This window comes from Paenibacillus sp. EKM301P, from assembly GCF_011800295.1.
GTDB classification, from domain to species: domain Bacteria; phylum Bacillota; class Bacilli; order Paenibacillales; family Paenibacillaceae; genus Paenibacillus; species Paenibacillus polymyxa.
The window spans coordinates 173015-225979 of record NZ_JAALFM010000007.1 but is presented as its reverse complement, the minus strand read 5'-3'; the positions used below and the strand labels follow the sequence as shown (position 1 = coordinate 225979).

Here is a 52965-nt window from a genome sequence, read left to right as displayed (position 1 = left end):
CTGTGGTGTAGAGGCCTAACATGCCTGCCTGTCACGCAGGAGATCGCGGGTTCGAATCCCGTCAGTTCCGCCATTTTTCAGCTTAGTATTTTCGCCGTACTAAAGTGGGAAGGGGTATCCCTCCGCACTTTATTTTTTTGCCAATGGATATGGCTCGGTAGCTCAGTCGGTAGAGCAGAGGACTGAAAATCCTCGTGTCGGCGGTTCGATTCCGTCCCGAGCCACCTTTATATGGAGGATTAGCGAAGTGGCCAAACGCATCAGACTGTAAATCTGCTCCCTTACGGGTTCGGTGGTTCGAATCCATCATCCTCCACCAGTTTTACGAGCCATTAGCTCAGTTGGTAGAGCACCTGACTTTTAATCAGGGTGTCGAAGGTTCGAGTCCTTCATGGCTCATCAGAAGTCATCAACTATAAGTTGATGGCTTTTTTTGTATTGTTATAAGTTATGTTTTTATATAGCTTTTTATTTTAAGGTATCGACGGGTTATAATGAGTTCATTATGTTCGCTTAGTGTTTAATCTATATTCTAAAAAAAGTGAAGTGGTGATCGCGTGACTTTGGATACAGAATGGATTCAGCAACAGCTTCAGAATATAATTCAAGCGCCTTTTACCATAGTGCCTTGGTGCCCAGAAATGATGGCAGAAGGAGAAACAGCCGATTCAGTTATACCGGATAGATCGTTTGTTAGTGAGAATAAATTATATTTTCCGTTTCGTGCATCGGCAGGTGAACTGGCTGCTTTTGCGGTAGAGGACAGATATTTGACGGATCGAGAACGGAAGTTGATAGAAGCGTTACTGGGGAACATGGAACAAGTCTGGCAGAATGGTTCACGCTTGTCGATCAACCCAGCCTATAGCGAGGAAGAGCGGATGAATCGTTTTGGACAATGGCTCATACAGCAGGCTGCCGACCTAAACAGTGAGGAAGAAGTTCCCACTGAATTGGAGCTTCGTGATTCGTTATCAGCGTGTATGGTGCCTTTTTTACTGAATGGCGAGGGAACACAGGATGGGGCTATTACTTATACGCAGCTTCACCGATTGTTAGCGAGCTATTTTGGAGGGAATGTGCTGCTTACTCCATTAGACGAACAATCTTGGCTGATTCTCGCAAAAAAGGAGCTTTTATTAGGGGCCGACGATGAACGGGATAAAGATCCTGAGACTAGAGAGGCAGATTTTGCGGAACCACTTGAGGAGGTACTTACGGCTTTTAGCTTGGGGTTATATGAGCTTATCGCGAATGAATGGGTCGGTGTATTCCATTTGGCAATTTCCAAGCCTTCGGTCCCTTTGCAAAGTTTCCCCCACGAGCTGAATTTATTATGGGAGACGATCCATCTTGGCAAGCTTTTTCATGTAACAGAGCACATCCACCTTTCATGGGAGCTTCATTTGGAGAGACTGTTAAATCGCATTCCCAAGGAGCAGCGTGTACTATTTTTGGAGCAGGTAATGAAGTCATCTGTCATACTGGAAGACTCAGAAACGATGGCTACATTGGATATCTTTTTTCAACTGGATTGTAATGTGAGTGAGACAGCCAAGCGTCTGTATGTTCACCGTAATACGTTGATTTACCGTTTGGACAAGATTAAACAGGAGACCGGATTGGACGTGCGGACGTTTAATGATGCAGTTTTGGTCAAACTATATCTGTTATTGTACAAAGTGACAAAAAGGAAATAGCATTTTTGTGCAGTTTGCGAATAGCCAGGGTTTAGGTACTAGGGTAAGATACAAGTAGAAAATGTATTCGATTTCAAAACTTGACCTTGGGGAGGCAAAAGCTATGGCTGGCGTACGTTTAGAGCATATTTTTAAGAAATATCCGGGTGCAGAAAAAGCTACGGTTGTTGATGTCAATTTGGACATTCAAGATAAAGAATTTCTCGTATTGGTTGGTCCTTCCGGTTGTGGGAAGTCTACTACACTTCGTATGATTGCTGGTCTGGAGGAAATTTCAGACGGTAAATTGTACATTGGTGATCGTGTTGTGAACGATGTGGCTCCAAAAGACCGCGATATCGCGATGGTATTCCAATCCTATGCCTTGTATCCGCATATGAATGTATACCAAAACATGGCTTTTGGTCTGAAGCTCCGCAAGGTTAAAAAGGAAGAAATTGATAAACGCGTACGTGAAGCAGCTAAAATCCTTGATATTGAGCATCTGCTGGATCGCAAGCCGAAAGCGTTATCAGGCGGTCAGCGTCAGCGTGTTGCCTTGGGACGTGCGATTGTGCGTGACCCACAAGTCTTCTTGATGGATGAGCCACTGTCCAACTTGGATGCCAAGTTGCGTGGTCAAATGCGTGCAGAAATCACGAAGTTGGCTAAGCGTCTGGAAACGACCGTTATCTATGTAACACATGACCAGGTTGAAGCCATGACGATGGGTGATCGGATTGTAGTTATGAAGGATGGTATCATTCAACAAGCTGCATCCCCGGATGAACTGTACAACCGTCCAGTGAATCTGTTCGTTGCTGGTTTTATCGGCTCTCCTACAATGAACTTTATCTCAGGTAAGCTGGTTGAAAAAGAAGGTGCATTGCATTTCACAGCACCAGGTCTGGATCTGTTTGTACCTGAAGGTAAGGGACAGATTTTGAAAGCGAAAGGCTACATTGGCAAAGAAGTGATCTTGGGCATTCGACCTGAGGATATTCATGAAGAGCCTGTATTTTTGGAGGCTTCTCCGAACACGATCTTTACATCCACTGTGGATGTAACGGAAAATCTCGGTCATGAAATGCTGTTGTACCTGAGCGGTGCTGGAAACGATACGATTATTGCCCGTGTAGACGGACGTTCCAATACTCGTGATGGTGTCAAAGCGAAGTTGGCTGTTGATATGAACAAAGTTCATATTTTTGATAAGGAATCGGAATTGAGCATTCTGGTTGGCGAATAAGATCAGCCTCTGGAAGAGAGTCGCAGTTTTCCCAAGCGGAGAACTGCGACTCTTTTGTATATCATATCCGCTACTAGCTTCGGCATTGCATTCAATGGAAAATTCCGATACGATGGGTGTACAATGGTGCAGGTCTAGATTTAGACAAGGCTCGTTGGCAGGAGTTCCAGATTGGGGCCTCCAACTGTCAGGATAGGGATAGCCTGGAATCCTATTGTTAAATCAAGTGAAGTGTGGACTCATTCAGGATAGACTGCGTGGGGTTGTATGGTTAATAGAATAATGCTACATAAATCAAATGGCGTATAGAATCCGGTTTTTGCAGATGAGGAGAGAATACAATGGCTAAACAGGTAAAGGTATCCGAGCTTGTACAGCAATTCCAAATGGAGGTTATTTCCGGTGAAAAGGGTCTGCGCAGACTGATCACCGTGGACGATTTGAATCGCCCAGGCCTGGAGATGGCCGGGTATTTTGAATATCATACACAGGAGCGGGTACAGCTTTTGGGAAGGTCTGAGCTGGCCTTTCTGGGTATGCTGCCTCCTGAGGAGCGACGGGATCGAATGGAGCGTTTGTGTACAGAGCTGACTCCATGTATTATCATCACACGTGGCCTGGAGGTACCGGCCGAGCTAGTGGAAGCAAGTACAGAGCGAGATATTCCTGTACTGCGGACTAATATGGCGACGACGATTTTATCGAGCCGTATCACAGGTTTTCTGGAAAGAAAGCTGGCACCTACGGCAACTATTCATGGCGTATTATGTGACGTGTATGGCGTGGGAATGCTTATTACAGGCAGTAGTGGAATTGGTAAGAGTGAAACAGCACTGGAACTTGTCAAACGTGGGCATCGCTTGGTAGCAGATGATGCGGTAGAAATCCGGCAAACGTCCGATTTTCAGTTGCATGGAACAGCACCTGAACTCATTCGTCACCTGCTTGAAATTCGAGGCGTAGGCATTATTAATGTGATGACACTGTTTGGTGCTGGTGCAGTTCGTAATAATAAGCGAATTACACTGGTTGTCCGCCTGGAGGCATGGCAACAGGACAAGCAGTATGACCGTCTCGGTCTCGATGAAGAAACTACACGCATTATTGATACAGATGTTCCACTCGTTACGATTCCAGTTCGTCCAGGCCGAAATCTGGCTGTTATTATCGAGGTAGCGGCGATGAACTATCGTTTGAAACAAATGGGCGTTAATGCAGCCCTGCAATTTACAAACAAGCTGACTGCTACGATTTCTGAAGATATGGAAGAGATGGATTAAGGTTCGTTCGGTTGCAAGGAAGGACAAGGAGTGAGAGAAACATATGTCAACGGCAACATTACTGCTGAATCCGATTGCTTTTTCGATCGGGGCAATCAAGGTCCATTGGTATGGGCTTATTTTGGGGCTGGCGGCGCTTGTGGGTTTATATCTCGCCATCCGTGAGGGAAAAAGATTCGGTATTCCGCAGGAATTCTTTATGGATATGCTGCTTCTGGGTGTTCCATCGGCCATTATTGGAGCGCGTATTTATTATGTAGCCTTCAAATGGGAAGACTACCGGGATAATCTATGGGATATCTTTAAAATTTGGAATGGCGGTATCGCGATATATGGTGCCTTGATTGGTGCTATTATATGTGCGGTTATTTATTTCCGTTATAAAGGATATAACTTCTGGCGTGTTGCTGATATTTGTGCGCCGGGTCTATTAATCGGTCAAGCGATTGGACGCTGGGGTAATTTTGTCAATCAAGAGGCTTACGGTGGACCAACGGAGGAGACTTTTTTGCGCAGTCAGCTGCATCTACCGGATTTCATTGTGAATCAGATGAACGTTAACGGGGTGTTTCACCACCCTACGTTCCTGTACGAATCGCTGTGGAGTATTGTAGGCGTGATTTTGCTGCTTGTGATTCGCCGGATGAAATTTGTACGTGCGGGTGAAATGTTTGCATTTTACTTCATTTGGTACTCTATTGGTCGCTTTTTCATCGAGCGGGTGCGGACGGACAGCTTGGCCTTTCAGGGACCGGACTGGCTGGCTTCCTTTGTGAATGCTCTGTGGTCCCCTATGGTATGGCTAGGGTTTGAACCGGGGTACTTGGACCCGAATTACGGTAATGTACGGATCTCACAGTTGCTTGCTATTTTCATCATTGTGGCTGCCGTGATTTTTATCTTGGTTCGTCGTCGGAAGGGCTCGGCCGTTGCGAGATATAGCGACCCGATTGTCTCCAGCAAGACGGGGATTGATCAGGTACCTGATATGACGCCAGAACAAGTATCCCGTCCTGGGCAGGATGCGGTTTCTCCAACAGCCACAGCGGATAAGCTATCTAAGGAAGACACGGATGAGGACAAGAAGGAGCATCTATGATAAATACGATTTTGTTTGATTTAGACGGTACCATTATGGATACGAATGAGTTGATAATCAGCACATTTTTACACATTTTGAACCATCCAGATGCGGATCCGCTAACGCGGGAGCACATTATTCCTCATATGGGGGGAACGCTGGACGATCAACTCCGTACTTTTACGGGATTAACGGATGTATCTGGGCTAGTTAAAGACTACCGTGCTTATAATCAAATTCATCATGATCAAATGGTGAAGCCATTTCCATATGTTATTGAGGTTATTCAGGAGCTACGTGCACGAGGAATTAAGTTGGGGGTTGTGACAACTAAAATACGACCATCCACGATACGTGTACTTAACCTGTTTAATCTGACTTCCTCTATGGATTATATTGTTACGGTAGACGATGTGGAGCATCCGAAGCCTCACGCGGAGCCAGTGCTCAAGGCTTTGGCTGGTTTGAATGCTAAAGCGGAACATACGTTGATGGTTGGAGACAGTTCCTTTGATATTTTGTCAGCTCAGGCGGCAGGTGTGAAATCTGCAGGAGTGGCCTGGTCGCTCAAGGGTGAGGAAACTCTGCGCGGATATGGACCAGACTACATGCTATATGATATGAGGGATTTGCTGAAGCTGGAACTTCAAGGTGTCAATGTATCGTGAGAAAGGTGAACCGCTATCCTGTAGAAGGTCCCAATGCGTTGTGGCAAATTTATCGGACGGTGAGCCCTTGGAAAGGCGTTAAGAACTTCATTTTTATACAGATTGCCCGGTATTGTCCTGTGCTTTCTCTGAAAAATGTTATCTACCGCAGAATGCTGGGGATGAAGGTTGGGCAACATGCAGCCTTCGGTCTGATGGTGATGGTGGATGTTTTTTTTCCAGAGCATATTATAATCGGGAACAATTCGGTCATTGGATATAACACGACCATACTGGCTCATGAATACCTTATACAGGAGTATCGCATCGGTAAAGTGGTGATCGGGGATCGTGTGCTGATCGGCGCAAACACAACCATTTTGCCGGGTGTTACCATCGGTGACGGGGCTGTGGTAGCGGCCGGAGCGGTTGTGCATAAAGATGTGCCGGCAGGTGCTTTTGTAGGCGGTAATCCGTTGCGTGATTTAAGACGCTCTGGTGTGGATGAGTAGTCAATAGTATGATAAGAAGGGCCCCTTATGTATTAAGGGGTCCTTCTTGTGCAGTTTTTCTGTATAATAAGTGGGGTAATGCATGTTGGTTATGTTTAAAAATTGATAATAGATATTTTTGCAAAGCGATATGGGAGCGTGTTGATTTGGTCAAAAAAGAACGTATACCAGAGCTTGATATTTACCGGGGAATATTAATTGCGGCCGTCATTACCATCCATGCAACTTCAATGGCTTTGATTGATGCGCGTCATTCTCTATTGTTTTATCCTTTTTTATTTTTAAATATGTTTAGCAGCTTTGCAGTGCCTGTATTTATTTTTGTGAGCGGTTTTGTTCTATTTTACAATTATGTCGATCGGCCACTTCGTGGAAAGAGTATGCTTTTGTTTTTTCGAAAAAGACTGATGTTTATTGTGTTACCCTACGTTTTATTTTCTCTTATGTACTATTTGACCTTGGTGACACGTGGGTTGATGCCGCTTAGTGATCTTCCGCTCGTGCTGCTAACGGGAAATGCGTATACGCATTTGTATTATGTCATTATCATCATCCAATTTTATTTGGTCTTTCCGCTGTTGTTGTGGGGAGTGCAGCGTTTACGTCATTGGTTATCGAGTCCGCGGAGAGCAGCTTTTGTCATTTTGACAGTAGGGTTAGTCATTCAATGGGGGTTTGTACTACTGAACAAATACGTTTGGCAAGAGGAGAGAGGAAGCCTTGCGATTACGTATATCAGTTACTTTGCCTTGGGTGCCGCTGTAGCGATTGGATATGAAGGGTTTAAAAAGTGGCTTTTTCCAGTCCCAGGCACGGTAATAGGTCGCGGTCGATTGATCAGCTGGTGGGCCCTGTGGGCGATTTGGTTATTACTGGGTGTCGTTTATGTACAAGTATGGTTTGTAGCCTACCGCAAAGCCATTTATGCAGACTCGCTGGTCTATGAACTGCTACATAATGCATATGCTCTCGTATCTGCATTGGTGCTGTTTCAGTTATCGGTTTTTTTATATCGTCATACTAGTGATAGACTGCGAATGTTCATCAGTTGGCTGGGAGCATGTTCTTTCGGTATTTATTTACTTCATCCGGCGTTATTACGAGTGTATCGCAAACTGGATTTGCATGGTACACCCATAGAATATGTCTTCTCTGTTGCTGGCGGATGGGTGTTGGCGCTGTTTGGAACATGGCTGATTGTGACGTTGTTTTTTCGATATGTACCATTTTCATGGGTCGGTTTGGGGACAGTTCCGAAGTTTCCATCCCAGAGTAAAGATGAACAGGCAAACTACTAAATACTTTGACTTAGACTGTTGGCTTAAGGCTGACAGTCTTTTTTTAGGATTCATGTATTTTGCATTGGATAAAATATAGAGAGGGACAGCGACTTGTCCGGGCTGTAAAAATGGGCTGCTACGTTTGGTTGACGTTCATAAGTAGGGCATGATAATATATCGAATATACTTTAGTTTGTTAGCACTTTACCATGATAAAGATATTGTGAAATCATGAGGTGATAGAGATGTCTAAGCCAAAAGGATTTGAGATTCCTGTAGGGGTTCGAGATTATCTTCCACGTGCAGTGTCGAAGCTGCGGGCCATTGAACTGAATGTACTCGCATGTATGGAGCGTTGGGGTTACCGTCAGATTATGACGCCTACGATGGAATACTACGATACAGTGGGAGTGGCTAGTTCTACTTCTGATCGGAAGCTGTTTAAATTGCTCAACAACCGGGGGACTACGTTGGTACTTCGTTCTGATATGACTGCTCCGATTGCACGGGTGGTGTCTTCGTTGCTAAAGGAAGAGGAAGTACCGCTTCGCCTGTCCTATCACGCCAATGTATTTCGAGCGATTGAGGAAGAGGCAGGAAGAGAGGCGGAGTTTTTTCAAACAGGCGTGGAGCTGGTAGGGGATGATTCACCTGAGGCTGATGCAGAGGTTGTAGCATTGGCCATTGCATCATTGCAGGCAGCGGGTGTTAACTCTTTTAAAATTGCCATGGGACATGTGGGATTCCTGAACGGGTTATTTGAAGAGATCATTCCAGGTCGCCAGGCTGAACAGCAAGCACTAAAAGAACTGTTGCTCAGTCGTGATGTAGTGGGCTACCGAGCGGCGATTGAAGCTTTAGGTTTGGCCCCTGCGCATCGGGATAAGCTGGAGGCCATTCTTCGGCTGCGTGGTGGGAAGGAAATTTGCGAGCAGGCTACTCGCCTTAGTGTGGAGCAGCAGACGATTCAATCCATTGCACATTTGTGCGAGGTGTGGGAAGTGCTGGAGGCATACGGCGTATCTGAGCATGTGTTAATTGACCTTACCATGATCGGTGATTTTTCATATTATACAGGAATGACTTTTGAGGGCTATGCAGCGGAAATCGGGTTTCCGGTATGCAACGGAGGTCGTTATGACAATCTGCTTCAGCAGTTTGGGCGATCGGTACCGGCTACGGGATTCGCATTGAAGACGAACCGAATCGTCGATGGTGTGGATGGAATTTCAATTGAGACGAAGCGTCCGATATTTATCCGTTATGACGAGCAGGAACGACAAGAGGCGCTATCCGCCGCAGCACAGCTACGTGCAGAGGGTTTTACTGTGGTGACAGGACTCACGGGGGGACCGGAGGATCGACGTCGTGAGCAGCAGGATCTGTACGCAGAGGTATACAGCTATACAGCTGAAGGAAGACGGCCCGTACAAAGGGGGGAATTGTCATGACGGAAACATTGAAGGTAGCCATGCCGAAGGGACGGATTTACAAGCAGGCTTCCAAGTTGTTCCGCCAGGCAGGGGTTCCAATTCCACTGGATGTGGATGAAACCCGCAAGTTGGTCATCCCATTGCCTGAGCTGGGAATGGAATTTATTATGGCGAAGCCCGTCGATGTTCCTACGTATGTGGAGTATGGTGCAGCTGACATCGGCATTGTCGGTAAGGATGTTTTGCTGGAAGAAAACAAGGATGTATATGAGCTACTGGATCTGGGGATTGCCCGTTGCCGGATGTCGGTAATTGCTTTACCTGATTGGCAACCAGGTATTCGTCAGCGGGTCGCTACCAAATATCCAAATGTGGCTTCCCAGTATTTTCGGGAACAAGGTCAGCAGGTGGAGGTCATTAAGCTGAACGGCTCCATCGAGCTGGCGCCGTTAATTGGTCTGGCAGATCGCATTGTAGATATGGTGGAGACGGGACAGACCTTGCGGGAGAACGGATTGGTTGAGCAGATTAGCATACTGGATATTACCAGTCGTTTGATTGCCAACCGGGTCAGTTACCGGATGAAAAATGGTCCGATTCAGGCATTGTGTGATCGATTGCATCAGGTGATCCCAACTGAAGTAGTACCGAAGGATTAAAGGAACGGAGCAACAGTTCAGGAACATTCTGCAAGCAAGCAGCAGGTAGGGGGAATGAGCAAATGAAGATCGTAGCAGCCCGTGATTTCAGCCTCCAACGAGAGGTGGATTACGGAACACCGGAGCAAAACGAGGCTGTGCGTACGATTATTCAATCGGTACGCCAAGAGGGGGATGGGGCTGTTCTGCGGTATACGGAAACGTTTGATGGTGTATCGCTGACAGCGGAGCAGCTTCGTGTGACAGATGAAGAATTAAAGTCGGCCTATGACAAGGTAGAGCCTTCATTTATACAGGCAATTCGAGAAGCGGCGGATCATATTCGCGCTTTTCACCTCAAGCAAAAGCGTAACTCATGGATGGATTTACAGCCGGACGGTAGCTTACTCGGTCAAATCATCCGGCCGTTGAAACGTGTAGGCGTGTATGTTCCAGGCGGTAAAGCCGCCTATCCATCCTCGGTGTTGATGAATGTCATTCCCGCTCAGGTGGCTGGAGTACCGGAGATCGTCATGGTGACACCCCCGGCGACAGGCGGCAAGGCAGGGATCGACCCCTATACACTGGTAGCTGCGGCAGAGGCTGGTGTAACGGAAATATTCAGGGTTGGCGGAGCGCAGGCCATTGCCTCTCTTGCATACGGGACACATAGTATTGAACCGGTCGATAAAATTTGCGGTCCCGGCAACATTTATGTAGCGCTGGCTAAGCGAGAAGTATACGGTGCAGTGGATATCGACAGTATTGCAGGACCGAGTGAAATTGTCGTATTGGCTGATGACACGGCCAATCCCTCTTATGTAGCGGCTGACCTACTTTCACAGGCAGAACATGACGAAATGGCCTCAGCCATACTGGTTACGCCCTCGCAACGCTTGGCCGAAGAAGTATCAGCCGAGGTAGGGCGCCAATTGGCGGAGTTGCCGCGCAGAGATATTGCTGCTGCATCGGTAGAGGCATACGGAGCCATCATTGTCGTTGACAATTTGGAAGAGGGCATCCGTATTGTCAATCGGCTTGCGCCCGAGCATTTGGAGATCATGACAGAGCAGCCGATGGAACATATGGGGATGATCGAAAATGCAGGAGCTATTTTTCTGGGAGCGTACAGCTCGGAGCCGGTAGGCGATTATTTTGCCGGACCTAACCATATTATTCCGACGAATGGAACGGCGCGCTTTTCCTCGCCAGTGGATATTGATGATTTTATCAAGAAGTCGAGTATGATCTATTACAGCAAGGAAGCACTGCTGCGCAATGGAGAGACCATTATGCAGCTTGCCCGGCATGAAGGGCTGGAAGGCCACGCACGGGCGATACAAGTTCGATTGGACAATGAGAAGAAGGCGGTGGATGGCGATGGGGAACGAAAATAACGAAGCAGGGCGTACAGGCAGTGTCAGCCGGAAAACGAATGAAACAGACATTCAGCTGTCATTTGCAGTAGACGGGACAGGGCAGGCAGAGATTGAAACGGATGTTCCTTTTTTAAATCACATGCTAGATTTGTTCACCAAGCACGGACAATTTGATCTTAATGTACAGGCCAGAGGGGATGTGGATATCGACGACCACCATACCGTCGAGGACATTGGGATCTGTCTGGGGCAAACCTTGCTGGAAGCATTGGGTGATAAAAAAGGCATAAAGCGCTATGCCAGCGTCTTTGTACCGATGGATGAGGCGCTCGCGCAGGTTGTTATTGATCTGAGTAATCGACCTCATTTTGAGTATCGTGCAGAGTACCCGTCTCAGCATGTAGGCAGCTTCTCGACAGAGCTGGTGCATGAATTTCTATGGAAATTTGCGTTGGAGGCTCGCATGACGTTGCACGTCATTGTTCACTACGGGCAAAATACCCACCATATGATTGAGGCGGTGTTCAAAGCGCTGGGGCGTGCTTTGGATGAGGCGACCTCCATTGATCCGCGGGTGACAGGAGTGCCTTCAACGAAGGGAGTGCTGTAGTCCATGTCCATTGCCATTGTGGATTACGGCAGAGGGAATCTGCATAGTGTGAGCAAGGCGGTTGAGCGCCTTGGCTTTGAGGCTGTAGTGACAGGAGATGCTCAAGTGATTCGTGCCTCCAGCGGTGTGATTTTGCCGGGTGTAGGGGCCTTCGGGGATGCGATGGAGCATCTGCGTTCCAGCGGATTGGATCGGGTTATTCAGGAGGTTGCAAGTGCTGGACAACCGCTGCTCGGTGTTTGTTTGGGAATGCAGCTATTGTTCACTCGTGGTGAAGAATACGGCAGTCATGAAGGACTTAATATTTTACCAGGCGAGGTCGTTCGGTTTGCTCCTGATCTGGGCGTTAAAGTGCCGCATATGGGCTGGAATCGTCTGCGTATGACTCAGCCGGAGCACCCGCTGTTGCAGGGCTTGGAGGAAGGGCATGTGTATTTTGTGCATTCCTATCATGCGAAGCCAGAGGTCGAAAGTGATCTGCTGGCGGTGACCGACTACGGTGGGCCCGTAACGGCTATCGTGGGCAGAGGCCATGTGTATGGCATGCAGTTCCATCCAGAGAAAAGCGGAGAAATGGGGATGCGCCTGCTTCGTCAGTTTTTGGAACTAGCGGAAGCGAAAAAGCGAGCGTAGCGATTCGTGAGTCTGCATTTGGTGGTACGCCAACTTTGGTCGCTGATTGATGTAAAGGCATATAGATGTTGAATAGCTCACAAGGGGGTCTTAACTTTGTTCACGATATACCCGGCGATTGATATTCGCGATGGCAAATGTGTACGACTGGTACAAGGTGATTATAACCAGGAGACGATATACAACGAAAATCCGGTGGAAGTAGCACGAGAATGGGAGCGCTTGGGTGGCTCCTACATTCATTTGGTTGATTTGGACGGTGCCAAAGCAGGTCAACCAGTGAACGATGCGCTCATTGGGCAGATCGCTTCTGCGGTGCAAGTACCTGTACAAGTGGGCGGCGGCTTACGTACGCGCGAGCATGTGGAACGGCTGTTGTCGCTGGGCGTGAGCCGGGTGATTTTGGGCACGGCAGCTATTGAGGATCGTGCTTTTACGGAAGCGGTATTGGGTACCTACGGTGATCGTATCGCCATCGGTCTGGATGCGCGGAATGGCTATGTGGCTACACGTGGGTGGCTCGAAACCTCGGAGGTCCGAGCAGATGAATTGGCTGCTGAGCTAGCCTCCAAGGGAGCTGAAACATTTATTTTCACAGACATTTCCCGCGACGGAATGATGCAAGGCCCGAATGTGGAGGCGATCGCAGCGCTTGCCAAAAGCAGTGGGCGAACCGTGATTGCATCCGGCGGTGTCAGCAAGATGGATGATCTAATCACACTGAGCACCTATGCGAAGGAAGGCGTAGGCGGAGCTATTGTGGGTAAAGCATTGTATACAGGGAGCATTGATTTACAGATTGCCGTACAAGCTGTAGCAAAGGCATAGGGGGAGTAGGCATGCTGGCTAAACGTATTATTCCCTGCCTGGATGTAAAGGATGGCAGGGTGGTTAAGGGCGTTAATTTTGTGAACTTACGCGATGCAGGTGATCCGGTGGAGCTGGCTGCGCTGTATGACCGGGAAGGGGCGGACGAAATCGTGTTTCTGGATATATCCGCTTCGGTTGAAGGTCGCGCCACGATGGAAGAAGTAGTTCGCCAGACAGCCGGGGAAATTGCCATTCCTTTCACCGTAGGTGGCGGGATATCTCATGTCGATGATATGAAACGTATTTTGCGGGCTGGTGCTGATAAAATAGGCGTAAATACGGCAGCTGTCCGCAACCCGCAGCTGATTGCGGAAGGTGCGCGCAGCTTTGGTTCACAATGTATCGTTGTTGCCATCGATGCCAAGTACAATGAAGCGTGGGGCGAATGGGAAGTATACACGCACGGAGGCCGCACGCCATCAGGCATTCGCGCCTTGGCTTGGGCTAAGGAAGCAGAGCAGCTCGGGGCAGGTGAAATTCTGCTGACTAGTATGAATGCAGACGGAACCAAGGATGGCTTTGACCTGCCACTGACTTCCGCTGTTTCGGGTACCGTAGGGATTCCAGTGATTGCTTCCGGCGGAGCCGGCAAACAGGAACATTTCTATGACGTGTTTACGTCAGGCAAGGCAGATGCTGGATTAGCAGCAACGATTTTTCACTATAAAGAAATCGGGATTCCTGAGTTGAAACGAGATTTGAAGCGCAGAGGAGTGGAGATACGATGAGCAACGAATTGAACCAACAGCTATCTCTGGAGCAGATACTGGATAATGTCCGCTGGAATGAGGCCGGGCTTGTCTCGGCGATTGTGCAGGATGATGCTACGCTTCAGGTATTGACGCTGGCCTACATGAACCGTGAGTCGCTGAAACTGTCTTTGGAGTCAGGGGAGATCTGGTTCTGGTCACGTTCCAGACAGGAGCTGTGGCATAAGGGGGCAACTTCAGGGAATACGCAGAAGATCTCTTCCATTCAGCTGGATTGTGACGGCGATGCTCTATTGGTGCGTGTCATTCCGAGCGGTCCGGCCTGTCATACAGGCGCAATGAGTTGCTTTTCCCGTGATATTTCCGTGCCAGGAACAGCTGTAGCAGCTGGGGCAGGAAATGCAGGAGCTCAAATATTGGGAACCCCTACCAATGCTATTTCCAATGCTTCAGAAGGCCGCTTTGAGGTGCTCGCCCAATTGGAGGCAATTATTAAGGAGCGCGAGGAGACACGTCCTGAAGGGGCCTATACGACCTATCTTTTTGATAAAGGCGTAGACAAAATCCTGAAGAAGGTTGGCGAAGAAGCCTCCGAGACGATTATTGCAGCCAAAAACAAAGATAATGAGGAGTTGCGCCTGGAGGTCAGCGACCTGATTTATCACCTGCTGGTGCTGTTGCAGGAGCGCAAGCTACCACTCGATGACGTGCTGGCTGAGCTGAATCGCCGTCATGAACGCCCTCGTCGTGATTAGGACGGGTATTGTAGGGTTTGAAAAGGGGAGGGCTACATGAAAATTGACTATCATACGCATCATTCCCGCTGCGGGCATGCGATAGGAAGTCTGGAGGAGTACGTACAGCAGGGAATTCGACTGGGGCTGGATCAGCTCGGTTTGTCCGATCATATGCCGCTGCTGCATGTAGAACCGGCCAACTATTATCCAGAAATGGCGATGCCTATGGATGAGCTGCCCCGATACGTGGAAGAATGCTTGGATCTGAAGGAGCGCTATAAAGGGCAAATTGATATTCGTGTTGGCTTGGAAGGCGACTATATCGAGGGCTGGGAACGCGAAATTGAAGATATCATCCATGCATACCCATGGGATTATGTGATTGGCTCCGTCCACTTTCTCGGTGAGTGGGATGTCACCGACTTCCGTCAGGTACACCATTGGGAAGGCAAAAATGTGCTGGAGGTATACCGCACATATTATGATGCGGTTTCCAAGGCGGCCGCTACGGGTTTATATGACATCATGGGTCATTTGGATGTCATTAAACGTTTCGGCCATCATCCGAAGCCGGAGGAAAAGGAGGAGCTACGTGAACTGGAGCGCTCCGCACTCTCAGCCGTAGCCCGCAGTGGTCGGGCAATGGAACTGAATGCATCGGGGCTTTCCAAACCCTGTGCCGAAATGTTTCCGAGCCGACGCATGCTAGAGGAAGCTTTCACGCTAGGTATCCCGTTGACCATCGGCTCGGATGCCCATGATCCGGCAAAGCTGGCTGAGCACTTGGAGAAGGCGCGAGCACTTTTATATGAAGTCGGCTATCGCGAGCTCGCTGTATTTCAGCATCGTGAACGTTCACGGGTTCCGTTAGCGCTATAATACTTATTTATTGGGTCTTAATGTTATATCTAGTTGCTAGCCGAACGCGCCTTTCATACAGGGGAAATGCGCTCGGCTATTTTGCGTATTTTTGCATATGTATCTATTGGGGTACGAGTACGGAACCGTTTTTTGGAATGAGGTAGGATCGACTGTCAAGTCGTTTTGAAGTTGTGGTATACTGAAGGGTATGAACATGCCAGTTACTTTTAAAGGAGGTGCCTTGGTTATTTATGAAAGGGAAACATCTGCGAGTTTCGGAACCTAGCCCTAAGATTATTGCTTTGCGTTTCGACGCATCTTTCTTTTTTGAGAAAGCTGTGCGCTCGCTTGATCGCAATCATTATGACAAGGCATTGAAATATTTTCGCAAAGCCGTTGAATATGAACCGGATAATCCGGTGAATCATTGCAATATGGCGGGTATATTATCAGAGATGGGGGATTATGCAGGTTCGAATGATATCCTGTCCTCTGTTCTGAGTGACGTAGACTCGTCGATGACAGAATGTTATTTCTATATGGCGAATAATTACGCTAATATGGAGCAGTTTGAAGAAGCGGAAAAAGCATTGGTCACGTACCTGGAGGAGGACGAAGAAGGCCAGTTTCTTGATGAAGCCGAGGAAATGATGGAGCTGCTCTATTATGAGCTGGACCGTCCAACGAAGCTGAACCGCATTAAGGCCCGGCAGGGAGTGGTCGAGCATGATCAGGCCCGTGTTCTGCTGGAGGAAGGAAAATTTGCTCAGGCAGCCCAACTGCTCAAGCAAATTTCGGAGGAGCAACCGGACATGTTCGCTGCGCGGAATAATCTGGCGCTAGCGTATTACTACATGGGATTGTTCCAAAATGCTAAGGCTACCATTATTCAAGTGTTGGAGGATGAGCCGGGTAATTTACACGCATTGTGCAACTTGGCGATTTTTTATCAGCACGAAGGCGGCGGCCCAGAATTGGATCGTCTGGTTCAAACCTTGGCGGTCACTATACCGTTTCAGGAGGAGCAGGTGTTCAAGCTGGCGACCACTATGGGGATTCTCGGGCGCCATGAGGAGGCCTACAGGCATTTCCGCAGGTTGCTTCATAGCAATGGAGAGAACAATGCGGACGCTTCTTTGTACCATTACACAGCGGTGGCTGCCAGCAATACGGGAAGATATGCGGAAGCTCGGCGGTTATGGAGTCATTTGCAAAAGCAGGATGCTTCCTCGGAGGTTCCAAGGTTTTTCCTATCCAGATTGGAAGAGCTTCAGCAGGAAGGCACACCGCTGCAAGTGCTCAGCTATCACTATCATCTCCCGTTTGAGGAGCAATTCCGCATGTGGGAGAAGTTTGGCGCTGAGCAGGTGCCTGACAGTATGAAGAAGGACCCGCTAATCCGATCATCTTTCTTCTGGGCCTTGCGCCACGGAGACCGAGCGACTCAGCTACAGGTTATTCAGGCGTTAAGCTTGATCGGTGACGATGAAGTGCGTCAGGCACTGGAGTCCTTCGTAGAAGATCCTGATCAGGAGGGTGAACTCAAACGCCGTGCTTTGCAAGTATTGCAAGAGCTGGCAGAGCAGGATGTGCAGCATACACACACGGAAACAGAACATCCTGAGCGGTTAGAGGCTGAGCAAGATCCGCATACAACTGAAGGTGACATCTCTGCTTCGCCAGTTGATCCACAATGGCAGGCCGTGCTGGACAAGGTACTAACCGTCATGAGCAAATCATCCGATCCGGCCATGCAGCATGATTTGAGATCACTTTGGCAGGAGTATTTGGATCGGCTTGCTCCAGAGGTCCCGATGGTTCAGCATACTGAGGGATGGGCAGCTGCACTGGAATATTTGACAGCCAAATTGCATCATCATTCCGTCACCTATCAGGAAGTAGCTGACCGCTATGGTATTTCCGTATCGACCGTAAGCCGCTACGCACGTCAAATTGACAGCGTGTGTGGTATCAAACAGAAGCTAAAGCAGCCGCTCTCCACGTTTAAAAAGCAGGTCTAACATCTGCTCCAAACATCACTTAAAGGAGGCAACAAACGTATGTATAAATCCATAATTATTGGTACAGGTCCTGCAGGCTACACAGCCGCTATTTATTTGGCACGCGCCAACATGAATCCGCTGATCATTGAAGGAATGCAGCCCGGTGGGCAGCTTACCACAACGACTGAAATTGAAAATTTCCCGGGTTTTGAGCAAGGTATTCTCGGACCTGAGCTGATGGATAACATGCGCAAGCAGGCCGAACGTTTTGGCGCTGAGTTTACTTCCGGTTGGGTAGAGGAAGTCGATTTCAGCAAGCGCCCTTTTAAAGTGAAGGTAGAGGGTAAAGGCATCATTGAGGCGGAGTCGGTTATTATTGCTACAGGCGCGTCCGCCAAATATCTCGGCATTCCGGGTGAGCAGGACAATGTAGGTCGCGGAGTTAGCACATGCGCAACTTGCGACGGCTTCTTTTTCCGTGGGAAAAAGATTATCGTAGTCGGCGGTGGCGATTCAGCCATGGAGGAAGCGAGCTTCTTGACCCGTTTCGCTTCCAGCGTAACCTTGGTCCATCGTCGTGACGAATTGCGGGCATCTAAAATTATGCAAGACCGCGCACGTGAAAATGAAAAAGTACATTGGGCATTAAATCGTACTCCTCTGGAAGTTGTAACAGGGGAAACTGGCTTAAAGGGCTTGAAAGTACACAATAATGAGACCAACCAGGATGAGCTGATTGAGGCAGATGGCGTGTTTGTGGCGATTGGCCATACACCGAACACAGGCTTCCTGAACGGACAAATTCATACCGATGAACACGGCTATATTGAAGTGAAGCCAGGCACGACGGAAACGAACATCCCGGGTGTTTTTGCCTGTGGGGACGTGCAGGATAACCGTTATCGACAAGCCATTACGGCTGCGGGAACGGGATGTATGGCGGCTATGGATTGCGAGAAGTATCTTGAAGGCAGCGCTGTCCACGACTGGAGCGAAACACTGGATCAATAAAGAGTGTCTATAATACACAAAGTGGCTCATGTGAGGGGCTAAGCCCCCTCTGTTAAGCCCCGTTGTTTGTTCAGGAAGAGAAAGCCTGGTGCATTTGCACAGGCTTTCTCCTTTTTATGATTATTGAATTTATAAATTTTCAGCGGAGCTGAACAATTCTATAATCACAAGAAAAATTCCGTTAAGCGTGGTCTGGCTTCCTTGAAAGTACGTCAATAGACGTTTTTCTTACGGAGGCATGAGTTAAAAAGTTCAGCTAATCGTACATTTTTCAACAGGTAAGTGTCCTTGACCGTAACGGGGGCTTCAATTATAGTTGGAACGTAGGATTACTCCTACGAGGCAGGAATTTTAAGCATATATTTTATACCAGTTTTTTAAGTAAACATAAAGGTGGCTTGGAACATGTCTGAAAGTATCTATGTAGGTGTCGATTTGGGCGGTACCGCGATTAAAGTCGGCATTTGTAATGAAGACGGACAGCTTTTGCACACATATGAGGGACCAACCGAAACCGATAAAGGTGTAGACGTTGTCATCGGTAATATCGAAAAATATGTGCGGCATATTGTTGAGCAATCTCCTTATGAGTGGGATCAACTAAAAGGTGTCGGTGCAGGTGTTGCAGGTTTTACGAATGTTCGTGATGGTATTATTGTCCTCGCTCCTAATATTGGCTTTCGTGACGTACCGATCCGTGCGCTCCTAGAGAACCGGATTGGCAAGCCTGTAAAAATAGACAACGATGCGAATGTTGCTGCGCTGGGTGAGGCTTGGGCTGGCGCAGGCAAAGGCATAGAAAACTGTGTATGCTATACCCTGGGAACAGGTGTAGGTGGCGGTATTATTATAAATGGTAGAATATACCAAGGTTCTTCGGGTATGGCTGGGGAAATTGGACATATCAGCGTCGTGCCTGATCTGGAGGCTATTCAGTGTGGATGCGGCAAAATGGGTTGCTTGGAAACTGTATCTTCCGCAACAGGCATCATTCGTATGGCCAAGGATGCTGTGGAACGTGGCGACCGGACCTCTCTGGCGCTGGAAGATCACATTGCTGCCAAGGAAGTATTCGATGCTGCTAAAGCTGGGGATGAAGTCGCGTTGCGTATCGTGAACCGGGCTGCCTTTTATTTGGGGAAATCGATGGCAGCGGTTGCCGCTGTGCTTAATCCAGAGTTGTTTATTATAGGCGGCGGTGTTTCTAAAGCAGGCGACTTTTTGTTTGAAGAGATGCGTCGCGTATACGCCAAGCTGGCACCTGAGCCGCTTCAAAAAGGGGTATATATCGTACCAGCGGTTTTAGGCAATGACGCGGGTATCGTAGGGGCTGCTGGGTTGCTGCTGCGCTCTTAATCCGGGGTTGACGATAGGGGTACTGACATAGAGCAAAGAAGCAAAAGGAGAGGGAAGTCCATATGACAGATAATTTAAAAAATGCTGCACCGTGGGCAACGCTCATTATTATTACAGGGATGTCAGGCGCAGGGAAGACCATTGCGGTGCAAAGCCTTGAAGACTTGGGCTTCTTCTGCGTTGATAATCTGCCCCCTGTGCTGATTCCCAAATTTGCCGAGTTGATTGAGCAGTCTAACGGTAAAATTGGCAAGGTGGCTCTCGTCATTGATCTACGCGGACGAGAATTTTTCACCGCCTTGTCAGAATCGCTAAATTATATTAAAGATCATTTTACGATTCATTGTGAAATTTTATTCTTGAATGCGAATGACGGTGTTCTTGTACAACGGTACAAGGAAAGCCGTCGACGGCATCCGCTTGCTCCAGATGGTATGCCTTTGGACGGGATTCGATTGGAGCGTAAGATGTTGGAAGAACTCAAAAGCTCCGCTACACAGGTTATTGATACCAGTACGATGAAGCCCGCAACCTTAAAGGCGAGGATTATTTCGAGATTTTCCCATCTGGAGAGCAGTATGCTGTCCGTGAACATTACATCTTTTGGCTTCAAGTATGGTATTCCCATTGATGCCGATCTTGTATTCGATGTGCGTTTCCTGCCTAATCCCCACTATGTGGACCAACTACGTCCACACACGGGACAGGATAGCGATGTATATGATTATGTTATGAAGTGGCCGGAGACCCAGGCGTTTCTAACCAAGTTGTTGGATATGTTGCACTTTTTGATTCCGCAGTATCGCAAAGAAGGTAAAAGCCAGGTCATTATCGGTATTGGCTGTACTGGAGGTAAGCATCGTTCAGTTGCAATATCGGAGTATTTAGGAAAAATGCTGGGTGCCAGCGAGACAGAATCCGTTTCTGTTTCGCATCGGGATGCTGATCGGGACCGGCATTAATGAGGTGAAATCATGAAAGAGACCGGATCACAACGGGAGCGCCCACGTATTGTTGTTATGGGCGGCGGAACCGGCTTGTCCGTCATGCTGCGGGGCTTGAAGCAAAAGCCGCTGGATATTACGGCTATTGTTACAGTCGCTGACGATGGCGGAAGCTCCGGGATATTGCGCAGTGAGCTGCAGATGCCCCCTCCAGGGGATATCCGCAATGTGCTGACTGCCTTGGCTGACGTGGAACCAGTAATGTCAGATATGCTAAAATACCGTTTCGGTGCTGGATCAGGATTGTCAGGCCATAGTCTGGGGAATTTGATCTTAGCAGCGATGACTGATATATCGGGGGATTTTGTAACGGCGGTGCGTGAGCTTAGCCGTGTATTTGCTGTCCGGGGGCGTGTACTGCCAGCGGCTGAAGAAGGCGTTGTGCTCAGCGCCGAGATGGAGGATGGCACGGTGATCACCGGGGAGTCCAAAATCCCGGAAGCGGGCGGACGCATCAAACGTGTTTTTCTTGAACCGACTCACGTGGAGCCGTTGCCTGAGGCTGTGGAAGCCATTAATGAAGCCGATGCGATTCTGATTGGTCCCGGCAGTCTATATACCAGCATTTTACCGAATCTGCTTGTGCCAAAGCTTGCTGAGGCTGTGGTGAAATCAAATGCGATCAAAATATTTGTCTGCAACGTGATGACCCAGCCAGGGGAAACCGACGGCTATACAGTGGGAGATCATCTGCAAGCGATCTATGAGCATGTTGGGCATCACCTCTTTGACTATGTCATTGTGAATAACGGGGAAATTCCACCCCAAGTACAGGAGATGTATGCCGAGCAGGGAGCTAAGCCTGTTCAGGTAGACATGGGCGAGCTGGCTGATCGAGGATATAAAGTAGTGGCAGATACGTTAGTTCTGTTCCGTACGTATTTACGGCATGATGCCGACAAACTGAGCCAGCATATTTACCAATTGGTACAAAACTGGATGTTAAGAAGGAGGTGAGTCCCTTGTCCTTTGCGGCACAAACGAAAAAAGAGCTTACGATGATTGAAAGCCAGCCCTGCTGTGAAAAAGCGGAACTGTCTGCGCTCATACGTATGCTCGGATCCGTACAACTGTCGAATAAAAGGGTGATATTGGACGTGTCCACAGAAAATGCCGCGATTGCAAGGCGGATTTACTCCTTGATCAAAAAGCATTTTCAACTTCACATCGAACTGCTTGTACGGAAAAAAATGCGCTTGAAAAAAAATAATGTGTATATTGTCCGTATCCCCAATGGTGTACAAGAGCTGCTAAAGGAGCTTTATATTGTCTCAGAAGGTTTCTTGTTCACTGACGGGATTAATCGTGATATCATTCGGAAAAACTGTTGTAAGCGGGCTTATTTGCGGGGTGCCTTTATGGCAGGTGGCTCTGTGAATAATCCAGAGGGGTCGTCTTACCACCTTGAGATTTCTTCGATGTATGAGGAGCATTGTCAGGCGTTAGTTGATCTCGCTAATGAGTTTCATCTCAACGCCCGCTGTATTGAGCGAAAAAAAGGCTTTATCCTTTACATCAAGGAAGGCGAGAAGATCATTGAGCTGCTCAGTATCATTGGGGCGCACCAAGCCCTGTTCAAGTTTGAGGATGTACGCATTATGCGCGATATGCGCAATTCCGTAAACCGTATTGTTAATTGCGAAACAGCGAATTTGAACAAGACGATCGGAGCCGCTGTCCGGCAAATTGAGAATATCAAGCTGCTGGAGAGGGAAGTTGGTTTGGAGACCTTGCCGGATAAGCTGCGTGAAGTGGCAGAAATTCGACTCGCTCATCCCGATTTGAATTTGAAAGAAGTCGGGGAAATGCTCAAAGGGGTCGTGAGTAAATCGGGTGTAAATCATCGACTTCGCAAAATTGATGAGATGGCTGACAAAATCAGGGGGGAAAACGGCCTGATTCCGTAAAAAAGGGTCTGTGGGGCTCTTAGCCCCGGTTTTTTTAGTTTTTTTTCTAGTGTCTGTCCCGGGTTAATGTTATAATGTGATAAATAAAATGGAGTAAATAGCGTCCAGATTTATTTGATGAGGGGGTAAGCTGACATGTCAAAACATCCAGTAGTCGTACGCTTGAAAACAGGACTGCACGCCAGACCTGCTGCGTTGTTCGTACAGGAAGCGAATAAATATTCATCAGAAATTTTTGTGGAAAAAGAAGACAAAAAGGTTAATGCCAAGAGCATCATGGGTATTATGAGCCTCGCCATCAGTACAGGTACTGAAATCAATATTAGTGCCGAAGGTGCGGACGCCGAACAGGCTGTAAACGCTTTAGTAAGTCTGGTTAGTAAGGTTGAACTGGAAAATCAATAAACGAACATCTGCTTTGTGATATGATGTACTCTTAGTGAAAGCCCCCTCGGGGGCTTTTTTTGTATCCAGAGAAAAGCATTCAACCCGTCCCACCATTAAGCTATTGATGTATATTTATTTGAATATAGCGACCGCATTAAGTCCAAGCTACAAATAATTAAAACCCCTGTGGTATGCCTTGTTTCGGAAATTTATACCGCTTGACTGCAACCTTTTACCGTTTTTTCCGTCTGGAAGGTACAAACATTTTCAAGAAAGAGGTTGAGTACGATGAGAGTTTGGACAAAAACAGTAAGCACAGCAATTCTTGCAGGAGCATTATTAGCTGGAGGAGTAGCAGGAGGGCTGTGGACGGGAGCTGATCGCGCTTATGCTGCAACGGCGACGACGGCGAATGGTGTAATTAATGTGAGTGGAAGTGGTGAAATAATGGCTAAGCCAGACATCGCTTATCTCTCCATTGGGGTGCAATCGGAAGGAAATACTGCTGCTGCTGCTCAAAAAGCTAATGCTGCGAAAATAAACAAGGTCACACAGCTGTTAAAAGGAAAATGGAGTATCAGTGCAGACGATATTCAGACAAGCCAGTTCTCTGTACAACCTAACTATACCTATAACGAGAAAGAAGGACAGAAGCTCAAAGGCTACATTGCTAACCATACACTTTCTGTGAAATATCGCAACTTGGACAAAATTGGTCAGCTGCTGGATGAGGCTACAAACTCCGGTGCAAACAACGTAGATAATATACAGTTTTCCGTAGAGAATCCTTCTTCTTATGAGGAAGCTGCTATTGCAAAAGCGTTGGATAACGCTCAATCCAAAGCCAGTGCCGTAGCAAAATCAGCTAAACGCGGCTTAGGGGCTCTGGTGAATGTGACAGTAGATGGCGGGGAAGCTCAGGTTTTCACACAACGTGAGAATGCCATGTCCAAAGCGCTCATGGATATGAGTGGCGGAACAGAGATACAGTCGGGCCAAGTAACGGTGAAAGTCCAAGTGTCTGCCCAATATGAGATGAACTAGTATAGGCCATTAAACGGAGCCGCAAGCGCCTGCAACATTGCAGGGTGACTTGTTGGCTTCTTTTGTCTATTGAAACCGTTTTGTAATGAGTCTGTCATAGCTAATGGCTGTTAGGTGTACAGATTGAAATCAGTGAGTGTACAGATTGTAAACCACATACAATAGGGTATAGATATAATAAGAAAAGTGATCAAAACACATAGATAATACAGATTCACAATAGGAGGAATACTTACGATGAACAAGCATACGAAAAAATGGGGCTCAGCACTGCTGGCAGCGGGAATCTTAGCAGGGGTTGCGGTCGTTCCCGTTTCCTATATTGAGGCAGCTTCGACCAAACAGCAGCAAGCGACAACACAGCAACCAGGGGTCACCATCCAATGGAATGGTAAAACGTTGGCCGCTAAAGGTGTACAAGTGAACGGGAACACAATGATTCCAGTGGCAGCACTGCGTGATAGTTTGGGAATTCCGGTGAGCTATGACACCAAGGAAGGGACATATACAGTGGGGAGCGGGTACAACAAGCTCTATATCGTGGTCTCCTCCTCGGATGCCTATGCCAATGTGAACGGGATCAACACGCGCAGCATGGATGCCAAAATGATCGCCGGGAAGCTATATATTCCTATGAGTCTGCTGAAAGACTATCTGGGTATCGATGCGCAGTGGAATGCAACTCAGAAAACAGTAACATTGAGTAAAAGCCAGCTAAATCCGATCACAATTGCATCTCAGACGCTTCCAGCTTCGAGTAATGCAAAGGTATCCTATAAGATTAAGTATCCGCAAATCAGCGGCAGCCAGCTGAATCCTGAGGCTCAACAGGCCATTAATAATATGCTTAAAAAGCATGCAGAGACAGTATTGGCAGCAGGCAAAAAGATGGTGGCAGAGGGAGAGGTTACAGCAGAAAGACCGTATGATTTCGAAAATGATTTTGCAATTGCCTATAATAAGGACGGTATTCTAAGTGTGATTATGCAGGACTACTCGTATACAGGTGGCGCACACGGTATGACGGCACGTAAAGGATATACGTTCTCGCTTGCTGATGGTAAGCTGTTGCAATTGTCTGACGTATTGAAGGCAAATCCTAACTACAAAAAGTTCCTGAATGCTGATTTGAAGAAAAAAATTGATGCGCTCCAGGCTGGCGAAGGTTTTGAGAAATTTAAAGAGTTGGCCTCAGATCAGAATTTTTATGTGACCAACAGTGGAGTAACCATCGTGTTTGATTTGTATGATTATGCGCCATACGCTTATGGAATTCCGGAGTTTACTTACTCGTTCGCTCAACTGCTGCCTCAGGGCGGTAAGCCTTTTGCGGGACAAAATCAATAATCTGGATTAGTTATATATTGAAAATTAATAGTAAATAAAAAAGACTGCCTACCGGATACGAAAATCCGAGGCAGCCTTTTTATTTACCAGCTATTCAGAAGAAAACCACTTTTCTTATACACCTTCTGGAGAGGAGCTAGTTAACACTTTATCAATAATACCGTATTCCTTGGCATCATCAGCGGACATGAAATAGTCACGGTCTGTGTCTTTTTCGATGCGTTCCAGTGGTTGACCTGTGCGATCTGCGAGAATGCGGTTCAACTTGTCACGCATTTTCAGAATGCGACGGGCGCGAATTTCGATATCCGTTGCCTGTCCTTGTGCACCGCCTAGTGGCTGGTGAATCATAATTTCACTGTTTGGCAAGGCAAAACGTTTACCTTTGGCACCTGCATTCAGCAAGAAAGCACCCATGGAAGCAGCCATACCTACACAAATGGTAGATACGTCAGGTTTAATGTATTGCATCGTATCGAAAATGGCCATACCAGCTGTGATGGAACCGCCAGGGCTGTTAATATACAAGTGAATGTCTTTTTCAGGATCTTCAGCAGCCAAAAACAGCATTTGGGCAATAATTGAGTTGGCTACAACGTCATTGACGTCCGAGCCCAACAAAATAATGCGATCCTTCAACAGTCTGGAATAAATGTCATAGGCGCGTTCGCCGCGGTTACTTTGTTCTACTACCATAGGAACATAGCTCACGTCAAAAAACCTCCCTTAAATCGTTAGTGGATTTGGTGGATATGCCGAATACACATCCCTATTTATAAACTGTTACCGTATTAACCACATGATAAACAATTTCAAACAAAAAGTCAAAGAAAGTCAAACTATTGATTAAAAAAAAGAACGCTTAGCGCTCTTTTTGGTTAAAAACATTATATGGAACATTTAGCCAATCATATAAAACGACGCGCCCGCGAGGAATCGAACCTCGATCTCAGGCTCCGGAGGCCTACGTCATATCCGTTGGACCACGGGCGCAAAGATGAATCATTACAAGCAACCAACTAATTAATTGGAAACAAAGATGATTATATGATATACGGCATTGAATTGCAAGCTTTTATTACGTGCGCATATTCACATAAAAAGTTGAGAAATATAGGTTCAGATAGACTTGCATGTGAAGCAAATATTGGGTAAGATATACGTGGGACTTAAAAAGTTATCCCGGGACATTTTAAGACCAGTTAGAGATATAGCATAGAGACAGAACTTAGAAGTGTGCGGGAGTGGAAAGCATGCGAAAGATATTAGAAATACAGAAGCAGCTTCTGCCCGACCTCATGGATGTTTTGAAAAAAAGGTACACGATCCTGCATCAGATTATGTTGTCCGAAGTTATCGGACGCAGAACACTGGCAGCTTCACTGGATATGACCGAGCGCGTACTGCGCGCTGAGACTGATCTCCTTAAAGCGCAAGGGCTAATTGAGATTGAGAGTGTGGGCATGAAGGTGAGCAAAGCAGGACTGGATCTGCTGGAACAGCTGGAGCCGATTGCGAACAACTTGTTCGGCCTGTCCCAATTGGAGGATCAGATTCGTCAAGCCTACGGTTTGAGGAAGGTGGTTGTCGTTCCAGGGGATTCGGATGCTTCACCGTTAGCGAAGCAGGAACTGGGCCGTGCTGGCGCAAAGGCGCTGCTGAGTGTTATGGATGACGAGGACGTGGTCGCTGTAACAGGTGGCACGACGATTGCAGATGTGGCGGAACAACTGGCATTACCTGCTAACGGCCCGCTTAAGGGCGGATGGTTTGTACCGGCACGCGGGGGTTTGGGAGAGAGCATGGAAATGCAGGCAAATACAATTGCCTCCACGATGGCTCGCAAGGTCGGCGCTCAATACCGTCTGCTCCATGTACCGGATTTGCTCAGCAATCATGCTTACAACTCCTTGCTTGAGGATACGAATATTCAGGATATATTAAGCCTGATTCGAGAGAGTCGTATTATCATTCACGGGATAGGCAACGCCATAGCAATGGCCCACAGACGCAAGCTTGACCCTGAAACCTTTGCCCAGATCAGCAATGAGGGTGCGGTCGCCGAATCGTTTGGTTATTATTTTAACGAAGACGGCGTCGTTGTTCACAGAATGCTGACGCTCGGACTCCGTTTGGAGGACATCAGGCGTACGGAGACGGTGTTAGGTGTGGCTGGAGGCAAGAGCAAGGCTGCTGCTATTCATGCAGTATTGCGTTTCGGACAGGAAGACATTCTTGTCACCGACGAAGGCGCTGCTGCCGAGATTGTAAGCCGTTATTTAAGAGATTGATAAGGTTTTTTAATTGTGTTGTCTTGACGGGCTTTCGGGTCTGTCTTGAATATATAAAACTAAACTAAACGAACTTTGGGAGGAACTCACTCATGACAGTTAAAGTTGGTATTAACGGTTTCGGACGTATTGGACGCCTTGCTTTCCGCCGTATTCAAGACGTAGAAGGTATTGAAGTAGTAGCAATTAACGACTTGACAGATTCCAAAATGCTGGCACATCTGTTGAAATATGATACAACACAAGGTACTTTCCAAGGACAAGTAGAAGTACATGACGGTTTCTTCAAAGTAAACGGTAAAGAAGTTAAAGTTTTGGCTAACCGTAACCCTGAAGAATTGCCTTGGGGAGACCTGGGCGTAGACATCGTTCTGGAATGCACAGGTTTCTTCACAACTAAAGAAGCTGCTGAGAAACATTTGAAAGGCGGCGCTAAAAAAGTTGTTATCTCCGCTCCAGCTACTGGCGACATGAAAACTGTCGTTTACAACGTAAACCATGAAATTCTGGACGGAACTGAAACTGTAATTTCCGGTGCTTCTTGCACAACTAACTGCTTGGCTCCTATGGCTAAAACACTGCAAGACAAATTTGGTATCGTTGAAGGCTTGATGACTACAATTCACGCTTACACTGGCGACCAAAACACTTTGGATGCTCCACATGCTAAAGGTGACTTCCGTCGTGCTCGCGCAGCAGCTGAAAACATCATCCCTAACACTACTGGTGCTGCTAAAGCAATCGGTCTGGTTATCCCTGAGCTGAAAGGTAAATTGGATGGTGCAGCTCAACGTGTTCCAGTACCAACAGGTTCCCTGACTGAGCTGGTAACAGTTCTGGAGAAAAACGTAACTGCTGAAGAAATCAACGCAGCGATGAAAGAAGCTTCCGATCCTGAAACTTACGGATACACTGAAGATCAAATCGTTTCTTCTGACATCAAAGGTCTGACTTTTGGTTCCCTGTTTGATGCAACTCAAACTAAAGTTCTGACTGTTGGCGACAAACAATTGGTTAAAACTGTAGCTTGGTATGACAACGAAATGTCCTACACTGCACAATTGATCCGTACGTTGGAATACTTCGCTAAATTGGCTAAATAAGAATTCCTTATCGAGCAACATCATAGAGCGGAAACAGGTGTTATTGTTTCCGCTCTTTATATATCAAAATGTGCCTTAAATTCCTGTTTCGTAAAATTATAAGGGTGCGGAGGAATATGGAGATGAACAAAAAGAGCGTACGTGATATAGAACTGAATGGAAAACGGGTGTTTGTTCGTGTAGATTTTAACGTTCCGGTTGAGGATGGTAAAATTACCGATGACAAGCGTATTCGCGAAACCTTGCCAACCATTAACTACCTGATTGAAAAAGGTGCAAAAGTTATTTTGGCGAGTCACTTTGGACGTCCAAAGGGTCAAGTTGTTGAATCCATGCGTCTGACTGCTGCTGGTGTGCGTTTGTCAGAACTGCTTAATAAGCCTGTTGTTAAGGTGGACGAAGCAGTTGGCGAGGCTGTTAAAGCGAAAGTGGCTGAACTGAAAAACGGCGATGTGCTATTGCTTGAAAATGTACGCTTCTACCCAGGAGAAGAGAAAAATGATCCTGAACTGGCGAAGCAATTTGCTGAGCTGGCTGACATTTTCGTGAATGATGCTTTTGGTGCAGCACACCGTGCTCATGCTTCTACAGAAGGTATCGCGCATCTTCTTCCGGCTGTTTCCGGCTTGCTGATGGAAAGAGAGTTGTCTGTTATTGGTAAAGCCCTGTCGAATCCAGATCGTCCTTTTACAGCCATTATTGGCGGTTCCAAAGTAAAAGACAAAATCGACGTAATCGACAACCTGTTGAACATTGCAGATAACGTAATTATTGGCGGCGGTTTGACTTATACATTCTTCAAAGCTCAAGGTCATGAAGTGGGTCAATCTTTGCTGGATGAATCCAAACTGGACGTTGCTCTTGGATTTATTGAAAAAGCGAAGAAGCTTGGCAAAAACTTCTACCTTCCTGTGGATATCGTTATTTCTGACGATTTCAGCGCTACAGCGAACACGAACATTGTGGACATCGACGGCATTCCTGCAGATTGGGAAGGCGTGGATATCGGACCGAAAACTCGCAAAATCTATGCAGATGTTATCAAAAACTCCAAATTGGTTGTTTGGAATGGACCAATGGGTGTATTTGAAATCGAGCCTTTCGCTGGCGGTACTCGTGAAGTAGCGGAAGCTTGTGCTACAACAGAAGCATACACCATCATTGGTGGCGGTGATTCTGCGGCTGCGGCTGAAAAATTCCACTTGGCTGACAAAATGGATCACATCTCCACTGGCGGCGGCGCATCCCTGGAATTCATGGAAGGCAAAGCACTTCCGGGTGTTGTTGCACTTAACGATAAATAATCAAACGCATTACGCGTAATAAAGGCTTTAGGGCACCTAATAGTTAGGAGTTGAAACCATTGAGAACACCGATTATCGCGGGTAACTGGAAGATGTTCAAAACCGTACCAGAAGCTAAAACCTTCATCGAAGAGATCAAAGGTAAAGCAGAGGTTGCAGGAGTGGAGAGCGTTATCTGTGCTCCATTTACAAATCTTCCTGCTCTGGTTGAAGCAGTAAAAGGTACATCTATTAAAATCGGCGCACAAAACCTGCACTTTGCAGAAGATGGCGCATTTACAGGTGAAATCAGCGGCGGAATGCTGAAAGATCTGGGCGTAGACTACGTTGTGATCGGACACTCCGAGCGTCGTGAGTATTTCAACGAAACAGACGAAACGGTGAACAAAAAGGTTCATGCAGCATTCCGTCATGGATTGACACCAATCGTATGCGTAGGCGAAAAGCTGGAAGACCGTGAAGCAGGTCAAACCAAAGAAGTTGTAAAAGTGCAAACTGTAGCAGCTTTTGCTGGTCTGGCTAAAGATCAAGCGGCACAAGTTGTAGTTGCTTATGAGCCAATCTGGGCCATCGGAACAGGCAAATCCTCCACTTCGCAGGATGCGAATGAAGTGATTTCCTACATCCGTAGTTTGATTAAAGAGCTGTATGATGAAAATACAGCAAATGCTGTACGTATTCAGTACGGTGGTAGTGTAAAACCTGAAAATGTTACTGAGTACCTGGGTCAAAGCGATATCGACGGCGCGCTCGTGGGCGGTGCCAGTCTTCAACCGGCGTCGTACATCGCGCTTGTTGAGGGGGCGAAGTAAGATGACAGCACCAAAACCGGTAGCTTTAATTATTATGGACGGATTCGGACTGCGTGACACTGTGGAAGGCAATGCGGTTGCACAGGCCAATAAACCGAATTACGACCGGTATTTAAAACAGTATCCACATACTACTTTGACGGCTTCTGGTGAAGCGGTGGGTCTGCCGGAAGGACAAATGGGTAACTCCGAAGTAGGTCACTTGAACATCGGCGCAGGCCGAATCGTATATCAAGATTTGACTCGTATTTCGAAGTCCATCCGTGAAGGCGAGTTCTTCGACAATGAAACATTGGTTAAAGCCGTGCAGCATGCGAAGAAGAACAACACTAAACTTCACTTGTACGGACTTCTGTCCGACGGTGGTGTGCATAGCCATATCAGCCATCTGTTCGCTATGCTGGATCTGGCTAAAAAAGAAGGATTAACCGAAGTGTACATTCATGCTTTCATGGATGGACGTGACGTTATGCCTGATAGCGGCGTAGGCTTTATGCAACAACTGGTCGCTAAAATTCAGGAAGTGGGCATTGGCCAAATTGCAACCGTACAAGGACGCTATTATGCAATGGACCGCGACAAACGTTGGGAACGTGTTGAGAAATCTTACCGTGCAATCGTATACGGTGAAGGCCCTCAATATACCGACCCACTCGAAGCATTGAAGGAATCGTATGAAAAATCAGTGTTCGATGAATTTGTGGAGCCAACTGTTATTGTGAAGGCTGATGGAAGCCCTGTAGGGCTGGTTGAAAGCAATGACTCTGTCGTATTCCTGAATTTCCGTCCTGACCGTGCGATTCAATTGTCTCAAGTATTTACCAATGAAGATTTCCGTGGTTTTGACCGTGGGCCACAATGGCCTAAAAATCTGCACTTTGTTTGCCTGACCTTGTTCAGTGAAACGGTTGGAGGCTTTGTTGCCTATGAACCGAAAAACCTGGACAACACGTTTGGCGAAGTGCTGGTACAAAACAACAAAAAGCAATTGCGTATTGCTGAGACAGAAAAGTATCCGCACGTTACTTTCTTTTTCAGTGGCGGACGCGATGTGGAGCTTCCTGGCGAAACTCGTATTTTGATCAACTCGCCTAAAGTGGCTACATATGATCTGCAGCCTGAAATGAGTGCGTATGAAGTAGCGGATGCTGCTGTTAAGGAAATCGAAGCCGACAAGCATGATGCGATTATCCTGAACTTTGCCAATCCGGATATGGTTGGACACTCCGGTATGCTGGAACCAACAATTAAGGCAGTAGAGACGACGGATGAATGTGTTGGACGTGTTGTAGATGCAGTTAAAGCCAAAGGCGGCGTGGTAATTATCATCGCTGACCATGGTAACGCGGATATGGAAATTGATGAGCAGGGACGTCCGTTCACAGCTCACACAACGAATCCGGTTCCGTTCATTTTGACTGACGAAAATATCGTTCTACGTGAGCATGGAATTCTGGCTGACGTAGCTCCAACGCTTCTGGATTTGATGCAACTTCCGCAACCTGCGGAAATGACAGGAAAATCTATGATTGCATCCCGCAAGTAAGCTTGATTTAATAAGTATAGGTTTGACCAATAAATTATGAATTACAAAGGAGATTAAGTACAAATGACTATTATTTCTGACGTGTACGCTCGCGAAGTCCTCGACTCCCGTGGTAACCCTACGGTTGAAGTTGAAGTATATCTGGAATCCGGTGCGATTGGTCGCGCTATCGTTCCTTCTGGTGCATCCACAGGCGCTCACGAAGCTGTAGAGCTTCGCGATAACGACAAATCCCGTTACCTGGGTAAAGGTGTTCTGCAAGCAGTTAAAAACGTGAACGAAATTATTGCTCCTGAAGTAATCGGCTTGGATGCTGTGAACCAAGTAGAAATCGATACACTGATGATCAAATTGGATGGTACTCCAAACAAAGGTAAACTGGGTGCAAATGCAATTCTGGCTGTATCCATGGCTGTCGCTCGCGCTGCTGCTGAAGCTCTGGGCTTGCCACTGTACACTTACCTGGGTGGATTCAACGCTAAACAATTGCCAGTACCAATGATGAACATCGTTAATGGTGGTGCTCATGCCGACAATAACGTTGACGTACAAGAATTCATGGTTCTGCCTGTAGGCGCTCCTACATTTAAAGAAGCTCTGCGTGTTGGCGCAGAAATCTTCCATAACCTGAAATCTGTACTGAATTCCAAAGGCTTGAACACAGCTGTTGGTGATGAAGGTGGTTTTGCTCCTAACTTCAAATCCAACGAAGAAGCTCTGTCCACTATTATCGAAGCAATCGAAAAAGCTGGTTACAAACCAGGTGTTGACGTATTCCTCGGTATGGACGTTGCCTCCACTGAGTTCTTCAAAGATGGCAAATACACTTTGGAAGGCGAAGGCAAATCCTTCACTTCTGCTGAGTTCGTTGACCTGCTTGCTTCTTGGGTTGATAAATACCCAATCATCACAATCGAAGATGGCTGCTCCGAAGATGACTGGGAAGGTTGGAAATTGCTCACTGAAAAACTGGGCAACAAAATCCAATTGGTTGGTGACGACCTGTTCGTAACTAACACCGAGCGTCTGGCTAAAGGTATCGATGAAAACATCGGTAACTCTATCCTGATCAAAGTAAACCAAATCGGTACGCTGACTGAAACATTCGATGCTATCGAATTGGCTAAACGCGCAGGATACACAGCTGTAATCTCTCACCGTTCCGGTGAATCCGAAGACAGCACAATCGCTGATATCGCTGTTGCAACAAATGCAGGCCAAATCAAAACTGGTGCTCCTTCCCGTACTGACCGTATTGCGAAGTACAACCAATTGCTCCGCATTGAGGATCAACTGGGCGAACTGGCTCAATACCATGGCCTGAAATCTTTCTACAACCTGAAAAAATAATATTGCGAAAAATGCTGACAGCGTCTTAGATTGATGGTTTATGATCACGAAGTCTGAGGCCCGAAGCTTTTACGCATGAATTAACCAGACCTGCTCGCTATATGCAAGCAGGTCTGGTTTTTGTTATGAATAATGTATCTATTATCTACACAAGCTTAATGGCTAAGTGTCTTACTGTAGCTGTTGTTATCTACTGGAAGCTGTGGTAGAATAAAAATAGTGTTTTGCGTTAATTTCCGGCTATTTAAAGCATGATATGTGCATGTTTTCATAAAAGAGGCTGTGTTGTTTTGCAAAACAGATGTATAAGCTCAGGAGGTGGGATTTTTCATGGAAATCTTTTTGAAAGTGCTGCTCGTTGTGTTCTCGATTGCTGTTATAGCGGTTGTTTTACTGCAAAAGGGGAAAAGCGCAGGTTTGTCCGGTGCCATCTCTGGCGGTGCTGAGCATCTGTTCGGCAAGACCAAAGCTCGCGGTATGGATTTGATTTTACAACGCGTAACTGCTGTTTTGGGTGCATGTTTTATGATCGTTTCCGTTTTGGTTGCATTTTTCGCAAAATAAGATAAGTATATACCTTAAGCCTTCGTTTCATGGGAAACGGGGGCTTTTTTGGATTTTGGACAGGCAGGGATGCCGTCGATTAAATTCGTGTATACTAGGGTATGAGTATATTAAGAGCCTTGTATCAGGAACAAGGAACATGCGGATTTATTACTGAAAATTAAAGGTCACCCGAGGTGGACAAAATTATGATAACAGAGCAACAACTACTTGATTTCATGCGCGAGACCGCATACAAGCCTATGACATACCAGGAGCTGGAGCAACATTTTGATGTTAAGGATGCAGAAGAGTTTCGTGAATTCCTTAAGCTTTTGAACGCATTGGAGGAAGACGGGAAAATTTTGCTGACCCGCACGAACCGTTATGGTGTTCCAGAACGGATGGATTTGCAGCGCGGGCGTTTGCAGGCTCATGCCAAGGGCTTTGCTTTTTTGATTCCAGAGGACCGGGAGCACCCGGATGTATACATTCATGCTAACGACTTAAAGAGCGCAATGAATGGAGATACGGTACTGGTAAGAGTGACGTCAAAGGGACCTGCGGGTGGCCGATTAGAAGGGGAAGTTGTGCGAATCGTGAAGCGCGCAGTGCTTCAGGTAGTCGGTGTGTTTCAGAGTCACGAAGCATACGGTTTTGTTTTGCCGGATGATAAACGTATTAACCGGGACATTTTCATTCCTAAGGACAGCTTTAACGGAGCTGTGAACGGGCAAAAGGTCGTCGTGCGTATTGTGAGCTATCCGGAAGGACGTGCAGCGGCAGAAGGCGAAGTGCTGGAGGTGCTGGGTCATAAGGATGATCCGGGCGTTGACATCTTGTCCGTTATTCGCAAGCATCAGCTCCCGGAAGCCTTTCCGGATGAAGTGATGGCGGAAGCGGATCAGGCTCCTGATGCGATTACGGAAGAAGAAATTATACGTCAAGGACGGCGTGATTTGCGCGATAAGGTCATTGTTACCATCGACGGTGAGGATGCCAAAGACCTCGATGATGCGGTTAATGTAGAGCGCTTGCCGAATGGAAACTACCGTCTGGGCGTTCATATTGCTGACGTAGGGTATTATGTGCGTGAGAACTCTAAACTGGATCAGGAGGCATATAACCGCGGTTGCAGTGTGTATTTGGTTGACCGCGTCATTCCGATGCTTCCACATCGACTTTCAAACGGAATATGTTCATTGAATCCTCAGGTGGATCGACTGACTTTATCCTGTGAGATGGAATTCAATGAGCATATGAAGGTCGTAAAGCATGATATTTTCACCAGCGTGATTAAAACAAAGGAACGGATGACCTACACGAACGTTCGCAAAATCCTCGAAGAGGAAGATGCAGAACTGATGGAACGCTACAAGGACCTGGTTGATGTATTCCGTACGATGAAGGATTTGGCGTTGAAGCTGCGTGCAAATCGGATGCGCCGGGGTGCGGTTGATTTTGATTTTGATGAGGCCAAAGTGATTGTAGATGACGAAGGCAAAGCTGTCGATATTGTGAAAAGGGATCGTACCATAGCCGAACAAATTATCGAAGAGTTTATGCTGGCGGCCAATGAAACGGTAGCCGAACATTTTCACTGGCTTAAGGTACCGTTCTTGTACCGAATTCATGAGGACCCCGATCCAGAGAAGCTGCAAAATTTTATGGCTTTCGCAGCTAATTTTGGTCATCAGATCAAAGGTAGAGGGAATTCTATTCATCCGCGTGCACTGCAAACATTGTTGGAAGACATTCAGGGCACGAAGGAGCAAACGGTGCTTAGCACGATGATGCTGCGTTCTATGAAGCAGGCCAAGTATGATGCGGAGTCAACAGGACATTTTGGACTGGCCGCGGAGTATTACTCTCATTTTACATCACCGATTCGTCGTTACCCTGACTTGGTAATTCACCGTGTTATTCGTGAGGTGTTGGAGAATGGCGGGGCTTTGACAGATGAGCGTCAGGAATACTTGACTGCACGCATGCCAGACATTGCTCAGCAATCCTCCGAGCGTGAACGTGTGGCTGTGGATGCAGAGCGCGACACAGAGCAAATGAAAAAGGCTGAATATATGCTGGATAAGGTCGGCGAGGAATTCGAAGGAATTATCAGCAGTGTAACCAGCTTTGGGATGTTCATTGAGCTAGACAACACTGTCGAGGGTCTGACGCGTCTGAGTGCACTTACGGACGACTATTATCATTTTGACGAGCAGCATATGGCGTTAATTGGAGAACGTACCTCTAAGGTGTTCCGCATTGGGGATGAGGTTAAAGTTCGCGTCGCACGTGTGAACATGGAGGATTATACAATTGACTTCGAACTCGTCGATATGAAGCAACGGGCACGCCGTGAACGGACGGGTGGCTCGGGCCAGGGCGGAGATTTTGCACGTGGCGAGGGCCGCGGTAAAGGCAGGGGCCGAGAAGGACGTGACCGCAAGGGCGGCAAGGACAAAGCTGGTAGAGAGCGTAAAGGCGGCCGTGAGGTGGCTGGAAAGCCTAAAGAGGGCGGCAACGGAGGCATCAGCACTGCAGGTCGCGCAGGACGTGGTGGTGGAAACGGTGTCGGAACAGGATCGACAGGCAGCTTCGGTTTTGGTAGTGGCAAGGGCGGATACAATTCCCCCGCAACGGGTGCAAGCAAGCGACGGAAGAAGACGTCTGCCAGCGGGATCTTCATTGGTGATGCAGCTACCCCAGGTAATGATGCCAGATCAGGCGGTGAAGGCGTAGCACGTCGCAAGCGGAAAAAAAAGGGCGGTAACGGCGGGAATAGCACCGCTGGGTTTGTACGGAAAAAGAAAAAGTAGGTTGGTATAACTTACTTGTTAGGTAACTGGAGCTTTTCAAGAGCAGTGGATGATGCTGATGGAAGCTTAGGTATATGAGCGGTTTCTGTCTGCAGTAATGGATAGAAGCCGCTTGATTTTAGTGCGCTTTTGGGGTAATTAGAAATGTAGAAGCCTTGACTTTTCTTGCTTTTACCATCCGAAATTTGTTACAATATATTTCTAGGGTAGCTCATTGTAGCGAGATTTCTAGATTGAATTAAGTTATGTATAAGGAGTGGTATTCATGGGTAAGAAGGCAGACGGGAAAGTGCTCGCCCAGAACAAAAAAGCTTCCCATGACTATTTTATTGAAGACACCTACGAGGCGGGCATGGTGTTAACGGGAACGGAAATTAAGTCTCTGCGGAATGGTCGCTCTAACATAAGCGATGCTTTTGCTACGATCCGTAATGGCGAAATTCATATTCACAATATGCATATCAGCCCTTTTGAACAAGGTAATCGTAACAATCCGACTGATCCGACGCGTACGCGTAAGTTGCTGCTGCATAAAGAGCAGATTCGTAAGCTTATTGGTCTGTCCAAACAGGAGGGCTACACCATCGTGCCTCTCAAGATCTATGTTCGCAACGGTTATGCCAAACTGCTGCTTGGACTGGGTAGAGGTAAAAAGCAGTATGACAAGCGAGAAACGGCTGCCAAACGTGATGCACAGCGTGATATCCAACGTGCTTTACGAGAGAAGCAAAAAATTGCAAGATAAGCAGTCTACTTACTCTGTATGGTACAAATTACGTGGATAAGTTACTTGTTCCTGTAATGGTGCTATTTTATCGAGCCTTAATGGCCTCATTCCGTTTCGTTATGACATGTAATATGTTATACTAACGTAGTAGTAAATTTTCAATGCATCTTGATTTAACTTGATTCGAGTGTTGAATCTTAGGATTCAGCTTTTGATATTATGCACTTATGCTCCGGTATTTCCGGATTTATCCGTGGAGCCCTTTTATAATAAGGGGGCGTTTATGGATTCGACGGGGATAGTTCGAGCATGGGTAGCGGGTAGTGGGGACGCGTCCACTTCATCAACGCTAAAGCCTATTAAACGGCAAACAACAAAACAACTACGCTTTCGCAGCTTAATAACCTGTGAGCGTGCTCCTCTCCTGCATCGCCCATGTGCCGGATGTAGGGGCTAACCTATAGTGGGATACGCTGTCACATCTCCGCCTGGGGTGTGCTGAAGAAGACAATCAGGCTGACCCAACGTATAGCCGGTTACGGGGCGATACTCGGGTGACATCAAAACTGTGACTACACCCGTAGAAGCTTATGTGTCGTTATCTTCGGACAGGGGTTCGACTCCCCTCGCCTCCATTTGAGTAAGACAAGAAAGCCATCAGCCAGTGTTTCTGGTTGATGGCTTTTTATTATGGTTTTAATAATTGAGATAAAGAGGCCTTACAACTGATTTTGGTACTAATTATAGTTAAGTCACGACGATTTGCCTTTCATTTATTGTTTAGAAACCAGTCATTAATCAAGCGATTCCACGCTACAATATCCACTCTTTTTACATGCGGATACGCCTCATGTTTTCTAAGAAACCTTATGGAATATTTCCCATGCACAAGGCTACTTCTCGATAGTACCAACGGTCTCTTTAACGATATGCTTTGAAGCGAAGGAAATAATACTTGTCTTCAATAAGTTCACTCATTTGGGATTAGGGTAGAACTAATGTGAATGTGATTTGCTATTTTAATATCTATTTCCTTTTGTACCATTACAGTTCATGCATTCATCCGTTAGCCATGGTAATTCAAAATAACAGAATTGATGGGGCTTTCTGTAAACAAAATCTTTATTCTATCCGATACATACATAAGAATGGTTTACTGTTAAAAATAACCTCTTAAACTCATGTTTGGATGGTGTGATAGCTACGAACACATGTAAACACAAGGTAGCTGGCGAACGTGCCTTGTGCCGCTGGAAAGGAGATATGAAAGCATTTGGACGTACTGCAAAACGGAATAGGGTATGAAAGTCTACGCTTATACGGTCCTTTTCAACCTCAGCATATGGAACAACTGCGAATTATCAGGGCCGTTAACGATCATGCATACCTGTACGTGAGCGGAATGCTGTCGGAAGAACAGGGAGCCGCGTGTGTTGGACAGAGCATGGAGCAGGAACCGATTGTCATACGTCAGTTGAATGAGCAAGGACAGTCGCTTAGACGTTTGTTTCATGGGTTAATTACACGCATGTCTGTGCACTGCATACGGGGAGTATACACTTTTGAACTGGAGGCGGCCTCGCATTCCTATCAAATGGATATCAAGACGAAAAGGCGCTCCTATCAGGACATACATCGTACCCATGATGATCTGGTCACTACAATGGTTCGGAAGTACATGTATGGAGATGCGATTGATACGGTGACCAATTATGCTAAATTAGGTACTTTTGTTTTACAATATGAAGAAACCGACTGGGCCTTTTTAAAGCGTCTTGTCTCTCGCTTTGGTTCGGTACTTGTACCGGAGATTACGGCTGTGTCACCTAAGATTTTCTTTGGGATGCCAGAAGGCAAGCAGTATAAGGTGGAGCGAGATGTATTTTATAGGGTACGGAAAACATTTCATGAGTTAGATACAGGAAAACCAGGGAAACGTGTTGGCGCGTATGTCACCTATACGATTGAAAATCTGCAATACTATGCGCTGGGTGACTTGATTACGTTACCCATTGGACAAGGCAAAGAGCTGGTCGTTGTGAGGGCAGTGACAGAGTTAAAGGACGGTTTACTCCAAACTCGTTACGATCTCCAAGCCGAACAGGATATTCAGTATGCTCGGTATGAAAATGATCAAGCCATCGGGATTTCACTCACGGGAACGGTGTTGAAAGTACAACAGGATTTGGTACAACTTCAACTGGAAATTGATCCGAAGCAAGACCCAGCTAAAGCTTGTTGGTTTCCCGTAGCTACCCGTTATGTCGCGGAAGAACATAGTGGCTGGTATGACATGCCTGAAGTTGGGGAACAAGTGGAGCTGTATTTACCTACACACTGTGAACAGGAAGCCTATGTGACCGATTCCTTACGACAGCATCGCCACGCCAATGGACAACCAGATGTGAAGGTATGGAAACACGTACAAGGCAGCGGCATCGAAATGTCTGAGCAGGAGCTGATCCTGTCCACTTCCGATGGGTTTTCGATTACACTACATGAGGATGCGGGTATCACCGTCAACAGTCCGGGGAATGTACAGATTCAGGGCGGTCATGTAAAGCTGGATGCAGGTCAGGAACTATCATTGGAAGCTGGAACCGCAATATATTTAAAAGGTGGAGCCAGCAGTATGGTGCTAGATGGTGAGACGGACACCAAAGCCCCTGTGATTTATCAGGAAGGTACGGTAAAAGCTCCAATTTTCGTAGCTGACCTCCCTCCTGTACCTGAGCCTCCATTGATGAATATTAAGGCGTATGAGGCCGCGCAATCTGCCGCAGCCAACGCTTCTTCCAGTAGTGCGACTTCTGCTCCTACGGCAAAGGTTACAAGTCCAGCGGTGCTTCAACAGGCCAATGCTTTACTGGGTACAGTATCCAAGCTATTAGGTTCCATTCCAGCAGTCGGGAAAGTAGCCAATGTGATGTTGAATACATCGGGTGGACTAGCAGGTAAAGTGGCGGCAACGGTTTTACAAGTATCCGCAGCAATCCCTGTCCGAAGCAAAGGAACGCCTACCTTGGGAGCGTCTAAAGAAGCACGCATACATCCGTTAAAACATTGGGCAGGTTTGGCGCTTCAAGGATTGATTAATCAGTATGAGCATGAGCAAGCGAAACAAGTCTATTATAGCAAGTGGATTTTAGGCAAAGTATATACGAGTGCACGTCATGTAGCGCATTCCGGTGGTCCCCTAGAGCTCGTTCAAAACTTGCTGAAAGAATCGAACACTATAGTTTATGCTTATCAGCAAATTCCCACCGAGTTGAGACAACGCTGGAGGGCGAACTACGACAGTTACATGGCTCAACAACCGCAGCCGAAGCAAGAGGAAGAATCTCAGTCCTGGTGGGATCTTATGGCGGCAGTCCAGCTCCAGAATGCGGAAAATGAAGCCATTATGGCGAAGCAGATGGCGAACGAGTTGGAGTATGCCGCAGATGTGGGTGGAGAAGTTGTACTAGGAGCAGCAGCAGCGGTAGTAGAAGATTATTCGTTCGGATTAATGAATAAGGAATATACCTCAGATCATCCGATGGCGCGTAAAACAGGTGAAGTGATCGGACATTCTTTGACAACTGTAGCCGGAGCTGTAGAAACGGTTGGTGCTGTGACGGAAGGATTCTTAGGTGGTTTGGTAACAGCTTCAGGAGTAGGGGCACCTGTAGGCGTCCTGGCTATGGCACAATCTGCCCTTTTGGGAGCACATGGGACAGCGGTAACGTATACCGGAGCATCCAATAGTGTGGAAAGTGCTAAGGATCTTTATCGAATGTCTAAAAGCGAGGGTCCAAATAGTTCAACGCCGTCTAAACCTTCTGGCGGAAAGTCAGGCAAGAGCGAAGGAACACCTGCTTCACAGAAACCGAGCAAACCCAACGAGAATCCGTCCGGGACTAAGGGGACAGGTGACGTTGTTAGTAATATTAAACTTACAGAACCTTCTTTACCAAAGGGTAGTAAACCTAAAGGTAATTATGGAGCAGGAGATTCACATGGAATAAAGAAACAAAATGAAACAGCCGATTTCTTGGCTGACAAAGGTTATGACATTAAGATGTTGGATGAAATTGATGGTGGAAATGGTTATGGGATTAAAGAAGGATCGAATCCAGATTTTTTAATCGAAGGGAAAGTATTCGATTGTTATGCGCCTAAGCCAGATGGTAAGGTACAAAGTATAATAAAAGAAATAGCAGGAAAGACAAAGAACCAATCTGGAAGAATTATTCTTAACTTAGACAACTTTCCAGATGAAAAAATTGCAGAAATTACTGGAACAATTTTAAGGAAAGCAAATCCGAATGGTGATTTAAAAAGACTTGAAGAATTAATTAGTGTTAAAGATGGCACAATTACAAAAGTATTTGGAGGAGAAAAGTGAGATGGACTGTGAATTACTTTTAGTTTCAAATTTAGGACCTGAAGCATTAAAGAGAACAATTTATAACATAGTAAGCGAGACAGTTAAAGATAAAGTAATTAATTACGAAAACTTTTCTCGTCTTAGCTGCAGATATTTCACAATTGATATTGAAACAGAAGATATTACTAGCATTGATTTTTTAAGAGAAGAATACGGTATGAAAATAAATACAGAAATTAGTGTTCAATTGTTTGGGAAAACATTTTATGAAGGACTGGAGGTCTTATTTCAAACTATTGGGAAGATTTTAAAGAGCTTTAATCCTGATATGGTGTTTTTGGAAAATGGTACAGATCAACTATTTAGAAAAGAAAATGATACTGTAATTGTAAACACAAATTTAGACCAGTATCAAAAGAACTATCTATCTAATAGAATAATTGATTCGCTAAAATATCCATATATTGAAAAAGATTTATCTAACTAAAATAAATTTACAATGTCAGTTCAGGAAATTATTAATGAGTCTAATGAAGGTATAGCTAATTATGGACTTCATTCTCACGAAGAGTTTGAAAAGTATATAGCTAAACAAAAGTATCCGAGTGAAAATGTATTTTGTGTGCTATTAAAAGGTATAGATCATAAAGCATTGATTATTTCAGAGGGAACAAGCAAGTTTGTTGATTTAAAACATGGTTTATATATGCTTGATAGAGAGTATGCTATCTTCATTTATTAGAGAACAGAATTAAGGTTTAAAAAATGGTAAATTGTTACAAGTCGAAGATTTTATTAAATTCAAATCAGAGCTTTCTGAACATAATCCTAGTAATCTAAAAAAATGAATTTATTCTAAGTAACCTCCCCCAGTAGTTCTGAGCATCACAATACGCCAAATTGTGGATTTTCCATGCCATGATTCGCCTCCATTTGAAAAACCCGCTCATAGAGTGGGTTTTTGCTTTTTAGTAGGATCGATTGCGGACTAAGTATATTCCAACTCTACAAACCCCCATTATCCAAACCGCTTGATAAAATCACTTGCATTAAGGGAGCGGCCTTTCCAAGTCATAATAACTGCTTTTATTCTGAGCAAGGATGGATTTAACTCGATCCATGGTCCGTTCCTATCATCCCCTTCTCCATATTAATTTCAGAATTATACATTGAAAATAACACATGGGATGGTTCTTTCTGTAAACAAACTCTCTAATCTGGCCGATACATACATAAGATGGGTTATTGTTAAATATGCCCTTTTGCTTTTATATTTTGAATTAAATACTTATCTTTTTTACGAAGAAGGGACTAACCCTATGAGCTATATGGACGAGCATATTTTAAGTCTCAAAAATAGGCTTAATTATGATGTTGCATCTAATAACGTAAATACGAGTCTTTCTCAAATTGCTATATCCGAACGGGATCAATCCGTTTTCGGGGAAAATCAGGTGTTGCGGTTAGGTGATGAGCTCATTACGTTGGAATTGAGGATGATTTTGGACGGACAAATGCAGGTAAGCGTGCCGAAATCTTTTAGCTTGATGCCGCTGGAGCAGGCCCAATTTAAGTATCCTTCGGAGTATCGTCCAGAGGTCATTTATACCTCGGAGGATGGAACGGTGAATATCACCTTTAATCGGACAGAATCCACTTTGGCAGACGAGGAGCTTTCTGATTTTGTGGAGCAAATGGCGGACACTTTGCGAGCTGTACAACCGATCCGTAACTGGTTGGGCACTCAAGTGATCGTAAATCATTGCGGTCTGTCCATTGGAGTGATCCGTTTTATAGCTGCAGGCGTGGATACGAATTTGTACAACGAAATCCTGCTGTTCACCCATGCAGGACAAATGATGATGGGGACGTTTAACTGTACGGAATCGGACATGGAGGTATGGATACCTGTAGCGGAAAACACAGTGCAGTCGCTTCATGCAGTTTCATTGCCCTTACAAACTACGCTTGAGAAAGGAGCGGATTCGCTATGAGTCTGGGCTACGATAATATCCAAATCCATCCCTACGAGTTGGTCGAGCTGGAGCAGCTTACCCTCACGAAGAAAATCAACGAGCATACTCGGCTCTATTTTACAGGGATCATACCGGAAGAGATGCAGGACAGCTATGTGGAAACGACGGAAAAGAACACGATTATTGAGGTAAGCCAGCAGAATGAATTGGGTGAAAGTAAGCCGCTATTCAGCGGGATTGCGCTATCGGTCGAAGTGAAGGTTGTGCGGGATGTGTACTATCTGGAGGTAGAGGCGATATCCCATACTTATCGGATGGATATTCAGCAACGCACCCGTTCTTTTCAATATACCAAAATGACGATTCCTCAGATGCTGGAGCAGATTGGTAAGGATTATGAAGGGTTGGATGTGATTGATGGAGCGACAGGTGGAGAGCCTATCGGACGGATTGCCATCCAGTATCAGGAGACGGATTGGGCTTTTTTAAGACGCATGGCTTCCCGCTATCATACGAGCCTGATGCCTGTGGCGCGTTTTGATAGTCCTAAATTTTATTTTGGCATTGAAGACAGCCCTGCACAGGTCGTGCTAGATCATACCCGTTATACGGTACGCAAGCAGATGTTGCCTTTTCGCTACTTTCAGGAAAATGAGCAGGCAAAGGTGAACGAAAATGATTTTATTTTTTATGAGGTGGAGACAGACGAGGTGCTGGATTTGGGCGCTCAGTTGACCTTTCAGGGACACAGTTTGTATGTCATGGAGGCTTATACGGAAATGAGACAGGGTCTGTTGCGGCATCAATATGTGCTTGCCTCGTATAAAGGCTTACGGCAGAAAGGCTATTATCAGGAAAAGCTGGCGGGTGCTTCATTAGGCGGGGTGGTCGTAGACGTACGTCAGGATCAGGTACGTATCCATCTGGACTGCGACGAGAAGCAGGCGGTCGATCAGGCGCATTGGTTCAACTATTCGACGATGTATAGCGGTGGGGGACATACAGGATGGTATGTGATGCCGGAGAAAGGGGACCCGGTTTCACTCTATTTTCCGGGCAGCCGTGAAGAGGATGGGGTAGCAGGCAGTGCAGTCCGACGTGCAGACAGAGGGAGCGGGCATAACAAGCTTTCCAATCCGCAGATGAAAATATGGCGAACACCTCATGGAAAAGAAATTCGTTTGGGACCGGATGAACTGGTCGTGACGGGTAAAGATGGTGCTATTTTTATCAAGCTGGACGATAAGGAAGGCATTCATATTATGAGCAATAAACAGGTAAGTATCTCGGCGGGTGGTAATCTGAGCTTGTCGGCTGGGAAAACGATGAATTTGTCGGCAGGCAGCGAGCTGCGTATGGATTGCAATGGCAGTCATATTCAATTGAGTGGATCAGCGGATATGAAGGGCAGTGAAGTGAAGTCGAATTAGGCTGTAGGGCAGCGGATGAATGGCATTAGCCTGAAGATATGAATTTATGAGAGCTTTAGGTGGTGGTTGAGTACAAATGGAGAAGCCTATGGATGAGTTAGAACCGCAATGGCAAGCCATTTTGAATCAGGCGTGGTTTCTCATCCGCAGAGACTGGGCACTGAAGTTCAAGGTGACACAGGAGCAACGGATTCAGGCCTGTGTCGAAGAGTTTCGGGGATATTGCCAGCACATTCGGCAAGAGCAGCTTCAAGGAAGAAAAGGAAGGATCGGTTATATCACGTACTCTATGCTACGTACCACCTGGCTGGAAGAACGGCCTGGTTATCTCGTAGAGATTTCCGATGTTTTATGGATGCTTGATCCGCAGCCGATCCGATTTGAATGGGATACAAGCTGGACATATTCCTACTGGACCGATTTGCAGCGACAATTGCGAGGGGAGGTAGAGAAGCAGCATGTTTCTCTATCGGAGCTTGAATGGGAGCAGATAATGTTGGAGGCAGCAGTACACATTCATGTGCTCGTTGTGAATGCGTTGCGTTTGGCGATGAAACAGGCGATGTGCTTGCCGGAGTTTCAAGAGCTGGAGCGAGATGAGACGTTCGAGATTCGTGTGGGGGAATATATGGATCATAGTGTGTCGGTATATCGAGAAGATCGCAGAGCCATGGAGGCGAATGAGATTCGGTCATGGTTGGAGGAAAGAGAAGAACATGCGTACAGCTATCAGGCGTTGACCCAAGTTGAACTATCGGATGGGGATTACAGCCTGTTGGATTTACGTTATACAGCCTTTCGCCAAATCAGAATGGAACACAGCCGTCTGCATGGTTGTATCCTGGTAGGAACGGTGTGGCAGGAAAGTCAGCTAAATGGAATCGATTTGACATACAGCGTACTTCATGGAGCCAATTTTAGCGGATGCTCGTTGAAAGAGGCCATATTGGATGTCGTTATAGGTAACGCCGGATATGGATCAGATGCTTTACTAGATTGGGAGCCATTGGGTTTTGCTGGCGTAGATTTCACAGGGGCGAGCTTGCAGGGGGCCCGTTTTCAAGATGCACAGTTGCGGGGAGCCATATTTCAAGAGGCGTTACTACAAAAAGCGTCCTTGGACGGGGCAGACCTCACGGATGCCTGCTTTGTTGGAGCAGATGTGACAGGTGCATCCTTTAAAGGGGCTTGCCTGATCGGGACTGATTTTACGGGTGCAAACGTACAAGGAGTCATTTTTACCGATGAACAGCGTAGAGGAGCCATTGGTTTGGAGTGGTCTACACAGGTCAGGGAGGCTGCTAGCAAAAGGGGGTGGCTGCACTGAGATATTTTCGACTGATGGTAGACGAGCGGGTAAAGCATCGGGTGGAGCCTGCTGCGCTGTCTCCTTTGCAAGTAGAAGATATCCTGACGGAGGCCGAGGGACAGCAACAGCAGGATGAACCTCTTTTTTTGGCTGTACATACCGATCCACGAACAGTGTACCCGGATTTTTTGGAATTTCCCCTACCACTGGTGTCCGATCGGATGAAAGTATTATTGGAGAAATATATGCCGGAACTGAAGTTGAAAGCAGCCATCCTTACCGATTTCCAGCAGGCCAGACAAGAGGTATACTGGGTGCTTCGTCCGCCAATGGTGGACTGTTTGTCCGTACAAACGGAATGGTACCCCAATGGTACGTTGAGGCGTTTGCTACTGAGACAGGGGGAGATAGAGCCTCCTGTTTTTCGGATTGAGGGACTGATCGAACCTTATATCTATATCCATTTGGCTGTGGCAGAAAGCCTGCTGCGCCGATCTTTTACAGGTATTCGAGTGCAAAGAGTTGAGATAGAAGCACTAAGGAGGATGGGGTAAGTGGGAGAAGCCCAGGTGAGACCGGGAACGGGTGCAAAAAAAAGCTTTGTCGTGGCAGGAGCGATCTTAAGTTGTAGTTATGGCACACAACCTACCCGTTTGAAGAGACCTTTTAGCCATGGCGTCTACGTAAAAAACAAAGCACAAATGAACATTGGAGATTACGTTCCAGGGGTGAACATTCAGTCTTTTGGAAATTGCTCCAGTCCCTTAAATCCAGCTGTGCAGGCTAGTGAGATGGTAGACATCTATGGCGTGAAGAAGGCTCCGTGTGTTCCAGTCCTGACCATGCCGTGGCTGAATGGGAAAAGTGATGTGAAGATCGAAGGACAGCCGGCTTTGACACAAAACTGCACCCATCAGTGTCTGTATTGTGGTCATATTCAGATTGAAAATGATGGACAGGAGCTGGACTAAGAGTCTGTTTCGAAGCCGTTAGGTTTCGGAATTGTATTCGGGACGTGTATACATTTGAACTGAAGGTTGCTTCGCATTCGACCCGATGGATATCCAGATAAAAAAGCGATCTTATCAGGATATCCGTCTTACCTACGACGGTCTGGTCACTGCGATGGTACGTTTAAAATACAAGTAATATCAGTATGGAGATGGCCTTGATATTATGGGGGTGAGAAGCAACTCAAGAGTTCATCATCTTCTTCTCTTTGTAATAAAGTATTGACAAGAATAAAAATATATTATATCTTTATATCAAGATAAATAAATTAAAGATAAAACAAACAGAAAATTTTGCATAGGGAGGTATACACATGATTGCGATTTTAGAAAGAATTAATCAGTTGGCAAACAAAGCAAAAGAAGTTGGGTTAACTGAAATTGAAAAAACGGAGCAAATGGATCTTCGCAAGGAATACCTTCAAATCTTTCGGGGATCTGTACAAAGTATTCTCTTGAACGCTACGATTTACGATCCAAATGGTGATGATGTAACTCCTGAAAAACTTAGAAGAGAGCAGGCTAAAATCGTTAAACCATGAATTTAGCTTTGCCAAATATCTCTAATTTAAAAATCTTTAAATAATGAATATAATATGGAGCGTGATTTTATGTTGGCGAGTGGATTGTTGTTGATACGTTTGGTAGTAGGATTGCTATTTGTGGGGCACGGGGCTCAGAAGCTTTTTGGCTGGTTTGGTGGTTATGGTCCAAAAGGTACCGGTGGTTGGATGGAATCAATCGGGATCAAGCCCGGAGTATTGATGGCCGTGGCTGCTGGGTTGATGGAATTGCTGGGAGGAGCTCTATTTGCTGTAGGACTGCTTACTCCACTGGCTGCACTGTTGATTACGATGACGATGCTCGGAGCGATTGTCAAAGTACATGGTCAAAACGGGATCTGGGCCACCGCTAATGGCTATGAATATCCGCTGGTTCTTATTGCTGTCGTAGTCGGTATTGCGTTGATAGGCGCAGGTCCATATTCCATTGATGCAATACTTCATTAATACATGAACCTAAGTCATTAAAAATTACCAATGCTGAAAAATAGGGATTTCTACGATTAAAGGAGGATTTTATATGTCACTTCAAACTACAGGTATCCATCATATTACAGCTTTTGCTGGTAATCCGCAGGCAAATGTCGACTTCTATGCAAGTATTCTTGGACTTCGGTTAGTGAAGAGAACGATCAACTTCGATGCTCCTGAGGTTTATCACTTGTATTTTGGTAACGAGGCAGGAAGTCCTGGAACGATCATTACTTTTTTCCCGGCACCAGGAACTCCCAAAGGGCGAGTCGGAGGCGGTCAGGTGGGCATAACCTCGTATGTGGTACCGCCAGGTTCACTTGATTTTTGGCAGCATCGTTTGCAAAGCTTTGGGATTGAAGTTACGAAAACAAGCCGTTTTAATGAACAATATCTTCAATTCGAGGATAATGAGGGCCTACGTCTTGAGCTTGTTGAACGTGCGGAAGGAGCGAACAGTACTTGGTCTTACGATGGCATTTCGGCTGATAACGCCATTAAAGGGTTCGGAGGCGCCGTACTATTTAGCGTCAATCCACAGAAAACGATGGATGCATTGGAGAGCATACTCGGATTTACGAAAATCGACGAAGACGCCGAATATGCTCGTTATCAGTCCGCTGGAGAAATCGGCAACATTGTGGATGTTCCGCTGGTCAAAATGGGCTTAGGCTTTGGTGGAGCAGGCACGGTACATCACATTGCATGGCGCGCAAAAGATTTCGAGCAACATGAAGAGTGGAGAAGCACAGTCCAGCATTATGGCTATCAGCCGACCCCAATCATCGACCGCCAATATTTTAATGCAATATATTTCAGAGAAGCGGGCGGCATACTATTTGAAATTGCTACAGATCCACCGGGATTTGCTAACGATGAACCTGCGGAATCTTTGGGGCAGAAATTAATGCTACCAGAGTGGTATGAACCGCAGCGGGCTCAGATCGAGGCAAACCTGCATCCTATTGAAGTGAGAACATTAACAGATAAACAAAAGTAAACGAAATAGCTGCTGTTTTGCATCCAGATAAAGTCACATATATCCACAATCTCATTCGATTGTGGATTTTTCATTCGATGAATTACCTCCTGAAAATGAAATCCTCCGCATTAACCTATATTTATGATTTGACTAATAATATACGACATTATCTATCCAAGACAGAACCTGCTTCCAGGTATATATCTCATGACCTTCCGCCCTCTTGTTATTACACCAGCTTTTCAGACTTTACTAACATTTCTCGTAACACATGAGCGACTCGGCTTTTCCGGTTCTCAGCTTTCCTTTGTATCGCTCGTAATGATTGTTGGTATGCTGGGGTGTTGTTGTGATAATAAAACTGCTTGGCAGCAATGCGTAGTGTCCTTCTCAACAACATAGCTGATGAACGTGTTAACCTGGAACGGAGTCCCCTGCGCAATACTCGCAGCGTATTTTTGTAGGTCTCAAAATCCTCGGATGGAGGAATCAGAGCAAATAAATTTAACGAGGAGTCATTGAACCCGTAAGTTTCATACATGATTCTTAGATTTTCCGTATTTAAAACGTTACCTCTAAGATGGGTTGGATGCTCCTGATGATACCCGACCACCTCTTTGATGCAATAAAAAGGGATTTTTAAGCGATGCAGTCTATAGCCAAGATCCCAGTCTTCGAGTCCGTACAGCACAAACCGTTCATTGAAACCTCCAATACGAATTAAGTGGTTGCGTCTGATGGCCACACAACGAGTTACTAGCATCATCCAGGGAGCTACGTCCGTTGAGGCAAATTGTTTCTGCGTATTGGGAGGAACCCTTGTGGGGCTAACGACTTTAGACAGTGCACCCGTTTGATGAAGGACATCATCAGGGGTGATGATTGGAACAATTTCATTCGCTGTTTCAAAGTCAGAATTCCATAAGCCGGATTGTGTAAGTATGCTCCGACAATGTTCTTTTTCTTCCACAGAAAAATCAGGGTGATAGTGGGTAAATGCATCGTCCCACGAGTGCGGAATGCCTGAAAGCACAGATTTGGGATACTTGCGGTGATAACGGCTCACGGTTTTAATGAAATGAGGCAGCACCAAAAAGTCAGCGTCACAGAAAATGATGTATAGCCCTTTTGCTCGGCGCAGTCCTAAATTTCGAACGGCAGATCGACCGCGTTGTTCAGGGTGTGACACATAGATAAGAGGATAGGATGCTTTGAAGCCTTCGACCATTTCTTTCGTTCCGTCTGTAGAACCATCATCAGCTACAATGACTTCGAATAGTTGCTTCGGGTAGGTTTGTGATTCAAATGAAGCGAGCGTGAGCAACAGCTGCTGGGCGCGATTATAGGTTGGAATGATGACGCTGTAGCGGATAGCCAATGTGATCTCCCCCCACCATTCTAATTAGACAACCTTTGAACGAGATAAATAATAACAATGTATTCAAGGATTTTAGCCTGGTCTAGTCAAACAACCCACAAAGTTCGAAACAGGCTTGGTCCTATGCGGATGTTAATGTGGAAGTGCTGTATTTTTTGCTGATTTGCAGATATGTTTCAGTGGTGTGATGTATATGTCATGGTAGCATTATGCATAAGGATGTAAAGTAGAAGGGACACAAACAAACATGAGATGAAATGGGCATGTTTATGGTAAACTATATGGAGTTATAGAAGACCTGAAAGAGGAGTACTATATGACACAATTTGTCTATAAGCAAATTATTGACGATCTTAAAATGAAAATTTTCGCTGGAAAGTTTGCAGATATGAGATTGCCAGATGAACGTAGTCTTAGTGAGACTTACCAGGTTAGTCGTAGTTCCATTAAACGTGCTCTGACTAAAATGGAGAGTGTCGGAATTATTTTCAAAAAACAAGGTTCCGGGACATTTATTAATCCCTTATACATAAGAAATGAATCTATCTTTAACTACGAGGGCTCTAATCTAGGAGTTACTGATAATTTTCAAATGCATGGCAAAAAGCCAAAAATCAAAGTATTGAGTTTTGAGGTCATTCCACCGACAGAAGAACTACAGCGCGATTTGTTCTTGGACACTCATGATTTTGTTTATAAAATCGTTCGGTTACGTCTGTTTGATGATGATCCATTTATGATCGAAACGGGCTATATCCCCATTAAAATTGTCCAGGATTTAAATCAGACCATTATTGAGGGTTCCATTTTTAATTATTTGGAGGACTCGCGGAACCTGGCCGTCACCAAATCCTTTTTATCTATTTTTGCAGAACCGTCTGAAGAGAATGATCAAAAGCTACTGCAATTGAAAGAAAATGAACCCGTAGGCATTATGGAGGGTGTTTTCTTTTTGGATAACGGTACCCCATTTGAATTTTCGCATATGCGATTTCACTACAAATATTTGAAATTTAATACCTTTGTATCGGTACACTAATGAAAAGACTGGAGAATTCTCCGGTCTTTTTTTTATAGTTTTGAAAAAGGATTAGAGTCTGCAAACTCTTCATTTATCACAAATTTTATTGGTTTATCCTTCTATATATTTTAATGTAAGAGCTTTTTTACTGTCTTTTTAATTTATATTTCATAGTATGTTCAAAATTTCACAAAATTGGACCGTATCACTTGTGAAAAAGGTTGAATTAATTCAGTGTAGCGTTATGATGTACATGTAGATGAAATTTCCGGAAATAAATTACAAACAAAATTACTAGGGAGT

At 46.0% G+C, this 52965-nt stretch carries 49 protein-coding genes, 4 tRNA genes and 1 other RNA gene; 51 read left to right on the top strand and 3 right to left on the bottom strand.

The window, feature by feature from the left end; genetic code table 11:
- From HFD99_RS25780 to HFD99_RS18055, 29 genes are all read left to right on the top strand, one after another.
- The coding region (locus HFD99_RS25780; RefSeq protein WP_207714782.1) for a hypothetical protein at positions 1-186 on the top strand (186 nt) is incomplete at its 5' end.
- Positions 152-224: transfer RNA gene (locus tag HFD99_RS18190), tRNA-Phe, on the top strand. The genes HFD99_RS25780 and HFD99_RS18190, both read left to right, overlap by 35 nt.
- Before the next feature lie 9 nt (positions 225-233).
- A tRNA-Tyr gene (locus HFD99_RS18185) sits at positions 234-319 on the top strand.
- A 7-nt stretch (positions 320-326) separates the two neighbouring features.
- Positions 327-399: transfer RNA gene (locus HFD99_RS18180), tRNA-Lys, on the top strand.
- Positions 400-557: 158 nt separating this feature from the next.
- Positions 558-1700: a PucR family transcriptional regulator gene (locus HFD99_RS18175; RefSeq protein WP_123796628.1), complete on the top strand. Its 1143-nt coding sequence runs from the start codon at positions 558-560 to the stop codon at positions 1698-1700.
- A gap of 103 nt (positions 1701-1803) precedes the next feature.
- The gene (locus HFD99_RS18170) at positions 1804-2928 is read left to right on the top strand and encodes an ABC transporter ATP-binding protein (RefSeq protein ID WP_019685783.1); all 1125 of its coding nucleotides are present in this window, start codon (positions 1804-1806) and stop codon (positions 2926-2928) included.
- Between the two features lie 341 nt (positions 2929-3269).
- A complete protein-coding gene (gene hprK, locus HFD99_RS18165) occupies positions 3270-4208 on the top strand; it encodes an HPr(Ser) kinase/phosphatase (RefSeq protein WP_016820103.1) in 939 nt (312 codons plus the stop codon).
- A gap of 43 nt (positions 4209-4251) precedes the next feature.
- Positions 4252-5307, top strand: coding sequence for a prolipoprotein diacylglyceryl transferase (gene lgt, locus HFD99_RS18160; RefSeq protein WP_016820104.1), 1056 nt, complete (start codon positions 4252-4254; stop codon positions 5305-5307).
- Positions 5304-5957 carry a pyrophosphatase PpaX gene (gene ppaX / locus HFD99_RS18155; protein WP_019685785.1) on the top strand — a complete coding sequence of 218 codons (654 nt, stop codon included), beginning with the start codon at positions 5304-5306 and terminating at the stop codon, positions 5955-5957. Before lgt ends, ppaX begins: the two co-directional genes overlap by 4 nt.
- A complete protein-coding gene (locus HFD99_RS18150; RefSeq protein ID WP_025363689.1) occupies positions 5954-6448 on the top strand; it encodes an acyltransferase in 495 nt (164 codons plus the stop codon). The genes ppaX and HFD99_RS18150 overlap by 4 nt, the downstream gene beginning before the upstream one ends.
- Positions 6449-6594: 146 nt before the next feature.
- The gene (locus HFD99_RS18145; protein WP_123796629.1) at positions 6595-7746 is read left to right on the top strand and encodes an acyltransferase; all 1152 of its coding nucleotides are present in this window, start codon (positions 6595-6597) and stop codon (positions 7744-7746) included.
- Positions 7747-7973: 227 nt separating this feature from the next.
- Complete coding sequence (locus HFD99_RS18140) at positions 7974-9179, top strand: ATP phosphoribosyltransferase regulatory subunit (RefSeq protein WP_016820113.1); 1206 nt, start codon at positions 7974-7976, stop codon at positions 9177-9179.
- Positions 9176-9820 (top strand): ATP phosphoribosyltransferase, encoded by a 645-nt coding sequence (gene hisG, locus HFD99_RS18135; protein WP_016820114.1) that lies wholly within the window; start codon positions 9176-9178, stop codon positions 9818-9820. Before HFD99_RS18140 ends, hisG begins: the two co-directional genes overlap by 4 nt.
- 62 nt (positions 9821-9882) lie before the next feature.
- Positions 9883-11196: a histidinol dehydrogenase gene (gene hisD / locus HFD99_RS18130; RefSeq protein ID WP_123796630.1), complete on the top strand. Its 1314-nt coding sequence runs from the start codon at positions 9883-9885 to the stop codon at positions 11194-11196.
- Entirely contained in the window at positions 11180-11788 is a 609-nt protein-coding gene (hisB, locus tag HFD99_RS18125; RefSeq protein ID WP_029514775.1) for an imidazoleglycerol-phosphate dehydratase HisB, read from the top strand. Before hisD ends, hisB begins: the two co-directional genes overlap by 17 nt.
- Before the next feature lie 3 nt (positions 11789-11791).
- The gene (gene hisH / locus HFD99_RS18120; RefSeq protein ID WP_016820117.1) at positions 11792-12421 is read left to right on the top strand and encodes an imidazole glycerol phosphate synthase subunit HisH; all 630 of its coding nucleotides are present in this window, start codon (positions 11792-11794) and stop codon (positions 12419-12421) included.
- 96 nt (positions 12422-12517) lie between these two features.
- Entirely contained in the window at positions 12518-13249 is a 732-nt protein-coding gene (hisA, locus tag HFD99_RS18115; protein WP_044786789.1) for a 1-(5-phosphoribosyl)-5-[(5-phosphoribosylamino)methylideneamino]imidazole-4-carboxamide isomerase, read from the top strand.
- 11 nt (positions 13250-13260) lie between these two features.
- Entirely contained in the window at positions 13261-14019 is a 759-nt protein-coding gene (gene hisF, locus HFD99_RS18110; protein ID WP_031462590.1) for an imidazole glycerol phosphate synthase subunit HisF, read from the top strand.
- On the top strand, positions 14016-14756 hold the full coding sequence (hisIE, locus tag HFD99_RS18105; RefSeq protein WP_123796631.1) for a bifunctional phosphoribosyl-AMP cyclohydrolase/phosphoribosyl-ATP diphosphatase HisIE: 741 nt from the start codon (positions 14016-14018) through the stop codon (positions 14754-14756). The genes hisF and hisIE overlap by 4 nt, the downstream gene beginning before the upstream one ends.
- A 36-nt stretch (positions 14757-14792) precedes the next feature.
- Positions 14793-15617, top strand: a complete 825-nt coding sequence (gene hisJ / locus HFD99_RS18100) for a histidinol-phosphatase HisJ (RefSeq protein ID WP_123796632.1) — start codon at positions 14793-14795, stop codon at positions 15615-15617.
- 233 nt (positions 15618-15850) lie between these two features.
- The gene (locus HFD99_RS18095) at positions 15851-17620 is read left to right on the top strand and encodes a tetratricopeptide repeat protein (protein ID WP_016820122.1); all 1770 of its coding nucleotides are present in this window, start codon (positions 15851-15853) and stop codon (positions 17618-17620) included.
- Between the two features lie 39 nt (positions 17621-17659).
- Entirely contained in the window at positions 17660-18613 is a 954-nt protein-coding gene (gene trxB, locus HFD99_RS18090) for a thioredoxin-disulfide reductase (RefSeq protein WP_013368806.1), read from the top strand.
- A 405-nt stretch (positions 18614-19018) separates the two neighbouring features.
- A complete protein-coding gene (locus tag HFD99_RS18085; RefSeq protein ID WP_016820123.1) occupies positions 19019-19969 on the top strand; it encodes an ROK family glucokinase in 951 nt (316 codons plus the stop codon).
- A gap of 62 nt (positions 19970-20031) precedes the next feature.
- A complete protein-coding gene (gene rapZ / locus HFD99_RS18080; protein ID WP_013368808.1) occupies positions 20032-20931 on the top strand; it encodes an RNase adapter RapZ in 900 nt (299 codons plus the stop codon).
- Positions 20932-20943: 12 nt separating this feature from the next.
- Positions 20944-21930: a gluconeogenesis factor YvcK family protein gene (locus HFD99_RS18075; RefSeq protein ID WP_045244936.1), complete on the top strand. Its 987-nt coding sequence runs from the start codon at positions 20944-20946 to the stop codon at positions 21928-21930.
- A gap of 5 nt (positions 21931-21935) precedes the next feature.
- On the top strand, positions 21936-22880 hold the full coding sequence (gene whiA, locus HFD99_RS18070) for a DNA-binding protein WhiA (RefSeq protein WP_013368810.1): 945 nt from the start codon (positions 21936-21938) through the stop codon (positions 22878-22880).
- A 135-nt stretch (positions 22881-23015) separates the two neighbouring features.
- Positions 23016-23285, top strand: coding sequence for an HPr family phosphocarrier protein (locus tag HFD99_RS18065; protein ID WP_013368811.1), 270 nt, complete (start codon positions 23016-23018; stop codon positions 23283-23285).
- Between the two features lie 270 nt (positions 23286-23555).
- A complete protein-coding gene (locus tag HFD99_RS18060) occupies positions 23556-24311 on the top strand; it encodes an SIMPL domain-containing protein (RefSeq protein ID WP_045244937.1) in 756 nt (251 codons plus the stop codon).
- 237 nt (positions 24312-24548) lie between these two features.
- Positions 24549-25658 (top strand): PdaC/SigV domain-containing protein, encoded by a 1110-nt coding sequence (locus HFD99_RS18055; protein WP_123796633.1) that lies wholly within the window; start codon positions 24549-24551, stop codon positions 25656-25658.
- 114 nt (positions 25659-25772) lie between these two features.
- On the opposite strand, the gene clpP is transcribed toward HFD99_RS18055, so the two are convergent.
- Both clpP and HFD99_RS18045 read right to left on the bottom strand, forming a co-directional pair.
- A complete protein-coding gene (gene clpP, locus HFD99_RS18050; protein ID WP_013368815.1) occupies positions 25773-26369 on the bottom strand; it encodes an ATP-dependent Clp endopeptidase proteolytic subunit ClpP in 597 nt (198 codons plus the stop codon).
- Between the two features lie 210 nt (positions 26370-26579).
- Positions 26580-26651 (bottom strand) — tRNA-Arg (locus HFD99_RS18045).
- A 260-nt stretch (positions 26652-26911) separates the two neighbouring features.
- Here HFD99_RS18045 and HFD99_RS18040 point away from each other — a divergent pair.
- From HFD99_RS18040 to HFD99_RS17940, 21 genes are all read left to right on the top strand, one after another.
- Complete coding sequence (locus HFD99_RS18040; protein WP_017427871.1) at positions 26912-27949, top strand: sugar-binding transcriptional regulator; 1038 nt, start codon at positions 26912-26914, stop codon at positions 27947-27949.
- 92 nt (positions 27950-28041) lie between these two features.
- On the top strand, positions 28042-29052 hold the full coding sequence (gap, locus tag HFD99_RS18035; protein WP_017427870.1) for a type I glyceraldehyde-3-phosphate dehydrogenase: 1011 nt from the start codon (positions 28042-28044) through the stop codon (positions 29050-29052).
- 122 nt (positions 29053-29174) lie between these two features.
- The gene (locus HFD99_RS18030; RefSeq protein ID WP_016820125.1) at positions 29175-30356 is read left to right on the top strand and encodes a phosphoglycerate kinase; all 1182 of its coding nucleotides are present in this window, start codon (positions 29175-29177) and stop codon (positions 30354-30356) included.
- Between the two features lie 59 nt (positions 30357-30415).
- Entirely contained in the window at positions 30416-31168 is a 753-nt protein-coding gene (gene tpiA / locus HFD99_RS18025) for a triose-phosphate isomerase (protein WP_013308264.1), read from the top strand.
- Between the two features lies 1 nt (position 31169).
- Entirely contained in the window at positions 31170-32714 is a 1545-nt protein-coding gene (gene gpmI, locus HFD99_RS18020) for a 2,3-bisphosphoglycerate-independent phosphoglycerate mutase (RefSeq protein ID WP_016820126.1), read from the top strand.
- A 63-nt stretch (positions 32715-32777) separates the two neighbouring features.
- Entirely contained in the window at positions 32778-34064 is a 1287-nt protein-coding gene (eno, locus tag HFD99_RS18015) for a phosphopyruvate hydratase (protein WP_013368821.1), read from the top strand.
- A gap of 330 nt (positions 34065-34394) precedes the next feature.
- On the top strand, positions 34395-34628 hold the full coding sequence (gene secG, locus HFD99_RS18010; protein ID WP_013368823.1) for a preprotein translocase subunit SecG: 234 nt from the start codon (positions 34395-34397) through the stop codon (positions 34626-34628).
- A 188-nt stretch (positions 34629-34816) separates the two neighbouring features.
- Entirely contained in the window at positions 34817-37426 is a 2610-nt protein-coding gene (rnr, locus tag HFD99_RS18005; protein WP_123796634.1) for a ribonuclease R, read from the top strand.
- A 265-nt stretch (positions 37427-37691) separates the two neighbouring features.
- Positions 37692-38171 carry an SsrA-binding protein SmpB gene (smpB, locus tag HFD99_RS18000; RefSeq protein WP_007428162.1) on the top strand — a complete coding sequence of 160 codons (480 nt, stop codon included), beginning with the start codon at positions 37692-37694 and terminating at the stop codon, positions 38169-38171.
- A gap of 255 nt (positions 38172-38426) precedes the next feature.
- Positions 38427-38791: a transfer-messenger RNA gene (gene ssrA, locus HFD99_RS17995) on the top strand.
- A 635-nt stretch (positions 38792-39426) separates the two neighbouring features.
- Positions 39427-42540, top strand: coding sequence for a CdiA C-terminal domain-containing protein (locus HFD99_RS17990; RefSeq protein ID WP_025363701.1), 3114 nt, complete (start codon positions 39427-39429; stop codon positions 42538-42540).
- 1 nt (position 42541) lies between these two features.
- The gene (locus tag HFD99_RS17985) at positions 42542-43009 is read left to right on the top strand and encodes a hypothetical protein (RefSeq protein WP_025363702.1); all 468 of its coding nucleotides are present in this window, start codon (positions 42542-42544) and stop codon (positions 43007-43009) included.
- Between the two features lie 12 nt (positions 43010-43021).
- Entirely contained in the window at positions 43022-43264 is a 243-nt protein-coding gene (locus HFD99_RS17980) for a hypothetical protein (protein WP_167440971.1), read from the top strand.
- Between the two features lie 577 nt (positions 43265-43841).
- Positions 43842-44516 (top strand): hypothetical protein, encoded by a 675-nt coding sequence (locus HFD99_RS17975; protein WP_025363704.1) that lies wholly within the window; start codon positions 43842-43844, stop codon positions 44514-44516.
- Positions 44513-45928 (top strand): phage baseplate assembly protein V, encoded by a 1416-nt coding sequence (locus HFD99_RS17970; RefSeq protein ID WP_123796635.1) that lies wholly within the window; start codon positions 44513-44515, stop codon positions 45926-45928. The genes HFD99_RS17975 and HFD99_RS17970 overlap by 4 nt, the downstream gene beginning before the upstream one ends.
- A gap of 76 nt (positions 45929-46004) precedes the next feature.
- Positions 46005-47255, top strand: coding sequence for a pentapeptide repeat-containing protein (locus tag HFD99_RS17965; protein ID WP_123796636.1), 1251 nt, complete (start codon positions 46005-46007; stop codon positions 47253-47255).
- 14 nt (positions 47256-47269) lie between these two features.
- A complete protein-coding gene (locus HFD99_RS17960; protein WP_039277344.1) occupies positions 47270-47791 on the top strand; it encodes a hypothetical protein in 522 nt (173 codons plus the stop codon).
- Positions 47792-48208: a DUF4280 domain-containing protein gene (locus tag HFD99_RS17955; RefSeq protein WP_039276517.1), complete on the top strand. Its 417-nt coding sequence runs from the start codon at positions 47792-47794 to the stop codon at positions 48206-48208.
- A gap of 353 nt (positions 48209-48561) precedes the next feature.
- Positions 48562-48789: a DUF896 domain-containing protein gene (locus tag HFD99_RS17950; RefSeq protein WP_016820137.1), complete on the top strand. Its 228-nt coding sequence runs from the start codon at positions 48562-48564 to the stop codon at positions 48787-48789.
- 69 nt (positions 48790-48858) lie between these two features.
- Positions 48859-49257 (top strand): DoxX family protein, encoded by a 399-nt coding sequence (locus HFD99_RS17945; protein ID WP_016820138.1) that lies wholly within the window; start codon positions 48859-48861, stop codon positions 49255-49257.
- A gap of 73 nt (positions 49258-49330) precedes the next feature.
- Complete coding sequence (locus HFD99_RS17940) at positions 49331-50281, top strand: ring-cleaving dioxygenase (protein ID WP_123796637.1); 951 nt, start codon at positions 49331-49333, stop codon at positions 50279-50281.
- A gap of 211 nt (positions 50282-50492) precedes the next feature.
- Here the strand turns inward: HFD99_RS17940 and HFD99_RS17935 are convergent, their stop codons facing one another.
- Positions 50493-51641, bottom strand: coding sequence for a glycosyltransferase (locus tag HFD99_RS17935; protein ID WP_031462605.1), 1149 nt, complete (start codon positions 51639-51641; stop codon positions 50493-50495).
- 316 nt (positions 51642-51957) lie between these two features.
- On the opposite strand from HFD99_RS17935, the gene HFD99_RS17930 reads away from it, so the two are divergent.
- Entirely contained in the window at positions 51958-52680 is a 723-nt protein-coding gene (locus HFD99_RS17930) for a GntR family transcriptional regulator (RefSeq protein WP_016820141.1), read from the top strand.
- The last annotated feature ends 285 nt before the right edge of the window (positions 52681-52965 follow it).

Coding starts and splice junctions, on each gene's coding strand:
- HFD99_RS18170 (WP_019685783.1), top strand. CDS start 1,804: ATGGCTGGCGTACGTTTAGAGCATATTTTTAAGAAATATCCGGGTGCA.
- hprK (WP_016820103.1), top strand. CDS start 3,270: ATGGCTAAACAGGTAAAGGTATCCGAGCTTGTACAGCAATTCCAAATG.
- lgt (WP_016820104.1), top strand. CDS start 4,252: ATGTCAACGGCAACATTACTGCTGAATCCGATTGCTTTTTCGATCGGG.
- ppaX (WP_019685785.1), top strand. CDS start 5,304: ATGATAAATACGATTTTGTTTGATTTAGACGGTACCATTATGGATACG.
- HFD99_RS18140 (WP_016820113.1), top strand. CDS start 7,974: ATGTCTAAGCCAAAAGGATTTGAGATTCCTGTAGGGGTTCGAGATTAT.
- hisG (WP_016820114.1), top strand. CDS start 9,176: ATGACGGAAACATTGAAGGTAGCCATGCCGAAGGGACGGATTTACAAG.
- hisD (WP_123796630.1), top strand. CDS start 9,883: ATGAAGATCGTAGCAGCCCGTGATTTCAGCCTCCAACGAGAGGTGGAT.
- hisB (WP_029514775.1), top strand. CDS start 11,180: ATGGGGAACGAAAATAACGAAGCAGGGCGTACAGGCAGTGTCAGCCGG.
- hisH (WP_016820117.1), top strand. CDS start 11,792: ATGTCCATTGCCATTGTGGATTACGGCAGAGGGAATCTGCATAGTGTG.
- hisF (WP_031462590.1), top strand. CDS start 13,261: ATGCTGGCTAAACGTATTATTCCCTGCCTGGATGTAAAGGATGGCAGG.
- hisIE (WP_123796631.1), top strand. CDS start 14,016: ATGAGCAACGAATTGAACCAACAGCTATCTCTGGAGCAGATACTGGAT.
- hisJ (WP_123796632.1), top strand. CDS start 14,793: ATGAAAATTGACTATCATACGCATCATTCCCGCTGCGGGCATGCGATA.
- HFD99_RS18095 (WP_016820122.1), top strand. CDS start 15,851: ATGAAAGGGAAACATCTGCGAGTTTCGGAACCTAGCCCTAAGATTATT.
- trxB (WP_013368806.1), top strand. CDS start 17,660: ATGTATAAATCCATAATTATTGGTACAGGTCCTGCAGGCTACACAGCC.
- HFD99_RS18085 (WP_016820123.1), top strand. CDS start 19,019: ATGTCTGAAAGTATCTATGTAGGTGTCGATTTGGGCGGTACCGCGATT.
- rapZ (WP_013368808.1), top strand. CDS start 20,032: ATGACAGATAATTTAAAAAATGCTGCACCGTGGGCAACGCTCATTATT.
- HFD99_RS18075 (WP_045244936.1), top strand. CDS start 20,944: ATGAAAGAGACCGGATCACAACGGGAGCGCCCACGTATTGTTGTTATG.
- HFD99_RS18065 (WP_013368811.1), top strand. CDS start 23,016: ATGTCAAAACATCCAGTAGTCGTACGCTTGAAAACAGGACTGCACGCC.
- HFD99_RS18060 (WP_045244937.1), top strand. CDS start 23,556: ATGAGAGTTTGGACAAAAACAGTAAGCACAGCAATTCTTGCAGGAGCA.
- HFD99_RS18055 (WP_123796633.1), top strand. CDS start 24,549: ATGAACAAGCATACGAAAAAATGGGGCTCAGCACTGCTGGCAGCGGGA.
- HFD99_RS18040 (WP_017427871.1), top strand. CDS start 26,912: ATGCGAAAGATATTAGAAATACAGAAGCAGCTTCTGCCCGACCTCATG.
- gap (WP_017427870.1), top strand. CDS start 28,042: ATGACAGTTAAAGTTGGTATTAACGGTTTCGGACGTATTGGACGCCTT.
- HFD99_RS18030 (WP_016820125.1), top strand. CDS start 29,175: ATGAACAAAAAGAGCGTACGTGATATAGAACTGAATGGAAAACGGGTG.
- gpmI (WP_016820126.1), top strand. CDS start 31,170: ATGACAGCACCAAAACCGGTAGCTTTAATTATTATGGACGGATTCGGA.
- eno (WP_013368821.1), top strand. CDS start 32,778: ATGACTATTATTTCTGACGTGTACGCTCGCGAAGTCCTCGACTCCCGT.
- secG (WP_013368823.1), top strand. CDS start 34,395: ATGGAAATCTTTTTGAAAGTGCTGCTCGTTGTGTTCTCGATTGCTGTT.
- rnr (WP_123796634.1), top strand. CDS start 34,817: ATGATAACAGAGCAACAACTACTTGATTTCATGCGCGAGACCGCATAC.
- smpB (WP_007428162.1), top strand. CDS start 37,692: ATGGGTAAGAAGGCAGACGGGAAAGTGCTCGCCCAGAACAAAAAAGCT.
- HFD99_RS17985 (WP_025363702.1), top strand. CDS start 42,542: ATGGACTGTGAATTACTTTTAGTTTCAAATTTAGGACCTGAAGCATTA.
- HFD99_RS17980 (WP_167440971.1), top strand. CDS start 43,022: ATGTCAGTTCAGGAAATTATTAATGAGTCTAATGAAGGTATAGCTAAT.
- HFD99_RS17975 (WP_025363704.1), top strand. CDS start 43,842: ATGAGCTATATGGACGAGCATATTTTAAGTCTCAAAAATAGGCTTAAT.
- HFD99_RS17970 (WP_123796635.1), top strand. CDS start 44,513: ATGAGTCTGGGCTACGATAATATCCAAATCCATCCCTACGAGTTGGTC.
- HFD99_RS17965 (WP_123796636.1), top strand. CDS start 46,005: ATGGAGAAGCCTATGGATGAGTTAGAACCGCAATGGCAAGCCATTTTG.
- HFD99_RS17960 (WP_039277344.1), top strand. CDS start 47,270: ATGGTAGACGAGCGGGTAAAGCATCGGGTGGAGCCTGCTGCGCTGTCT.
- HFD99_RS17950 (WP_016820137.1), top strand. CDS start 48,562: ATGATTGCGATTTTAGAAAGAATTAATCAGTTGGCAAACAAAGCAAAA.
- HFD99_RS17945 (WP_016820138.1), top strand. CDS start 48,859: ATGTTGGCGAGTGGATTGTTGTTGATACGTTTGGTAGTAGGATTGCTA.
- HFD99_RS17940 (WP_123796637.1), top strand. CDS start 49,331: ATGTCACTTCAAACTACAGGTATCCATCATATTACAGCTTTTGCTGGT.
- HFD99_RS17930 (WP_016820141.1), top strand. CDS start 51,958: ATGACACAATTTGTCTATAAGCAAATTATTGACGATCTTAAAATGAAA.